Here is a 49,389-nt window from a genome sequence, read left to right on the forward strand (position 1 = left end):
TATAACAGCTGGCTTCCAGACGTGGAAGTCATGCCTGTAGAGGCTCCATGTCAAGTCGCCCTTTTGATAGAAATAGCAACGGAATAAACAAGCGGAAAGAGAATAGTGAGCGGTTTCTAAAGATGTCTACTTGACAGGGTGTAAGGCAGTCGGGTCAACCCGCGCCAAACCCAGTCCCGTCCGCGCCAAAGTCGGGTCAACCCGCGCCAAACCCAGTCCCGCCCGCGCCAAAGTCGGGTCAACCCGCGCCAAACCCAGTCCCGCCCGCGCCAAAGTCGGGTCAAACCGCGCCAAAGCCAGTCCCGTCCGCGCCAAAGTCGGGTCAACCCGCGCCAAACCCAGTCCCGTCCGCGCCAAAGTCGGGTCAACCCGCGCCAAACCCAGTCCCGCCACGCCAAACCTTTACAATATAAACAAAACAGCAAGAAAATGCCGATTCATAACGAAATCGACCAATTCTTTATTTCCCTCCGTGGCCAGATGAAGTAAGAAAGGGAAATCACATGATCAAGAGCTACAATAAGTGCCCATAACTTCAACAGTTGAAGTAGCGCTTCTGTTTTGTCAGCATTGCCTACGAAGTATATCCTCGCGAGTAGAAAAGCACCGCCGATTATAAATGCTAGCAAGTGTTGCAAGGAATTTTTCGTGGAATGGCGTGCATGGGCGTATCCTATTTTCTTCTCCGGTTTTGTGCCTTGTTTCTAGTATTGTTTTGTTTGATTTAACAGGGAGAAATATTCCACTAATGCTACTTCGACCATCCGCCTCAATATCAAAGAAAATACCCTTATTTTTTGCGAAATAAAATGTTTTCCAAAATATCACTTATTGTATTACTATCAATAACAGTTCTTAATATGGATTCCTTTTTAATATTTTCATACGTAGGTATATCATACGTTGGGATATTAATAACGCCTTTAAAACAATCACCTAAATATTGTTTCGTAACTGTTATATCAAAAGATTCATCCACTAAGTATATTTTTTCTACGTTTTTTAAAGCTTTAATAATTAAATTCTGTTCTTTATTCAAATCACCTTTAGCACGATACAAATTTGCCAATTCAAAATAATTACTGACATATGTACCATCATTCTTAATGGACTCTTCTAAGAAATGAAAATGTTGTTCTTCATTAATTTCATCACTCCAAGACTTCGCTAAATAGATAAGTGATTTCGAAAGTGGATCTATTTCTATATCTTTAAGTAAATTATCTAACAAGATTAATGTATCTGAGTTTACATATCCCCGATAGAAATACTGAAGCCACGACAAAAATATAACTGCTTCTTTGTTCGTTTTATCAAAAGTGAGAACTTCCTCCATACACTCCATACTTTTAATGAAGTCTACTTCTGGCTCTTCTAATACTACTGCAGCTAATTTAAAATATAATTCTAAATCAGTAGTATTTGTATTTAGTTTTTCAGTTATTTTTTTTTCTGACTTTAAAATCTTTTGGCTTTTTGTCAATATATCTGAAGTAAATATTTCCTTAAGTATTATATCCGTGTTATCCATAGAAACCCCTTAATTTAATCATTATTGTGGAGCTAAATATATTACATTTCCAAGCTCGCGTTTTGAGTGATCAGGAAAGGCATTAAACTGATACAATTCACCATTTTTAACATGAAATCTTATTTCTAAAAGTTTAGCATCTTTCCCATATATAGTTTTAATAGAGTTATCACCGTTTTTAACCAATCCAGCAGCATCAACTCGTCTAATGTCCTCAACAATATACTTGACTAACTTATCCATATTTCCATACTTCCCAAATCGATTTTTAGCATTAATATGTTTATTAACATCAACTTCTAATTTTCCATTACGAACATTTTTAATTGTTTTACCTTTACTTGTAACTTTAACAATATAATTCGTTCCGCTTTTTACAAGGGAAAAAAGAAGCCTAAATATGTTATATGGTTGAATTTCTGAACCCTCTTGATTTTCATGTATGTTCTCTTGATATGTAATAAAATTTTCCTCATAGGTCAAAACATCTGTCATATCTTTAAAATTCATAAAATCACTTTCAAGAAGCGACTCAACTAGTTCTAGCTGATTAAATGATTCTTCAGTTATTTCCTCTGACAAATTTTCACTTGCAAACGAATGAATAGGTATAACTGTAAAAAGTAAAATCATTGCCATAATACTACTAAAAATCTTTCTCGACAAACTCCCCACGCCTTCCTTATTTGGATTAAAATACTATAACTGGAATAATCATAACACCCGCACTTGTTTATTACAACAAAACCATATAATAACAAATAAAAAAAGAAGTAGACGAAGTCCCTTCTTTTTAAAACTAAAAAAGTTAAAAATTCTTGTGATTTTTCTCTACTCATCATTAATTCTTTATCAAAATAAAATCCATTTAAACCTATTCCTCTAATTCGATGAGTATAAATAGTTAATACCAAACCAATTATAGCCATAAGACCATAAATATTTAACACACCTCTTAAAGTTATTGATTCTCTCTTCTTTATCTTTCTTTTTGATTCATTTTGAATCAATTTTACCCCAACTACATGAAATATTTAACAATTGAATAAATTTCATAATTCCAGGCCCTTGTCCCCCAACGGTTTCAAGGCACCAAAAAAGAAGCACCTCCCCAAGTCTTGTATACTGGTAGTCGACTAAAACACCCAAAAGACTGGAGGTACTCCCTTTGACCATTATACGACAACAGAGCCTATTTGGCATCCAAGAATTATATGAGCTGGAACCTACCCAAAAATATGAAGAGATTGTAGCTGCCATTGATCTAGATTCCATCTTCTTTGAAATTAAGAAGAAATCCCGACTTGGTGCACCCACTGAATTGAATTATGGAGCGATGCTGGTGAGTGTATTTGCACGATATATCGAACGGATTCCGACCATCAAGGACTTGGTAAAACGCTTGAAACATGACCTGTCTTTCAAGCTGGATTGCGGCTTCAAGGTCTCGGATGCCATTCCTTCCGAAGCCTCTTACAGCAGCCTTCTGAACAAGTTAAGCGAAACAAACGTCTTGGAAAACGTACAGGAAACCATCATCCTGGAAGCCATCACAGAAGGGTTCATCCTAGATGATACCGTCGCGATTGACGCTACTCATTTCGAAGCACGTGACAAAGCACCAGCTAAGCGAGAAAAACCCAAAGCGACACCAAAGAAACGCGGTCGCAAGAAGAAGGAAGAACGCGAACAATGGCTAATCGAACAGACAAAACGGGAAGCGAACCTGTCGCTCTACGAAAAGAAAATTGAAGACCAGCTAGATGTTCTGCCGGATCGGCTACGTGCGGAAATTCCGAAAGATCCCGAGTGGGGGGCAAGAAAAATAGTGAAGGACGAAACGAATATTGGTTCGGCTATAAAGGACATTTAGCGGTAGGTGCATCCAGCCAATATATTCTTCAGTCTCTATTTTCTTCAGGGAACTTGAATGACGGAAAAGCCGCGATTCCGCTGTTAAAGGGAATTGAAGAACGGCTTCCGCTTCCTCATCTGACCTATCATATACTAGATGCCGGCTACGATTTTGAAGCCATTTACGAGCAGGTGTATCGAATGGGACACCGGTCCATCATTGCTTACAATAAACGCAATGAACCCGAGCCTGTTGGCTTTGACAAGCATTTCGCACCGACTTGTTTCCGTGAGCATTCGTACCGATACGACAGCTACGACACCAAATATAAAACGCTGAAATACACACGACCTCACGAATGTAAGGTGTGTCCACTCGCAAATGAAGGGATCTGCCAGAAAGTGTACAAGGTCAAAATCGACACGGATCTGCGGAGGTATTCGGCACCAGCCCGCGGTTCTCAGGCGTGGAAAAAGCTATTCAACCGCCGGACTTCAGTGGAACGCGTCAACGCTTATTTAAAAGAGTTTTTCCAACTAAACAATGTACGATACCGCACAGGAAAACGTGCAAATGTTCATTTCGACTTAGTAGTGCTGATTTACAACGCTTCTAAACTTGCGGCTGATCGAATTAACGCAAGGTTACAACTGCTTCAAGCTGCATGAATTCTGTTTTTTGAAATACAATACCCAAATTCTGTCCCTGTTTGTATTTTTAAAAAGAGCAATTATGAAATTGATTCAATTACTAATACAAAGTTAATCTCTCACATCTTTTTTATTTCATTTATCACTTATTATAAATTCTTTGTTGCTGATATATAAAAATAAAAGAAATTTCAATATTTTTTAATCCATGAGGAGTGATCATTTTGAGTATTCTAAGCGCAATTTACTTAGCTGTTGATGGGACGAAAACAGAAATATTGCTTAGTGATATCACAGCTACTATGTATGAAAATAAGTTAAAAAGGAATTTATATTGCCCTACTGAAAATTGCCCAGCTAGAATTATTTTTAGTGGGGGAAAAAAAGCACACTTTAGAACTTGGAGGCTGGATAAGCACTCAAGCGACTGTGAATTTCAGTTTGATAGGATTCCAGAGAATATAGGAGTAAATACAACGGGGACTATAAACGTAGAAATACCGCATAGTAGAAGACAAAAAGCTTTACAAGAAGCATTTAGAATCATGAACTTAAGTGAGGAAGATTTAAAGCCCCATCTTGGAAACTCACCAATAAAACCTAGAAATAAGAAAAGAACTATTACCATAGCAAAGAAGAATGTAACAGGGGCGCAGTTGGTTTTATTTGAAGGCGAAGAATATGATCATCAACTAGTGAAACCTCGAACTTATATTTGTAAGCGTTTTGTAGATGAAATAAAGGAAATGGATATTGGGAAAATTCGTTTGGTCATGGGATATGTGGTTGGTATTAGAAGTGTGGGAGTGGTCTCGGAAATACAAGTTGGACACAACAATCAATTGATTACGGCAGTTTTTGAAGAAGCCTTCATATCTGATAGGTTCAATTCTAGCTATGTAAATAAGTTTTGGTCCATTGAACGTTTGAGGAAAGAAACGGGTAGTATTCGGTTTACTGGAATAGGTGAAATCCGAAAAAATGCAGCAACAAAAAGAATGGAATTAGCCATCTATCGGGGATCAGATTTTAAAGTTGATAATATAGACATGTCTAATCTTGCTAGTCAGTTTACTATAAGAGATCTCAAAACGAAGTAAGTGTATCTATAGAAAATGGGAGGTACAATTGCGATAGTTGAAGAGTTTGCGACTATATTGCCAGTATAACTGATAAATATGCTGAAAACTTTTATCGTAGATTATACGAATCGAATGGCGGTCGCTTATTTGACATTTAGATTTTGAGAAAAGTGGTTACTATAACGTTATCAAACAGATGTATAGGGGAAAGAGTGTTTATAAGCAGTTCCAGCCCTGCAAATGGTAGCTAGGAAAGAAGTAGCTTGGTTAGATTATAAAGAACTTGAATTATTAAGTCCACACCCATTTTCATGTGATCACTAAAAAAGAAGTTGCAGCTCAAAACCATGAGCCGCAACTTCTTTTTTGCCTTCATTTCAAAAAAATAAAAAATAAATAACTGACCCCTGTATCCTTTCTCAAAAACCTCTCTATATAACTAGTAAAAGATGAACAGTCTAACTACGGACTGAACAGGGAGGACATACACATGAAACTATTACTCAATGAATCACCACTACAACTGCAGCGTACAGTTGCTGTCAAACTAGGATTGAATGAAGCTATATTCCTTCAACAATTACATTTCCGAACACGGATATCTAAAAATATTCGTGAAGGTCATAAGTGGGTGTACAACACGTATGAAAATTGGAGAAAAGAATTTCCTTTTTGGTCGGTCAATACGATTATCCGCATCATTAATAAGCTAGAGAAAGAAGGATATATTATTTCTGGCGCATTTAATAAAATGAAAATTGATAAGACGAAATGGTATCGGGTGAATTATGAACATGCAGACTTAGTAACTATGCAATCTGGGCAAACCAATCACTTAGATTGGGTAATGCATGATCAAGAAAATGTAGAGAACGATTTTACCAAAATGGGTAAAGCAATAACCAAAGAACTTAAGACAACTACAAAGAATAAAGATAGTGTCGAGAAGAATCTCGACGTTATCGCTTCAGTTATTGACTATTTAAATCTAAAGGTCAACAAACAGTTCAAGTGCCAGTCGAAAGCTGCGAGAAGTTTATTGAATGCGAGGATTGAGGAAGGTTATACGCTCGACGATTTTAAAGCCGTCATTGATAGTAAGACGGCGCAATGGCTCCATGACCCTCGTTTTCGTAAGTATTTACAACCATCGACGTTGTTTCATGCGACGAAGTTTGAGAATTATATGAATGAAGTGTTGTCTGATGTACCGATTGAAAAGCTTGTTGAAGTGAAAAGAGACGTGAAAGAAGTTAGTTATCAATCACCAATACTGATTTTCGGGGAAGGGGAAAGTGTAGATGGGCTATGAATTTGCTGAGAAAAGTTTATTAGGTTCGATGTTACGGGAGAATTATTTGATATTGGATAGTGGGTTGCGGACATCGTATTTTAGCATCCCTGTTCATCAAGAAATTTTTACTGCGATGCGTGAGTTAGCGCAAGCAGGAAAGTCAGTGGATTATATAACGATCCTTATTAGTAGAGAACCAAAGGATGTTGGGGGAGCTAATTATCTTAGTGGACTGCATCGTTTTGCTAATATGGCACGTTTCGATGAGTACAAGGAACTTATCATTGAGAAATGGAAAGAGCAAGAGAAGAAAAGTTTATTGCATCAAGCCATTCATCATGATTGGAGTATTGCGGATATTCAGCGTTCATTTGATAAGTTGGAAGGGTTGGAGACGAAGGCAGTCGATACGTCTATGACAGAGAATTTGATCAGACAGTATGAGCGACCATTCGAGCCACTAGTGGAACGTAAAGGCACACCGACTGGATTGACGGATTTGGATCATGTGTTGAATGGTTTTCAAGATAGTGAATATATCGTGATTGCTGGTCGTCCGTCCATGGGGAAGACAGATGCGCTTAATCATTTTGCGTTGCATGCGGGAAGTAACGGTCATTTGCCTATTGTTTTTTCACTTGAAATGAGTAAAGAGTCGATGACTAATCGTTTAATTGCGGCAACGGGGGAATATTGTCGCTTGCGCATGCGTGATCCATACCAATATTTTAGTGAGCAACAGAAAAGTTCTTGGGCTGCAACACTAGGTAAGTTAGATAACGCGAAAATTCATCTAGATGATCGAAGTGGTTTGAAAGTTAGTGAGATTAGAGCGGCCGCACGAACAATTATCAAAGCGAATCCGACAAAACGACCGATTATTTTCATCGACTATTTACAGATTATTCGTCCAGAAGGGCAACCAGCAAACCAAACACAGGCAATCGGTCAAATTAGTAGTGACTTAAAAAGCATGGCGAAAGAATTTAACTGTCCTGTTGTCGTTCTCTCGCAACTTTCACGAGCGGTGGAAACCCGCCAAGATAAGCGTCCGATCATGAGCGATTTACGTGATTCTGGAAATATTGAACAAGACGCAGACGTAGTGGCTTTTCTGTACCGCGAAGATTATTATAACGAGGAAGCAAAGCCGACGAATATGTTAGAAATACAAATTGCCAAGCATCGCAACGGTCCGACTGCATCCATCTGCGCACTGTATAGCAAAAATACGGGCAAGCTGTATGATTTTTCGAAAAGGAAAGTGAGCAGCTAAATGATTGCAACATGCTGTCCACCTTTTAACTTTAGTGACTATATAGTGGGCAAAAGGAGCGCGCGGATACTAGTTTCTACGTAAGTTCCGCGCAGGAAAGGTTGAATTCCGTGTAAGTCAGGCCAAGTTCCGTGCAAGCCGACACCTGCTAGTTAAGCAATCACGTTTTAGTACAGCCTGTTCACTAAGCTTCTCCAAATAAAAAGAAGCCGAGCGCCGGTTCTTTACCGGTTGCTAGGCTGTATTTCTATCCTTCATTAAACTATGAATTCTTGAATTGTGCATCACTTCACACATAAGAACCGCGTTATTATCGATTCTTTTTTATAAAACTCCTCTGAACTTACTGTCAATATTTAATTGATACTTTTTAAGTTTACGGTATAAAGTTGATCGTGCAATATTTAATTCCCTAGAAACAGCTGAAAGATTATAGTTTGTAGTTTCTAAGAGTTCACTTATTTTCTTCCTTTCTATGTTCTCCATTACTGATAAGTCATTGGTTTTTTTATCATTGATCAACGGGGAGTATTGAGTATTCAACAAATAATCGGGTAAATTATTTTTCTCAATGGCGGGAGTGTTGCTATAAATAACAGCATATTCAAGAACATTTCTTAACTCTCTAACATTACCAGGCCAATGATACGTTGAAAAAAGATCTACTGTTTCATTTGCCAAATAAAATGATGGAGGTTTGTTATGTTCATGTGCAAATTGTGCTAAAAATTGATTACTTAATAACCAAATATCTTCTTGCCGTTCGCGAAGAGGGGGAATGTTAACGGTTACAAGATTTAATCTGAAAAACAAATCTTCTCGGAAAAGGCCTTCTTTAATCATGGTGGGTATATCTTTGTTTGTTGCAGCGATGATTCTAACATCTATATCGATTGTTTTTGAAGAACCCAATTTTTCAATTTCTTTTTCTTGAAGGACTCTGAGTAAATGGACTTGTAAGTCTAATGGCATTTCGCCAATCTCATCCAAAAATAACGTCCCACCTTGTGCTTCTTCAAATTTACCCTTCTTACCTCCTTTAGTTCCACCAGTAAATGTCCCACTTTCGTAACCGAATAATTCACTTGCAATCAGTTCCTTTTGAACAGTCCCACAATTTAAAGCTATAAATGGCTTGTCCTTCCGTGGACTTTCTTGATGAATGTACTTGGCGAGAACTTCTTTTCCCGTCCCAGTTTCTCCAAGTAATAAAATAGGAACATTTACTTGAGATCCTTTTTGGCATTTTTGTAAAACACGTTTAAATAGAGTGGATTGCCCTATTACTGGCAGATCATGTGGAGCTGCATTTAAAGATGTAGTGCTTAAAGTATTCTTATGTGTATCTTGAAAAGTAATCATATATCCAACTTCTTGTCCTTTAAAGTAAAGGATTTCAATCTCATTCTCTTTTAACTCATTTTCTTCTGCGACATGCGAAAAAAGTGAAGGGTTTACAAACCTTCTATCTTGCTGTCCTACTTTATTAAATAAAGTATTGAAATACGTGTGTTCATTTACATCAGTCATTTTTTGTATGTTGAATATATTCATTAACTTATTATCGCAATTAATAACGACCAAATCTTTACTTAGGATGAGGATCAGGTCGTTTTTTCGTTCAAGCTTCTTTTGATAGTAGAATTCGACCAAGTAGTTGTGGCTTTCTTTTTGTAAATTATAAAGTTGTTGTTCTATTACTTGTGCAAGTGATACAGCAAAAGGAAGTGTGTGTGGTTGTCCATTATGCCAAAGTCCAGTGAAGTCGATTACACCAATCACTTTCTTTGTATAAGGCTGAAAAATAGGGGCTGAGGAACAAGTCATTGAATGAAACCCTTCACAAAAATGTTCAGCACCAAAAACTTGAATAGGTTTTTTAGTTATAAGACTAGTGCCTATCGCATTCGTGCCAGCAGCACTTTCGCTCCAATCCATTCCAACAGCAAAGTTCGTGTTTCTTGTTTGTTTAATGACATCAGATTCGCCTTTTAAATAAATCATTTTCCCTTCTTCGTCACTTAACGTAATCATATACCCCGTTCCGATTAACTTGTGAAAAATATTATCAATAATTGGTTTGGCAACTTGATAGAGTGCTGATTCTGTTAATAGTTCATCTAGTTCATTTCTTTTAATGGCTTCATTTGCTTGTGTTATTTGGGGATTTACTCCGACTATTTTGCACCGTTCCCAGGAATCCAAGACATCGTGACGAACTGCTGTCTTCAGATCTTCGTTTTTTCCTTTTGAAACAAATTCTTCCCAAAGTACTTGTGTCTCCTCCATCTTATTAAATAAATCATGGGTAGAAAAAATTGATAAAAACGGGTTTGGCAATTTTTTTCCTCCTTACATTATTTTAAATGGGGATTCTTTTGTGAGAATAACAGTGGCTAAATGGCAGTAACGGAGTGCATTTTGGGGGATTTTTCATAATGTATCAATAATACCCTAGCACTCCAATATTCACAATAGTTAGAAGGTTGTAACCTAAGAGTAGCTAGTTCATTTTCAATAAAAGGTACGGATATAGTTTTATGACGTAGCTACACCATATCGCTACATCCGTATCGCTACATGTGTAGCAAAACAATACAGTAGGAATATGAAAACATGAAATATTCAGTACTATCTGTCATGTTTAAAGGATTTTACTAGGTTTTGAATAGTTGGCACGAGTCTTGCAACTATAGTTTGTAAGTTACTCAAGAAGGGTGAACAAGTTTAAGGAATACGTTCTCTTGAATAACCAGAGTAAATAGTAATTGAAAACGAAGGGGGAGACTTTAAAATGGCAAAATCACAAATTTTAGCAATCGATGCCGGTGGAACAATGACAGACACATTCATTATTGATGAAAAAGGGGAATTCGTTGTTGGTAAAGCTCAAACGACTCCAAAAGATGAATCTATTGGACTTATGGAATCTGCAAAAGACGCTTTAACTTATTGGGATACGACAGTCGAGAAGGAGTTTCCTAGTTTGCTTGCAGGTGTTTATTCTGGAACAGCTATGCTTAATCGATTAGTTTCACGAGTCGGTCAACGAGTTGGTTTAGTTCTTAATAAGGGAATGGAAGATAATCATCGAATGGGTCGTGCGGTTCAATCCCATCTTGGTTATTCTTATGCTGATCGCATTCACATCAATACGCATCACTTTGATCCGCCACTTGTTCCAAGGAATTTAACTGTAGGTATAACTGAAAGAGTAGATATGCATGGGAATATGATCATTCCTATTTATGAAGATGAAATTAGACCTGCAATCCAACAGTTATTGGATCGGGATGTGGAAGCGATTGTCATTAGTTTCCTTCATTCATTTAAATACCCGGATCATGAACGGAAAGTTCGCGATATTGCGAAAGAGATGGTCAAAGAAGCAAAGAAAGATATTAAAGTATTTGCATCTGTTGATTATTATCCGGTACGAAAAGAATCGCATCGGACAAACACAACAATCGTAGAAGCGTATGCGGCTGAACCATCGCGTATATCTCTAGAACAAATAGGCACGAAGCTGAAGGAAGTTGGTTCTGATTTTGACTTGCGTATTATGGCTAGTCATGGTGGAACAATTAGTATACAGGCCAATGAATTAGCGAGAACGTGCGTATCTGGACCTATCGGCGGAATGGTTGGTGCCAAATATTTAGCAGAAAGCTTAGGGCTTCCTAACGTAGCATGCTCTGATATTGGCGGAACAAGCTTTGATGTTGGGCTTATTACCCAGGGTGAATTGGCCATTGATTCTAGTCCTGACATGGCTCGACTTGTACTTTCTTTACCGCTCGTTTCTATGGATACAACTGGTGCGGGAACAGGGAGTTACGTACGCGTGGACCCTAACTATGGAAATCTAACGTTAGGACCGGATAGTGCCGGAGCTCTTGTTGGTGTTTGTAATCCAGAAGGGGGAATTGAAACTGTCACGGTTTCTGACTGTCACGTTGTATTAGGTTTGATTAACCCTAATAACTTTATCGGTGGGAAAATAATCCTTTCTCCAGAAAAAGCTTATGAAGCTGTAAAAACTCAAATTGCTGACCCGCTTGGATTGAGTGTGGAAGATGCAGCGCTAGGTGTTACTGAACTTCTGGAAGCACAATTGGGCAACTATCTGGAATCAATGATCCTTGGAAAAGGATATTCACCAGCCCAATATGTTTGCTTCTCTTATGGAGGAGGGGGCCCGTTACACACAGCTGGTTATACGAAAGGCCTTGGCTTTGAAGATGTTCTCGTACCCGCTTGGGCGGCTGGGTTCTCAGCATTTGGATGTGGAGCAGCTGACTTTGAATATCGTTATGATAAGACGTTAGACCTTAACGTAGCGGAGAAAGAGGATTCTGAAGTCATTCTAAGTACAGGAAAGGAATTACAATCTGCGTGGGATGAATTGAAAGAGAAAGTAGCAGAGGAATTCGACAAAAACGATCACGCCGAAGACTCGGTTAGATTCCGCCTATTTTATCGTATGCAGTATCAAGGGCAGCTAAACGATTTGGAAATTGAGGCTCCATTTGAAAGGTTTAATGGGGTTGAAGATTGGGATGTTCTAGTTAAAACATTTGAAGAGACATATTCGCGCGTCTATGCTAAATCTGCATTATCACCTGAATTAGGCTACAGTGTCACAGGTGCAATTGTTCGTGGAATTGTTGAGGTAGCGAAACCTAAAATTCCAACAGAGCCTTTGTCTGGTAAGACTCCGCCTGCTGAAGCATTTTTAGGTAAACGTAAAGTGTATTGGACTGACGGCTGGATCGATGCAAATATTTATGAAATGGAAAAAATGAAAGCAGGTAACGTGGTTGGTGCATTCTCTATTTTAGAGTCAACTGCAACAACATTAGTAGTGCCTACTGGTTTTGAGGCATATCTCGATGAGAATCGTATCTTCCATCTTAAAGAACTTTAATTCAAAATAAAAGTAAAAAATAACAGGGAGGTAATGATATTGACGACAAAACAAGAAGAATTAACAACGCAGATACAAGAGGGTGTATTTCAACAGTCTACAGGTCCAATCGGTTGGGACGGAAAAACGCTGAAACAAATGAGGAAAGAGATTGATGAAATTAGTAAGGAAACCGGTCATTATGCTGGTTTAAAAACTCTACCCTTCAAAGAATCTGACCCGATTCGTTTTGAAAAAATATTTTCAAAACTCCGCGGTGGAGTAGTTCATGCTAGGGAAACGGCGAAAAAAGTTGCAGCTTCTCCAATTGTAGAACAAGAAGGTGAATTGTGCTTTAGTTTATACACGCCGGATGCCGATTCTATCGTTACCTCGACTGGGATTATTATTCACGTAGGAACGATGGGCGCAGCAATTAAATATATGATTGAAAATGATTATGAAGTGAACCCAGGGATTGCGGATAAAGATATTTTCTGTAACAACGATAATCATGTGGGTAACGTACACACATGTGATGTTCATACGCTCGTTCCGATTTTTTGGGAAGGTGAGCTTTTAGGATGGGTTGGAGGCGTAACCCACGTTATTGATACGGGTGCAAGTTCGCCGGGTAGTATGTCGGTCGGTCCAGTTAATCGATATGAGGATGGGTATCAAGTGACTTGTCGGAAAATTGGGCAAAATGATGTCCTTTCAAAAGATTGGCTACTTGAAAGTACGCGTTCAGTACGTGCAGTGAAATATTGGACGCTAGATGAAAAAACACGGGTCGCTGGTTGTCATATGATTCGTGACTTGGTATTAGATGTAATTAGAGAAGAAGGTCCGGACGTTTATAAAAGTTTCATACGTGAAATTATCGAAGATGGTCGTCGTGGCTTCGTGAACCAAGTAAAAACGATGCTCGTACCAGGAGAATACCGTGGTGTATCTTTTGTTGACGTACCATTTAAGGATCTTCCAGTTCATGACTACGCAAAAGTAAATTCAATTATGCACTCACCTTCAAAAATTAAGGTTCATAAAGATGCCAAGTTAGAAATTGATTTTGAGGGGACAAATCGTTGGGGCTGGCATAGTTTTAATGCGACACCAGTTTCAATTACTTCCGGTATTTGGGTAATGTTATCACAAACTCTTGCGCCAAATGATCGGATTAATGACGGTGCTTATTATGCAAGTGAATTTGGTATCCCATTAGGTTCATGGTTGAATCCAGATGATCTTCGTTCTGCGCATGCGAACACGTGGCATTCACTCGTTGCCGCCTGGTCCCCTTTATGGAGAGGATTAAGTCGTTCGTACTTTGCCAGAGGATATTTGGAAGAAGTAAATGCTGGAAATGCGCATACAACTAACTGGTTACAAGGTGGTGGAATTGGACCGGACGGCGAACTCCATGCGATTAATAGTTTCGAATGTGCGGCTTCCGGAGTTGGAGCCAGCGCCGTAAAAGATGGAATTAGCCACTCGGCAGCACTTTGGAATCCAGAAGGCGATATGGGCGACATGGAAATTTGGGAAATGCTTGAACCGCTAGTTTATTTAGGTAGACAAATTTTACCTGGATCAGGTGGAGCTGGTAAGTATCGCGGTGGAAGCGGTTGGCAATCACTTCGATTAGGCTGGGGGACGAATGACTGGACGATGTTTGTGGCGGGTAGCGGACATATGGCCACAGACTGTGGTTTAATGGGAGGTTATCCAGGAGCTGCAGGATATCGTTACTCTGCACTTGATACAGATTTAAAAGAAAGATTTGCTAAGCAACTTCCTTTCCCACAAGGAGCAGATGTTGATCCAGACAATCCAAAATGGGATACGGTAATAGATGCTAAAACGATACATCGCGATAGACAGACAGTATCAACAGAAGAAATGTTTAAGGATTATGATGTAATCATGAACTATTTACGTGGAGGTCCAGGATTTGGAGACGCCCTCGAGCGTGATCCGAAAAATGTTGCAGAAGATATCAATGCTGGATATGTGTTGCCACGTTATGCAGAAAAAGTATATGGTGTTGCAGTCAAAGAAGGAAAGTACGGAGAGTATACCGCTGACGAAGCTAAAACAATTAAAATTCGTGAGCAAATACGCAAGGATCGAGCAAAACGCAGTATTCCTGCGAAAGAATGGATGAAACAAGAAAAAGAAAGAATCTTGAATAAAGAAGCATCACCACAAGTACAACATATGTATGCTGGTAGTTTTGCTTTAAGTGAACAATTTACAGACGAGTTCAAAGGATTCTGGGACTTACCTAAAGAGTGGATGGTCTATGAAGAGGACTTGGATGTACCAACTTACGGCGCGCATATTAACAGGTTTAAAGAGAACAAATAAAAAAAGAGGGGGTATGGACAATGGCAAAATACAATAAGAAAAAAATTGGTGAACTAATTGATGGAACACTAGAGTTTTATGAGTTGAAAGACATGATGTCAAGCCATAAAGATCCTGAGCGTTTTGGGACATATATGAGTGTTTTACAGGAGCGCGTTACTTGGGACGATCCAATTATCCTTCCTGCTGGGTTACACTTATATATCGTACAAAAGGCAAGCGGAGATCGTATTGTAAAGTGCGATTGCGGCCATGAATTCTGTGACTACAAAGATAATTGGAAGTTACACGCGAATATTTATGTTCGTGATACAGAAGAAAAAATGAATGAGATTTATCCTAAGTTGATGGCACCGGACACGGATTGGCAAGTAATTCGAGAATATTACTGTCCGGGGTGCGACACTCAGTTAGAGGTAGAAGCCGTCACACCATGGTACCCAATCATTAAAGACTTTGAACCCGATATAGATACATTTTATAATGAATGGTTAAAAATACCTCTGCCTACAGTGAAAGCATAAAAGAGGGGCGACGGTTCTTTGGAATCGTCGCTATTTTTTGCTATACGTTCGAAAGTAACTCGATGGAAAAAGCCATGATTGTTGTAACGGAAAACGGATTAGTAGTACTTGTGAAGTGAATTAAGTAATTTGAAAATCGGAGGAGGAAAATGATGAATACACTGATTATAGAGGATACAATTAGAGAACGAGCCACTGAACTGGAAAAGGAAATCCGGTTAAGTAAGGAGTATATTCAGCTTAAAGAAGCTTATCACAATATAAATGAAGATGAAATGACAAAAAAACTTTTTGATAACTTTAGAAAATTACAAGAGAGTTTACAAAAAAAGCAAATGGCAAACGAGCGACCAACAGAAGAGGAAATAACGAAATTACAAAACCTAGCAAAGCGCATACAAGAAAATGAAAGAATCAGTAAGTTGTTGGAAGCTGAACAACGTCTAGGCTTCGTAATCGATGAGATCAATAAAATTTTTATGAAACCAATGGGAGAGCTATATGGTGATATGAAGTAAAGCAGGATAAAGTGGTACCGACTAGCGGTACATAGCAGTGAATTTCATGGAATTATATCACAGTTTTAATCAGATTGTTTTAGAACGTATAAAAACCGTTGGTACATTGAGCTTTTCATTATATGGATTAAGCAACACTAAATTGCAATAGTATGTAAGCCGAAAACTCTCAAGCCGATTTATTGGTTTGAGAGTTTTTCAATGTTTTCATTGTTCTTACACAAGTTCCTCGTAAACTATGTCGAGTTCCATGCAAACTTAATCAAAGACAGTATGTCAATTCCTCACCAAATCGGCACGCCAACATGATTCTCTACCCAATCCTCACTGTAAGGAATCGTCCTAGCGTCACGTAGCGGCACGACTTTAAAGCGATTGTGCGGATCCTTCACTACGCCAGTTGGGAAAAAGCGTGGATTGTAAATTGTAATTTTTGTTGCATCACCGGTCTGCTCTTTCGTCACAGTAAGCCTAGCAATTCCACCAAAGTTCGTGTATTCAAAAGGTTGTGCGGAATAAAAGTTACCGAGCGAATAAAATACTTTCGTATCATCAATTTCATCATAGCGCTGCAATACATGTGTGTGATGGCCGAAAATCACATCTGCGCCAGCATCCGCTACAAACTGTGCGAGTTCTTCTTGTGCTTCAGATGTTTCAAGCACATATTCTGGGCCCCAGTGCAAAGAGACGATAACAACGTCCGCTAAAGGCTTAATCTGCTCTAGTTCCATCGTAATTCGGTCCCGGTCGATATAGTTAACCAAATATTCTTTATCGAATAAATCTAGCTCGACATTTGTTCCGTACGTATATGCCAAAATACCAACCTTAATACCATTCACATCCACCACTCGATGCGTCTTGCGATCTTTGAATGATTCATAAGCTCCCACATAGGGCATCCCGTACTCTTTGGCATGCTTAATAGAGTTCCGTACGCCAATCTCTCCCTTATCAAACGTATGATTGTTGGCGAATGTAAGCATATCGACGCCAGCCGTTTGAAGGTCGCGAATGATATGTTTCGGACTATTAAACTTCGGATAGGTAGCTAGCCCAAGTTCCACACCACCCGGCATTGATTCTTGGTTCGCCAGTAAGAAATCGATACCTTCCAATTTGTCTTTCACCGCTTCAAACGCAAAATCAAAGCTAGGATATTTATAGATTGGATTATGCAATAGTACATCCCCAATCATTCCTATAGTTGCCGTATGAATGACAGCTCGTTCTATTTTACCTTCTGTTTGTTCTTCAACTTTTTCTGTCGGTTTTTCTGCGCTCTGATCGACAGGGATCGCGTACTCTCTTTCGTTATAGTCGATCCATAGCATATAAGCGCATAGTATGGAAACTACACCCAGTATAGCGACCATCCATCTTAGCTTCACGATAATTCACTCCACATCTACATACCGGGTTGACAGAGTATTTCTGAACATATCACACGATAAACTACTCGTTACTGTCGTGTAAACCTCGTACGCATATTATCTTCATAAGTACACTATAAAAAGTGCCATCTTTCATTAAAATCATCTAATTGTACCACATCAATCAAGGGTATATATACTATTCCAAAATAGCATATAAAAGTTCAGTTTCCATTGACTAATTAATCCTCGAGAATTATATACCATCTAGCGTTTGATCTATGCCAATATTCGATTGAAAGGTACAAGATTCTCCTCGATTTGTAATTTACAACTCAAATAGACTATCTTGTTATATACTAGGGTTATAGCATCTATTCGTTCTATTACATAATGCGTAGCGATATAAAATTAATAATTTATTTTCGGAGGTAGAGTATGGACTTCTTTGATCCGTTGAAAGACCAACCAGTTGAGCGGGTCTATAATCGTGAAGGCTACGACAGACAGGGCTTTAACAAGGATGGTTATAATCGTCATGGTTTCAATGCGAAAGGTTATAATTCGAGCGGTTTTGATATGTATGGCTTTAATGAACAAGGTTTTGATAAAAATGGCTATAATAATCAAGGATACGATGCGGAAGGTTATAAAGCGACCGGTTTTAATAAGCACGGATTTAATCGGGAAGGCTTCAATCGTTATGGCTATAATGAACGAGGCTTTAATAAACATGGCTATAATGTCCATGGGTATGATGAAGAAGGATATAATGCGGATGGCTATAATAGACAGGGCTTTCATAAGCACGGATTTAATAAAGAAGGCTATGACGTAGAGGGCTACAATAAGGAAGGCTTCAATAAACAGGGCTATAATCGAGACGGTTTTGATAAAAATGGATATACTAGACAAGGATACGATCGGGAAGGTTTTACTAAACTAGGTTATGACATCAATGGTTTTAATCGAGAAGGCTATACGAAATTCGGTTATGATCGAAGAGGGTTTAATCGTGAAGGTAAACACGCAAATGGGACGGCCTATGATAAAAGAGGGTTTAATTTACAGGGCATTCATTTGAATGGAAGTCTTTATGATGAGGACGGCTATGATTCAGCTGGTCATGATAAAACAGGCTATAATAAACGAGGCTACGATAAAAATGGTTTCAACCGGGAAGGCAAACATATTAGTGAAATAACATATGATCGATTTGGCTATGATCGGAACGGTTTTAATCGGAATGGTTTTAACAAAGAAGGCTATGATAAGAACGGCTATGATAAACACGGTTACGATAAAGAGGGATACAAAGCATCGGGCTTTAATATTCAGGGCTATGACAGGCAAGGGTACGATGTGGATGGGTTTAATCGTGCGGGTATCGATAAAGAAGGCTATAATCGTGAGGGCTTTAACCGTTTCGGATACAATCGGGAAGGCTTTGGACGAAATGGATTTACTATACATGGGTACAATAAAGAAGGTTTTAATAAACAAGGCTACGACGTAAATGGCTTCGATAAAGAAGGCTATGATAAAGCGGGGCGTGATGTAAACGGCTTTAGTCGTGAAGGTAATCATGCGAACGGAACGAAGTATGATGCTAAAGGTTTTGATAGAAATGGCTTTAATTCACAAGGCATTCATAAGAATGGAAGTCGCTATGATGAGCAGGGGTATGATTATGAGGGCTATGATGAAACAGGCTTTAATAAAAGTGGTGTTGATAGAAGGGGCTTTACGCTAGAAGGCAACCACATCAGTGAAGAACAGTATGATAAAGAAGGCTATGATCGAGAAGGTTACAATAAAAGAGGTTTTAACAAAGAAGGCTATGACCGAGATGGATATAATCGACACGGGTATGATATAGAGGGATATAATGTGTCGGGCTATAATATACAAGGTTATGATAGACAAGGTTATGATCAAGAGGGCTTTAATCGTTTAGGCATCGATCAAGACGGTTATAATCGAGAAGGCTTTAATAAACTAGGCTTTGATAGACAAGGCTATAGTCGAAAAGGATTTAACTTACAAGGCTATGATCGGGAAGGTTTTAATAAACTAGGTTACGATGCGAATGGCTTTAATCGAGAAGGTTATACAAGATTCGGCTTTGATCGCAGAGGGTTTAATCGTGAAGGTAAGCACTTGAATGGAACAAAGTATGATACGAAAGGTTTTGATAGAAATGGTTTTACTCCCCAAGGCCTTCATCTGAGTGGCGGTTACACTGATGAAGAGGGCTATGATCAAGCCGGCTACGATGAAGAGGGGTACGATCGAAATGGGTATATCGCAGACGTTTAGATCGTAATGGGAAGAATGTTTGGGAGAGATAGTAAGAGTTCGCTGGTTGTGGATATATTAAAAGCTTAATCGCGGAGGTGTCTAGAGAAGTCTGTCATCATGATTTTTCTAGGCAGCTCTGTTTTTTTGTTTGTATTTGTGGAGTGTGTCCGCGCTCATAGAAAGCGTGTCCCCGCTCATAGCCCGCATCCCCGCGCTCATAGAAAGCGTGTCCCCGCTCATAGTCCGCATCCTCGCGCTCATAGAAATTGAGTCCCCGCTCATAGACACCATCCCCGCGCTCATAGAAAGCGAGTCCCCGCTCATAGAACCCGTTCTCGCGCTCATAGAAAGCGATTCCCCGCTCATAGCCGCCGTCCCCGCGCTCATAGAAAGCGTGTCCCCGCTCATAGCCGCCGTCCCCGCGCTCATAGAAAGCGTGTCCCCGCTCATAGCCCGCATCCCCGCGCTCATAGAAAGCGTGTCCCCGCTCATAGCCGCCGTCCCCGCGCTCATAGAAAGCGTGTCCCCGCTCATAGAACCCATCCCCGCGCTCATAGAAAGTGAGTCCGCGCTCATAGAAAGTGAGTCCGCGCTCATAGAAAGTGAGTCCGCGCTCATAGAAAGTGAGTCCGCGCTCATAGCCGCCGTTCCCGCGCTCATAGAAAGCGTGTCCGCGCTCATAGCCTCCGTTCTCGCGCTCATAGAAAGCGTGTCCCCGCTCATAGAACCCATCCCCGCGCTCATAGAAAGCGTGTCCCCGCTCATAGAAAGTGTGTCCGCGCTCATAGAAATTGAGTCCCCGCTCATAGCCCGCATCCTCGCGCTCATAGAAAGCATCTCTCCAGCATCCTCGCGAGCCCCATTAACGCCGAGTAACAATCAATACATCATTTTCGGGGGTCAGCCTACCGTTCTTCTCTGAATAATCACCTGGCATTCTTGATAGGGGAACGGTTTTCACTGCGTGGTTATCCTTTGCAAAGACAAGTAAGAATCGGTCTTCCAGTGATTCAATTCCATGCGTACTCCCTTTAAATTGGATATTCAAAGATTCTTCGATGACGTCCTCTGTTGTATAAGGGCCGTAAACCAATGCTTGATCCCAGTCGAAATCGGTTAAAGAAGAGAGTGGAATTTCTGTTGTACCGCTTTTCGCAAGCTCTTCAATCTTCTTCCCTAGTACAAGATCTTCGGTTGCCCGATTCATAAAAAACAAACTAAGCCATGCAATCAATAGAACAGTCGCGATAATCCAAGGAATGCTTTTCTTACACAATTACGTCCCTCCTCTATTTTGTGAGTTGTTATACTATACCACGGTGTCGGTTGAAGATTAATCCGAAACCAATCGCTTTTAGCTTAATGTTTTTAGGAGGGGTTCTACAACCAGGTTGTTATAATTATCTGAAACATTGGAATGTTAGTGGTATTTCTTATATAATAAAATAATAGAAGGAGGGATTCATATGAATGTTCCATTAGTCTTAACACAATTTCTAGATCGTGCGGTTTCGCTTTACGGTGATAAAGAAGCGATTTTCGGTGATGAAGATCGTTCTTTTACATACGCACAGTTTAACGGACGAGTGAACCAACTATCACGCGGATTACGCAGCCTCGGTGTTGGGAAAGAAGATCATGTCGCATATTTATGCGGAAACTCTATTGAAATGCTTGAAGGATTTTATGGGTTGTATCAAGTAAGCGCTGTCATGGTTCCGCTAAATACGCGGCTGAAGCCTGAAGATTATTTATTCATATTGAATCATAGTGAATCGAAAGTGTTGTTTGTGGATCAAGAGTTATATGCACATATTCAGCCGATAGAGCAACAGCTGGAAACGGTGCAGAAGATTATTGTTCATTACAAAAATGATGAAACGGATGCGCTAGGTTATGATCAGTGGCTCGCGTCTTTCTCAGATGAACCATTTGACCGTGAAGATGTGCAGGAGGATGATGTCTGCAGTTTGCTGTATACGAGTGGCACGACGGGTAATCCGAAAGGGGTTATGTTGACACATCGGAATAATTATTTACATGCGATGAGTGCGATGCATCATTTACGTGTGACAGATGAAGATGTCTTGCTTCACGTGTTGCCGATGTTCCATGTAAATGGCTGGGGATCCCCATTTTATTATACTGCGAACGGCGCATCACAAATTTGCTTCCGTAAAACGTCACCGCAAACAATTATTGAAGCGATTCAAAAGTATAAGGTAACGATTTTGCATATGGCGCCTGCTGTTCTGAATGCGATTTTTCAGTATTGCGAAGAACACCAACCGACATTTGATCATAAAATTCGTGTCATTGTGGCGGGTTCAGCGCCTCCACCATCATTCATTTCACGAGTGGAAGAAGAACTTGGCTGGGAATTCATTCAAGTATATGGCATGACGGAAACATCTCCGTTCAGTCTGTTTTCTACGATCCGCTCGACTGTGGCGCATTTGTCAGATCAGGAGAAAATACAACTCAAGGCAAAAGCAGGGTATCCGATGATTGGTGCGGATGTTCGAGTAGTGGATGATTATGGTGAAGAAGTTGTTCATGATGGGAAGCAATCTGGTGAAATTACCGTTCGGAGTCATGGTGTCATGAAAGGCTATTGGAAAAATAAAGAAGCGACTGATGAAGTATTGCGTAACGGCTACATGATGACAGGCGATGTGGGAACGGTAGATGAATATGGCTATATTAATATCGTGGATCGTAAAAAAGATGTCGTCATCAGTGGTGGTGAAAATATCTCTTCTATAGAAGTAGAAGGTGTGCTTTATGATCACCCTGCTGTACTTGAAGCAGCTGTCATTGCTGTGCCACATGAAAAGTGGGGAGAAACACCGCATGCATTCATTGTATTACGCAATGGTGCCGAGGCAACTGAGCAGGATATTATCGACTTCTCACGAGCCAATCTCGCTCATTTCAAAGCAGTCACTGGCGTTACATTTGTGAAGGAACTTCCGAAAACCGCATCTGGGAAAATTCAAAAAGTGCAAATTCGTGAAGAGTATTGGGAGAAGGTGGGCAAGTCAGGTAGGTTAGTTAATTAAAAGCGGCAAGCCTATCTATGTATGGCTCGACAACGATTTGTTTACAGATAGTCATTGGATGAATATCTTACTAGTAATGAGCCAATACTTTGAATGAAAATAAATGTACTGACCAAAATCAAAAGAAGTTGCTGCTCAATTAAGAGCGGCAACTTCTTTTTCTTGCTTTATTTTTTGTTTGCGTTTCTAGACAAGGGATTGGAGCGTACAAGCTAAAACCCATTTTTCATATTACATTTTTATAAAGTTATTCGATTTTGTAACTGTTGCTGGTGGGGCAGGGTCTAGGTTTTCTTGTGCGATATTCAGAATGTCTTTTGGTTGGATCCATGGTCTATTTTGCACTGCACTTGTTTCCTCATGTGTTAGATACCCTTTATATGCTGTAAGGCTACGTCGTAAGTAGCCGTCTTTTATACAAGCTTCTTGTACACCAAAATTTAAAATGGATCGCAGATGGCCTAGTACGGATGCAGCATAGGCTACGCTTGTAGAGTTTGCAATCGCTCCTGGAATATTACTGACACAATAATGGACCACGCCATTTTCAATATATGTTGGATTTTCATGAGTCGTCTCACGAAATGACTCAATTGCACCATCTGTGTCATTACTAATATCAACAATCACTGAGCCCTTTTCCATCAAATGAAGCATGTCTCGATCGATTAGATAATCTTTATTTCCTTTTGGCCATTTCACACAGTTAATGACCATATCGATTTCTGGCAGTAATTTTGCAATGTTTTGCTTTGTTGATAATTGTGTATGTACTTTTTCGTTGTATTGTTGACCAATTTCTCTTAACGTTCCGAAGTTAATATCCATTACTGTACACCAAGCCCCTAATGAATGAAGGACTTGCAATGCAGATTTTCCGACTAGTCCTCCGCCAAGAATCAGAACTTTCATACCTGGAGCCCCCGCGAGCCCACTAACAAATTTCCCTTTTCCACCGTTAATCGTTAACATCGCTTGCAAGCCCATTAACGCACCTTGTTTGCCCGCTGCTTCACAGTTTACAGAACCAAAACGATGAGAATCTTCTGCGGTAAATGCAATACATTTACTATCCAAAATCGCTTGAACTTGTTGTTCATGCGCTGCCGGGTGAATACACGTATAAATAATTTGGTTTTCTCTTAATAATGTGTATTCTGCTTCTTCAATCTCTTTTACTTTTGCTAATAGATCGGATCGTTCATACATCTCTTCCATTGTTTCTATTATTTCAGCACCATGTTTTTCGTATTCCTCGTTCGTAAATCCAGCCAGTAGACCAGCATCTCGTTCAACAAGTACTGTATGACCATCCGCTTTAATCGTACTCACTTCTACCGGAGTTGCAATTACTCTATACTCTCCAACTTTCCGATCTTTCAATACACCAAATATCATTTTCATTCCTCCTAAATCATCTAGTAGTACTTTTAACACGTATGGTCAAAAGATAAAAACACATTCTACACCACAGTTCTCAAAAATTCAGAGGTGAGAGAATCTTATCGCTAATACTAGAACAACAACTAGTCAGATACAATAGATAGTTAAATTCTATGCTTAGAAGTAAAAGGGAATCTATAAGAAAAGATCAGCTATAAAAGTTTTTTTAATCAGTTGAAACTTTTTCTGAAGTTCTCCGTCTGTACGGTACTTAAATGACAGTGGAGGTATACGAATGAAGAAAATGTATAGCTGCGGGCTATTACTTGTTAGTGCAATTTTATTTATAATAAGTAATGGTGTGAATTGGAATTTGAATGAAGTGCCTCTTTTCCAAGAGCAGCAAGGAACGGTGTTTGCCCAAACGGTTCAAAGTGAACGGATGGTTTCGGATAGAGAATTTGAACGGGTGTTAACACTGCAAGAGCGACAGCCGATCTATATGATGGCGGAAAATCTTGTCCAAATCGGGGTAGTAGAGGCGGATCAACCAGTTGCGATTACAGGTGAAGATGAGGCGTATTATGAGCTTCGCTTAGGGAAAATGACTGCTTTTATTCCTAAAGGTCGGGGCATGATTGAGAAACAAAAAGTATTGCCATCTGTTTATGCAGAGCGATTCGCGGCGGTAGAAACGCTTGAAACAACGATAGTGTATACAGACGCTGACTTAGAAAGTGATGTGTTGCTGCGATTAGAAGCAGGTTATCGTTATCCAGTCGTACAGGAACTAGAAGATTGGTATATCATGAAAATAGGTGAACGACCGGGATACATACGTAAGCAGTCCGTTGTGTTAGACAAGGGATTGCCTGTGCTTGTATATCACCAAGTACTACCACGCGCCATGATGCAAACGACAATGAGCACGATTTCTTTGGAAAGTTTTGAACAGCAGATGGGGTATTTAGCGGATCAGCAGTTTACGACACTGACCTCACAACAGCTCTATAATTATTTAGAAGGGCGCCTCGTTGTACCGAGCCAAGCGATTGTCATTACATTCGACGATGGTTTAGAATCAGCGAAAGACTATGCCTATCCTGTCTTACGGAAATACGGATTTACTGCACCGCATCATATGATCTCTTCACGCATGGATCGAGGAAAGGGAGCACCGGCATTCGACGGAGGCGGACTGTTAACCTATTTAACGGCTACAGATTTAGAAAAGTTGAAAGATGTGTTTCAGTTTGAAGCGCATACGAGCGAGTTACATGAACTCAATCACGCTACGAATCTAGGTGTGGTATTTGATCATACACAAGAAGAAATACTCGGGGATTTACGAGAGAATTTAAAAAACGTACCAACAGCTGTTTCCATAGCGTATCCATACGGTCAGTACAATGAACAATTTATTGCAGCGGCTAAAGAAGTCGGACTATTAATCGGCTATACGACGGTTGAAGGCTATGCGACGATGGCTACTTCGAATTATGAAGTGAATCGATTTGGCGTGACAGAAAAAAGATCATTTGAGCAATTTGCTACGTATGTGGATGGGGACATGACGTGGCCATAGAAGAGAGTGACTAACGTACATGAATGAAATGGATCAAATTATGAATGAGCATTCCCGTTATTTAGTACGCATCGCTTATTTATACGTGAAAAATTGGTCAACAGCAGAGGATGTCGTACAAGAAGTATTTGTCACGTACTTTCAAAAAAGCGACCAGTTTCGTAACGAAGCTTCATTAAAAACCTATTTAACGAAAATGACAGCTAACCGTGCAAAAGATTATTTGCGTTCGTGGAAGCATAAAAAGGATGTATTATTTGATACGATTTTTGTTTCAACAAAAAGTACAGAAGAAGTACTGCTCGAGCAAGAACGACTCGCTTCACTTGAAAAACATCTTTTTCAGCTGCCATTAAAGTATCGTGAGCCGTTAATTTTATTTTATTATGATGAGCAATCTATAGCGGAGATTGCGGCGTACTTGGAGCTAAATGAAAATACGGTGAAAACGCGCTTACGAAGGGCAAAGCAACAACTGAAGGAGTTCTTCGATGAAGAGGAAGAGGAGGGGGCGAGAATATGAGTGATTTTAAACGTAAGTTGGATCAAATGATGGGCGATACATCGGAACAAGAAAAACGGATTAAGCAGCGTGTGCATGAAGAGTTACAGCCGACAAGTAAAAAGCATTCATGGCGCGTGTTAGTCGTCACTGCTGCTCTACCTGTAGTTGCGCTATTGCTGATTATGACATTCATCCCTTCCAACCTACTTTCATCCGATGAAGGACGTGGGGTTCCATATGATCCGCTAGATGATATGGCGCAAATTTCAGCACTGCAGAAAAAGCAGATGTTATCTAGTATCGATTATGAAGAATTCGCGAAGCTACCCCATTTTGATACTGTCGATGGTCTTAATTATGTCGATAAAACATCATTTGCGTTACAAGGGAGTTCAGATACGTTTCATACGGTAATTGAACGTCAAGCCAACCTATTTGATGATATTGTCTATGAAGCAGGCGACGTAGTGCGGACGATGACTAATACATCGAGCCATTTACCAACATTTGATAATGTCTATTATGAGGTCGTTGCGATTCCAGGAGACCGTGTCGTATTGAAAAATGGGGAACTTACTATAAATGGAAAACCGCTAGAAACAAATATTATGAAACGTTATAAGGAACAAAATATTCAGATTGCTGGAGGTTACGATCAGCTGTTAAATGCGCGGGAATATTTTTTATTGAATCATTTCCCTATGAGAGAAACAGTACAGGGAGCGACGATTACGCCAGTGCATAAAATTTATGGGCAAGTAGTAGGCGTAGCAACGGAGGAGAAAACGGAATCTGTATACTTAGACTATTTGTCCGGACAGCTTACCGGTGACTACACGCCAGAGCAAACTTTTGATGTATATTTATATGATGAATTATTTGGCTCACGTGATTTGCCGCAAACTACTGGATTTACACAAATCAGTCGCAAACCGGAGATGTTTTTAGAAGCTTCTTATCGAAAAGTGACCGTGTTATCTGACAATCAAGTAGAAATACGTTATCACTACGGACGACAAGGCGTTGCTGAGCTTGTATTCACTATGGGAAGGGATGCGAGCTCGGGACGCTGGGTTGTAGAAGAGTAATATGTCAGTTGAAACTAGGTGGGTAGACTTTTCAGAAGCTGTCAACCAACCGCTCGCTATATAGATACGCCTGCCTAGTTTTAATTGAAAAATGACTAAAAGGAGGATGGTCCTGTTGAAACATAAACTACGTATAGTATTCACGACATTGTTGCTTATTTTCTCAGCTACTCCATTCCAAGTACGCGCGGCAACTACGTTTTCTGATGTAGATCAACACTGGGCAAAGAAAGAAATTATGTATTTGTCTGAGCAGAATATTATCGGGGGTTATCCGGACGGTACATTTAAACCGAATGAACCAATCACACGTGCACAGGCGTCCGCAATGCTAATCAAAGCGTTAAAAATTCCACTCGTAAAAAATCCGACGGTCCAGTTCAAGGATGTGTCGAAAAAGTCTTCTTATTACCAGATTCTTGCGACGGTAAATGAAAAAGGCATTCTGCGTGGGGACGATGGATTTATGCGTCCTGGCGAAGAAACAACACGTGCGCAAATGGCTGCGATTTTGCGACGTTCATTCAACATACCACTCGATAAACAAGCAACATTTGTCGATGTGACACCGGCACACTGGGCGTATCAAGATATTAACGGAATCGCAAAACAACGTATCGCAGGTGGATCGGAAGGAAGGTATATGCCAGCCAATTCAGTTACGCGAGCACAGTTTTCTGCATTTCTCGTTCGTACACTTGATGATTCGATGAAGCTCAGCAGCTACCACTCCTATGTCAGTACGAAAGGGAAAACCGTTGAGCAAAATGGTTTCTCCTATACTATAAGTAAGAGTGACTATTCGTATAAGCTGATGAAAGAACAGGTTAAGACTGGTGCTCGTGAAGTGTTAATTAGACCAGAAGATACACCGAGAAATGATACGTTCCAAGTATATTTACTTAATGGTTTCCAGCTCATCCTTTATAATGATGAGATTTTCATTCCTTATTGGTATGCAGTTGGTGAAATGAGTGAGATGCCAATGTCCTACGCGCTAATGAAGTTAAAAACGAGCGGCGAAGAGTTAACTTTCATGGATCAACCGAATGACTTATCGTTCCGCAATCTGTTTATCTGGAATGACCGGATGTACTATACGAATGAAAAAAATAAAGCGCGTTATTTCGATTACTCGTTCAATCCGAATCCGCCACTAGATGATCCACTCGTGCTCTATTCTGCCACGCTAGACGGGAAGGATAAGAGAAAAGAATACGTTTTCGATGCCCGTGTGATTTTCGATAATGTAGCGTTCACACCGAAACATGTTCAAGTAAATCAAAATAATAAATCGGTTTTATTTGATCACTCGACGATGTATTATTTCAATAAAACAGGCGTGTATAAGTATAGCTTACTTGATAAAAAAACTAGCAAGCTGTCTAATGTCTTGGCAAAAGATATGTATGTAACTGAAACACAGTTAGTCGTAACGGATCAAAAAGGGAAGAACTATCCATTGAAGAAGTAAAGAAACGCCTTCATCCTGTGTAATGAACAGGGGGAGGCGTTTTGAATTTATGCATTTTTCTCAAGCTGTTTAGTAGCAAGATTGCCACCTTCTTTTAAGTAGGTGATCATACCTTCTGCTGCACGGTAGGCAAATGCGCCAATCGTAACCGTTGGATTATAATTACCGGTATGCGGGAATGATGAGCCCCCTACAACAAACAGATTTTCCATATCCCACATTTGGGAGTACGTATTGACAGCGGACGTTGCAGGGTCCGCACCCATAATCGCACCGCCGAAGAAGTGATCGGTGTAGAATTTATGATCGAATACAGTATCATCTTTGACGACATCGACATTCATTGTATCTGCGCCCATTTCTTTCATTATTTCTGCACAACGCGCTACTCCAGCTTTTGCTCGGGCGATGTCTTGTTTCGCGTAGGTGACGGTTACTCGCAAAAGAGGATTGCCGAGTGCATCTTTATACGTAGGGTCAAGATCCATATACGTATCCTTGTTTGGTAGGAAGCCGCTTTGCGCAGTGATAAACAAGTTTCGGTTGAAATATTTCAACGACTGCTTTTTAAATTCTTTGCCCCATCCTGGCGTGCCTTCAGGAACTGAGTTATGTGCGATTGGACGTGTACCTAGCTGACTGTAATGCACTTCGTACCCATGCAAGAAGTCGAGATTCGTATGATCTTCGTAATCTCCACTGAAGTCATCGATCGTTGCACCTAGCCCTCCGGTACCCATAAAGTTATTAAACTTTTTATTTTCAAAGAATCCACGAGCCCCGATATACGTTGACAGATTACTGAAGTGGCCTGTGAAATTCTTCCCGATCATCCCTTGTCCTGTTTTCGGATTATAAGGTTGTCCAATTTTTGAAGTAAGCAATAGACGCGTATTCGTAAAGACAAATCCAGCAAGGACTACGATGTCTGCAGGTTGCTCGAACACTTCACCTGTATTCGTGTCAGTATAAACTAATCCAATAGCTTTCTTACCGTCATGGCTCACACGGTTCACGAATGAATCATTGCGGATTTCAAGATTACCTGTCTTTTGTGCCGTCGCCAGTACGGTAATGATAGGATCAGCTTTTGCGCCGAAGTCACAGCCGTATTCTTCACAAAATGCACAGTAGACACATCCATTGATTGTTTCACCATCTGGATTAGTATACGTTTGTGAAGCGTTGGCTGATGGAATTCGGTACGGATGATAGCCGAGATTTTTTGTTGCTTCTGTAAATAACCGAATGGCTGGTGTTTCTTTCATCGGCGGAAGAGGGTACTTATCAGAACGTGGGGGACCAAGCGGACTTTCTTCGCCTGAGATGGCGGCTGTTTTTTCGTATTTATCATAATACGGCTCCAGCTCGTCATATGTAATTCCCCAGTCTTGCATAGTCGATTCTTTCGGAATTTTATCTTTTCCATAGCGCTCAACTGTTTTGCTATAGATTTCAAAGTCATAAGGCAACCAACGGAACGCCAAACCATTCCAGTGAACTCCTGCGCCACCTGTATGATTTCCGAGTCTTGCATTCATATTGTTTCGAACGGGCATTGCTTCTTTGTCTATCGAATTCCTTGAAGTGATTGTATCTTTATTCAGCTCCTGCATGAGATCATACCGCTTGGAGTAACGCAACTCGTCTTTCGTACCGATGAAATCTTCATGCTTTTTATTTTTTCCACGTTCTAGAATGACAACTTTATGCCCTGCTTTCGTCAATTCGGCTGCGGCAATTCCACCGACCCAGCCGGATCCGACAATGACGACTTCTACTTTTTCTAGTTTTTTCACCATACTATGTCCTCCTCGTAAGTGTCCTTTAGTGTCCTTGATAGTCTCTCAAACTGATCGGATCTAGTTTTTTAAATTCATCATGTTCAATATAGGAAGCATACGAGGCTTGTGCGCCAGGGAACTCCTTCATTTTCCAGCCTTCCATATTCACGTTTCCACCATAGAGAGGATCAGAATAAGCACCTTCCAATGTCGCTTGTTTCAACAGGATGAAAAACTCGGATGCTTTGACGCCTTTCATTTTCACGTTGTTTGCTTCAAAGTCTGTCATGATTTCGATTTGTTGTTCTTCGCTTGCTTCGTCAAATGGTATGCTGAACCTTTTTTGGCTTTCCTCGTCCATTTTCCGCAAGCCAAGTAAAAAGAGACTCCCCCGATCCAAAATCGATTGTTCTCCGCCTGGACCAGCTGTTTGGTCGGATTTGTCTAAATTGGCCACGAAGGGACCTTGTCGGTAGTCATAGCCATTTATACCCCAGCGACCGGCAAGTTGTTTGTCGATATAATACGGTACGCCCAATTTGATAGCACCAGGGCCGAGTTCATCTTCGGGAAGGATTTGTTCTGTGGAAGCCATCAATAATTTGAAATCGTGTTCGCGTGTGAAAAACTGACGTGCTTGAAATGCTTCATACCCTTTATTCGGATGCGCATTTTCGGTTTCTCCATTGTGTTGATCTTTCTTGTCTAAGCCGCCTGTTATCAGACCGCCAAAAAGTGATCCTCCAACCAATCCACCAGCTACTAATCCGGTATTTTTCAAGAAACTTCTCCGACTCAAATCTTGTTGATGCTCAGTTTTTCCATTTTCCTTACTCGGTAGCTGTTTATCCGCCATCACAATCGCTCCTTATAAATTAAAAACTTTAAAAGATTATAGAGTATTACAGTTATTTGGTTTACTCTGCCAGCTGTGACATATTTAGATATACCCAAAAGTACAATGATTTAGACTTAATCTTCCGTAGAGGCTTGAAATTAAAATTATTGTAGTAAAATTAATTTTGTAGACGGAGCGATAGGGAAGGGAGGAATGCGTGTCTGTATTAATCCTAAATAATCCTAAATAAAAGACATCCCTTCATGACGAGTAGCGTGAAGGGATGTCTTTTTCTATAAAAATAAGGATATTTGATTGGGAACTATGTATGTTCTACCACGTTCATGCACACATAGTTTATTCATTCGTTTGTGATGTTGGACTAGAAGAATGGGGAATGGTAGCCCCTTTTTCGACGTCACTATCAATCGGCTTCTTCGACCAGATCGTCGCAAGAATTGGTCCCGAAATATTATGCCAGATCGCACCCCATCCGCTTGGTAGTGCAGCAAGTGGTCCGAAGTGAGCAGTGGCTAAAGCGACTCCGAGTCCGGAGTTTTGCATACCAACTTCTAATGAAATCGCTCGTCTGTCATTTTCATTCAAGCCAAGCATACGGGCAATCATATAGCCAATTAGTAGTCCAAAGCCATTATGCAGGAATACTGCGATAAACACGATTAATCCTGAGCTTGCGACGTTTCCCGCGTTAGCCGAAGTGACTGCGGAAACGATAATCAAGATCGCTACGACCGATATAAGCGGTACAACAGAGATGCTTTTCGCGACAGCGCGAGGGAAGAAGCGTTGAATGAGCAGTCCCAACACGATCGGTACGATGATCACTTGGACAATCGATTTGAACATGGAAAGTGCATCCACTGGCAACCATTGTCCAGCTAGCAATAGTAATAATAAAGGAGTAACGATAGGTGCTAATAGTGTAGAAAGGGAAGTCATCGCAACTGATAATGCGAGGTTTCCTTTTGCTAGATATACCATAACGTTAGAAGCGGTACCCCCTGGAACACATCCGAGAAGTACTAATCCAGCTGCAAGTTCTGGTGGCAACTTTAGTAAGTAAGCAATACCGAAAGCGACAAGTGGCATAACGATGAACTGCGCAGCTACACCAATTAGTACAGGGAAGGGATTCGTCAAGACGATTTTGAAGTCGACCGCTTTTAACGTTAGCCCCATTCCGAACATGACTACACCAAGTAAAATCGTAATATATGCGCCGAGTCCTAAAAAGGGAGTTGGGAACATAAATGCGATAATAGCGGTGATGATTACCCAAACGGCAAAGTACTTTCCAGCAATTGAACTGACAGTTTCCAGCGCCTTCATAATTTTGTTACCTCAGAATTAATTTGAAGTATTTTATTTGGATTGAGTAAATTGTCTGGATCAAGTGCACGTTTGATTTTTTCCATAACGTCAAGTGCCGCACCGTGTTCTTGTTGTTGATATTTCTGTTTACCGACACCGACACCGTGTTCTCCAGTGCATGTGCCGCCACGTTCCAGTGCATAGAGAACGATTCGTTCATTTAATTCATCCGCTTTAGCACGTTCTGCTGGATCATTCATATCCATCATCAATAAGACGTGGAAGTTACCATCACCTACATGACCTACAATTCCAGCGGGCATGTTAAGAGAATTAACAGTTTCACGTGCATGATTCACAGCGTCCGCTAACTCTGAGATGGGTAAACAAACATCAGTCACCATCAATTTTTTTCCTGGATTTCCATGAATGAAAGCATAGGCCAAATTATGACGAGCTTCCCAAAGTCTGTTACGTCCAGCGTTATCAGTCTCGAATTCGACTTCTTCGCAATGATGATCAGCTACAATTTCTTTTGTGAATTCTACGTCTTGCTGTAGTCCAGCTTCGTTACCGTGGAATTCTAAGAACAAAGTAGGTTTTTCTTGATAGTTCGTTTCACTAAAATGATTAACTTGTTTCATCGATGGTTCATCAACTAGTTCAACACGTGCAATTGGAATACCCGCTTGCAAAATGGAAACGACTGCTTCTACTGCGTCATTGACAGACGGGAATGACGCACGTGCTGCTGTCGTATATTCAGGAATTCCGTACACGCGTAAAGTTAGTTCGGTAAAGCAACCGAGGATACCTTCAGAACCTACAAAGAGTCCATTTAAATGAAGACCTGACGCAGATTTTGCGGCTTTATTTCCTGTGTGGATAATTGTTCCATCCGCGAGTACGACTTCCAAATCACGTACTTGGTCGCGCATAACACCGTATTTAACGGAAGTTGTCCCACTCGCGTTTGTTGCTGCCATGCCGCCAAGTGTAGCATCTGCTCCTGGATCGACAGAGAAAAAGAGTCCGTGCTTTTTTAAGACTTTATTTAATTGAGAGCGTGTGACGCCTGGTTGAACAGTTACTAAAAAGTCTTCTGCACGTACGTCTAGAATATTGTTCATAAGTGAAAAGTCGATGGTGATGCCGCCGTTTTCAGGAATGACATGACCTTCTAGACTCGAGCCCAAGCCAAATGGTATGATTGGAATTTGATGTTTGGTTGAAATTTTCATAATTTGACTAACATCTTCAGTAGATGTGGGGAAGACGACGATATCTGGTAGTTTCATCGTATGGTAGGATTCGTCTTTTCCATGTAGTTCGCGCACGGTTTCATTTACTGTCACTTGTTCTTCTGTTAATACGGATTGTAAAGCTTGTACTATTTCTTGTGTTGATACGGTCATCGTAGTTCGCCCCTTAAATAAACAATTATTATATGGTGAATAGTTATATCGGTTAGAGTTATTTAACTAATCGTTATCCTATTATACTAAAGAATCTGAACTGTACAAAGGTTATTATTGCATATATTGCTAGAAAACTACCCATCTGATATGGTTAAAATCAAATAATATGAATGTAAGGGGTTTCACTGATGATTAGCTAAGAGAAGAGGAAATATTATATGCAAAATGAAATTAAAGAAAAAATTCATCAATTAATCGACGAAGATTATCAAAAATTTGTTTCCGCGCTTATCCCGACAAACGATAATGTGTTAGGCGTTCGTATGCCAGCATTACGGAAACTAGCAAAGGACGTTGCTAAGGGAGATTGGCGAAGCTATTTAGCAACAGCGAGCGATGAGTCTTTTGAGGAAGTTATGTTGCAAGGTCTAGTAATAAGTTACGCTAAAGCCGATATAGAAGAAATCCTGTCCTATGTGACGGTGTTTGTGCCGAAGATTGATAACTGGTCCGTTTGTGATAGCTTTTGTACTAGTTTGAAAATTACGAAGCAACATAAGGAACGCGTATGGAATTTCTTGCAGCCGTATTTGATTTCGGATGAAGAGTATGAGCTTCGTTTTGGTATTGTGATGCTTCTAGATTATTATATAGAGATGGATACGATTCATAGTGTGATTTCATTGCTCGATTGTGTGGAGCATGAAGGCTATTACGTAAAAATGGCAGTCGCTTGGGCTTTGTCGATTTGTTTTGTGAAGTTTCCAGAATTGACGATGTGTTATTTAAAAGGGGATCATTCGTTAGATAAGTTTACATATAATAAAGCTTTGCAGAAAATTACGGAGTCTACACGTGTCAATCCGGAAGTGAAGACGGTGATCCGTGAGATGAAGATATAATAGATACAGAAAAACCTGGCAAATGCGCGCCAGGTTTTTTTACGTACATCTAAATGATTCCACATGCTTCAAATCCAACCCATAATACTCCCATCGATAATGACGCGAATCCCAGCGATAGCCGGCAATCGAAGTTCTGCCTACAAATGTCGGGTAATACCAAAACCCTTTATGGCGAGAAGTCCAAATATACGTATAGCGATACAGACATCCCGCTATGCCGCCCGGATCGACCGCGCGTAAATTGGCGTCTGGATAGCTAGGCGTTTGGTTCGGTGGTGGCATAGTTGGCGTTTGTTGTTGGTTATGACCGCCAGATTGTCCAGGGTGCCCTGGTTGCCCGTGATGTCCTGGATAGCCGGGGTAATTTGGGTATCTCTGTTGCCCTGGATAGCCTCCTGGCCACCCTTGCTGTCCGGGAAACCCAGGTTGACTTGGGTAACCCGGCTGACTAGGAAACCCAGGCTGATTTGGATAGCCGTGCTGCTGTCCTGGCCAACCTGTTTGCCACGGGGACGGCTGCTGACTAGGTGTAGCTCCCGGATATCCGCCACCCGGCCACCCTTGCTGGGGGTTAGGTTGTTGCGGACGATTCTGATGATGATACCCTTCATATGGCTGTCCTTGATACCCTTCAGGTAATTGCGGATACCACATTTCTTCATTTTGCTGGCTCAAAAAATCACTCCCTTTTTAAGTTCCTCAACTACATCGGAATGAATCAATTCGTTGCAAATCAATTCCTAAATACTCCCAACGATATCTGCGTGGATTCCATTGAAATCCTGCTACAGACGTTCTGCCAACAAATGTTGGGTAGAACCAGAAGCCATTAAATCTAGACGTCCATACATAGGTATAGCGGTATAGACAACCAGAGATTGCGCCAGGATCAACTGCGAATGTTTGGAATTCGGGATAGCTAGGTATTTGGTTTGGTGGGGGTGTCGTTGGTGCGGATGACTGCCCACCTTGCCCTGGCTGGTTTGGGAAATTGGGCTGTCCGGGAAATCCTGGCTGTCCTGGGAAACTAGGTAAACCGGGCATGCCAGGAAACCATTGCGACCCTGGAAATCCAGAGCGTCCTGGAAAACTAGGTTGCCAAGGAGAAAATGGTTGCATTGGAGAAGGATTGTTCCATCCAGATCCTCCTGGAAAGCCACCTTGCCATTGTTGTTGGCCATATTGAGGATAGTTAAAATATCCACCTTGTTGATTCAACTTATCACTCCTTCTTTACCATCTCCTGTTATCATATGCAGCGCATTCGACATTTGACTTTTTCTTCATCTTCATTTGTCGATGCTCTGTGATAGACTAGAGGAAAGGAAGTGGACACTTATGAATGAAAATAAACCACATATTTTAGTAGTGGATGGGATGGCGTTGTTGTTCCGTTCATTTTTTGCGACGGCACATAGCGGCCAGTTTTTCCGCAATGCATTTGATGTACCGACGAATGGTGTACAAGGGTTTGCACGGCATACGATGAGTGCGATTTCGATTTTCCAGCCGACACATTTGGCGGTTTGTTGGGATATGGGTTCGAAAACATTCCGCAATGAATTATTCGCGGACTATAAAGCTCATCGACCGGCGCCGGCACCCGAGTTGGTTCCACAGTTCGATATGGCGAGAGAAGTGTCGGAAGCTTTGGGCTGGAAGAGTTACGGAATTCCAAACATGGAAGCGGATGATTTGATCGGTTCGCTAGTAGAAACGTGGAAAGACGAAGCAAAATTGACGGTCGTTTCGGGGGATAAAGATTTATTACAGTTACTGAAGCCGGATGTGTCGATTGCGCTTACGAAGAAAGGTTTCACGCAGTACGATGAATACGATGAAGCGCGTTTTATAGAAGAGTATGGTATTACGCCAGCGCAGTTTATTGATTTGAAGGCATTTACTGGGGATTCGAGTGATGGCTATCCAGGCGTTAAGGGGATTGGTCCGAAGACCGCATTGAAGCTCATTCAGCAATATGGTTCAGTAGATGGTGTGCTGGCGGCGCGGGAAGAATTGACGGCGGGTATCCAAAAGAAGCTTGCTACGGATGAAGAGATATTAATGATTTCAAGAGAACTCGCAACGATTCATTGTCAAATTACGCTGGATGACCCACTGGATCAATTGCTCATTCCAGCATTTACAGAAGAACGCGCACAGTTAATGGAACAGCAAGGCTATTCCTTGATTGCTAAGCAAGGACTTGCGACTTCACCGTTTTGACGGTTCAATTTTGACGAAGGTCAGAATGGCTTTATTCGGTTCATAAGGTATCGATCGAACGGTGCTTTCGCAGTTTCTTCCACCGTTGTCATGGACGAGCACATGAAGCGCGCCGTTTACATAGTCATAGCCGACCATCACCACCCAGTGGTAGTCGAATGAAAACTGACCGCGCCATTTGAAGTTGAACCATTTGTCGAACTTTAACGCTACGGGACGATTTTCATCGATTTGCTGCAAGGCTTGCTGTACGTCGCATTTTTCCACTTGCCAGTCTGCACCGAGCAGTAGGCCGAGTCTACGGATAAAGCGCCATGTCGGCAAGCCGATTTTCGTTCCGCCTAGTTTTTGGTACAGTTCGTTGATGTTCGGGGTTGGTGTGTGGGGGAAAAGGTGTCGCAGCAGTACGAATGCGGTGACGGGTCCGCAGGCAGAAGGGCGGTATGCGGGCTCAATGTCCCTGTCATATTGTGACTTTCCTTGCACGTCAATGAACTTCGCCATGAATAAACGCCTCCTGTAGTGAGAAACAGCGCTGACAAAAGTCAGCGCTGTTAGTTTTAATAGAAAGAATTGTAGAGTAGATAGTTTGTGAGTGTTTTGAGATTGGATCTCCAGAAGGGGACGCTTTCCGGGGGCACGGCCTTGAGCCTCCTCGTTCGCTTCCTGTGGGGTCTCAAGACGCGCGCTAATCCCCCAGGAGTCGCCCTTTCTTCCGCTCCAATCCTATTATATGCACACTATAAATAGTTATTAACTTCATTGTAGTTTTCAAGTAACTTAGTAACGCTCATTTAACTTGTTTAAGTTCAAAGGAAAGCACAAACAAGCTAGCTGAACATTCCCCCGCCATCATCAGGAAGATGCACTAGTGAAGCGAAGTGCAAGGCGGCGACTCGGGGAGGATCAGCCCGACAGATGAGACAACCAAAGAGCGTAGCGAAGGTTGGCTCACCGCGGGCCCTCCCGAACGCGTCCGCCTGGAACGCAGCGTAACGGGGTATTATCCACTTACCCAATCACTTATTCACTTGTTAAATCTTCACTCCATCAAGAAACTCTGTCACCTGTGCGGGGGATTTTGCGTTTGCGCTGTGTAGGTGAGCGTGCTTTTCGCCGTCTTTGAACACTAGCAAACTTGGAATGCCCATGACTTCGTATTTTTCAGCGATTTCAGGAATAACGTCACGATCCGCTTCATACCATGTGTAAGTATCGTATGCTTCCACGATTGGATCGATAAACATATCCATTCGCTTGCAGTCTGGGCACCAGTCTGCTTCAAACTTCACTAATACCGGTTGGTCGCTTGCGATGATTTCGTTAAACTCTTCTACAGATTTGATTTCTTTCATTAAGAACGCCTCCATTCACTAAATAGTGTACAATGTTTCTAAGAAGTTGTGTATTTAATTGCTTTTGCAAGTAATTTAAAAAGTCTGATTTAACATCAATTCGATATTGCGAAATAGTTTAAAATGATTTATAGTAGTATCTATAAGCGAGGCGTATTTTTTTTACGTTATAAATGAATGAGTGTTCATTCAAAGATAAAGGGAGGATTGCACGTGACTTATCAAATTAGAAAAGCGGCAGTTTTAGGATCGGGCGTAATGGGTTCTGGTATTGCGGCGCATTTAGCTAATATTGGCATACCTGTACTTTTACTAGACATCGTACCACCGAAAGTAAGTGCGGATGACGAGGCGAAGGGACTGACGACTGAGGACCCGAGATTCCGCAATAAGTTTGCAACTACTGCAGTGGAAAAATTGCTGAAACAAAAACCAGCACCTTTAACAACGAAAAAAAATCTTTCATTAATTACACCGGGAAACTTCGAGGACCATTTGGCACAATTGAAAGACGTAGATTGGATCATTGAAGTCGTCGTTGAAAACTTAGACATTAAAAAGAGTTTATATGAAAAAATAGAAAGCGTACGAAAGCCAGGAACAATCATTTCATCTAACACATCTGGCATTAGTATAGAGGCGATGACAGAAGGTCGTTCGGAAGATTTCCAAAAGCACTTCCTAGGAACACACTTCTTCAACCCTCCAAGATACTTGAAATTACTTGAGATTATTCCTACAAAAACAACTGCGCCGGAAGTTGTAAAATTCATGACAATATTCGGTGAAGATCGTTTAGGCAAGGGAGTCGTTATTGCCAAAGATACACCGAACTTTATCGCGAACCGTATTGGAACATATGGTTTGCAAGTGACGTTGCATGAGATGCTCGCACGGGGCTATACGATTGGTGAAATAGATTCAGTTACCGGTACATTGATCGGCCGTCCGACATCCGCAACGTTCCGTACATTAGATGTGGTAGGCCTTGATACGTATATGCACGTTGCGAAAAACGTCTATGATCAGACGACTGGTGATGAACAGAAGACCTTTGAATTGCCTGAAGTCGTACTGAAAATGATCGATAACGGTTGGATCGGTGCGAAAGCGAAGCAAGGATTCTACTTAAAACAAGGTAGAGATATTCTTCAATTAGATATGAGTACATTAGAATACATTCCTACAGAAAAAATGAAAGCGCCTTCAATCGATATGGCAAAACAGCAAAAAGGTCTTGCGAATAAAGTGAAGACATTGCTATATGCAAAAGATCGTGCAGGTGAAATTCTTTGGAGCACACTCACACCAACGATGCTTTATGCAGCACAACTTCATGGCGAGATTGCAGATGATATCGTAGCAATCGATCATGCGATGAAGTGGGGCTTCGGCTGGACGCAAGGACCGTTTGAAATTTGGGATGCGATTGGTGTACGAAAATCAGTCGAGTTACTGAAAGAAGAAGGCAAAAACATTCCAGCACTCGTTCAGTCTTTGCTCGATAAAGGCTTTGAAACCTTCTATAAAGAGGAAGAAGGGGACATATACTATTTTGATGGGTCAGACTACAAGCTAGTTGAAGTCAATGAAAAAGCGATCAACTTAAAGCTCTATAAAAAGAAGCATGGCGTCATCAAGAAAAATTCTGGTGCTAGTTTAGTGGATTTAGGTGATGGCGTAGCATTACTTGAATTCCACTCACAATCAAATGCAATCGGACTCGATATCATCCAAATGATTAACTTTGCAGTCGATGAAGTGGAGAAAAACTTTAAAGGACTTGTGATCGGGAATCAGGGGAAAAACTTCTGTGTCGGTGCGAACCTTGGGTTAATCTTGATGGAAGCGCAAGACGATAATATTTTTGAACTCGATTTCGTTATTCGTTCATTCCAAAATGCGATGATGAAGATTAAATATAGCAGCAAACCAGTCGTTGCGGCACCATTCCAAATGACACTTGGCGGCGGAGCAGAAGTTTGTTTGCCAGCTGCACATATTCAAGCATCGATGGAAACGTATATGGGCTTAGTTGAAGTAGGGGTTGGATTAATTCCTGGTGGGGGCGGTAACGTCAATTTATATCAGAAGCATCTAAAAGGTTTGCCGAACGGTGTGCCAACGGACTACCAACATATTGCGAATAAAGTATTCGAATCAATTGCGATGGCGAAAGTCTCGACATCGGCTGATGAAGCGAAAGAAAATAATTTCTTAGACTTTGCGGACGGCGTGAGTGTTAATTCCGATCATCAGATTTACGATGCAAAACGAGCGGCTCTTGCTTTATATGAGGCTGGCTACGTGGCACCAAAGAGAGCGAAAGTTCCAGTGACAGGCGATTCAGGTTATGCGACATTATTGTTGGCTGCGGAAGGTATGCATATTTCCGGCTTCATTAGCGATCATGATCTGAAAATCGCGAAGAAGCTAGCGTACGTGATTGCTGGAGGTAAGGTTCCGTATGGTACACGTGTCGACGAGCAGTACTTACTGGATCTAGAACGCGAAGCATTTTTGAGCCTAGTGGCAGAGCCGAAATCACTCCAGCGTATGCAGCATATGCTTGTGAAGGGCAAACCGTTACGTAACTGATGATGGATAGATAAAGGAGGAAACAGCATGCGCGAAGCAGTAATTGTAGCCGGTGCTCGAACACCGATTGGAAAAGCAAGAAAAGGTTCTTTGGCAACTGTCCGTCCAGATGATCTCGGGGCGTTGACGATAAAGGAAACATTGAAGCGTGCAGGGAATTATGATGGTCCGATTGATGATGTAATCATTGGCTGTGCGATGCCTGAAGCAGAACAAGGCATGAACGTGGCGCGTAATATCGGAGCACTTGCGGGATTACCTGATACGACACCCGCAGTGACGATTAACCGTTTTTGTTCATCAGGCTTGCAGTCGATTGCATATGCGGCAGAACGCATTATGCTCGGACATTCAGAAGCGATTTTAGCTGGCGGCGTCGAGTCGATGAGTATGGTCCCGATGATGGGTAATACGATTCGGCCAAACTTCAAACTAGCGGAAGAAGCACCTGAATACTATATGGGAATGGGGCATACAGCGGAGCAAGTGGCGCAAAAATATGGTATTTCCCGTGAAGATCAAGATGCATTCGCGGTGGAATCACATAAACGTGCAGAAGCAGCCATTAAAGAAGGTAAGTTTGTCGACGAAATCGTACCGGTTGAAGTGACTAAACGTTTTGTTGATGAACGAGGAAAGTATCAGGAAAAGAATGTGTTATTCGCAATGGATGAAGGTGTTCGTCCTGGCACGACGATGGAAGTGCTTGGAAAATTACGTCCAGCATTCGCAGCGAAAGGTTCCGTCACAGCGGGTAACGCTTCACAAACATCTGACGGAGCAGGGATGGTCTTAGTAATGGATTCAGAAGTTGCTAAACAGCACGGATTGAAACCATTGGCGAAATTCCGTTCATTCGCAGTAGGCGGTGTCCCACCGGAAATTATGGGAATTGGACCAGTTGAAGCAGTGCCTAAAGCATTGAAACTAGCGGGATTGTCGATCGAGGACATTGATCTATGGGAGCTCAATGAAGCATTCGCGTCGCAATCACTCGCAGTTATTCGTGAACTTGGTCTGGATATGAGAAAAGTGAACGTCAACGGGGGAGCAATCGCAATGGGTCACCCACTAGGGGCAACTGGAACGGTATTAACATTGAAGTTAATTCACGAATTGAAACGCCAAGGTAAAAAGTTCGGTGTCGTGACGATGTGTATCGGTGGCGGAATGGGAGCAGCAGGAGTATTTGAAGTCTTGTAAATAAATACGTTTCGAACAAGGTGAAGTTATACGACAAAAGCAATGGAGGGAAACACTATGACAGAATTCGTAAAAGGTGGAGCATTTTTAACTGAGGAAATGGACGCATCACGCGTATTCACACCAGAGGATTTCACAGATGAACAGAAAATGATTGCCAAAACAACCGAGGAATACGTCAAAAATGATGTTTTGCCGTTAGTGGATAAGCTAGAAAATCATGAGTTCGAGCATTCTGTGAAATTATTGAAAAAAGCAGGAGATCTCGGTCTACTTGCAGCAGATATTCCTGAAGAGTATGAAGGGCTTGGACTGGATAAAGTATCTTCTGCATTAATTGCTGAAAAACTATCCGTCGCCGGTGGATTCTCAATTACTCACGGTGCCCACGTAGGAATCGGTACATTGCCAATCGTGTTATTTGGCACTGACGACCAGAAGAAAAAATACTTACCAAACTCTGCAAGTGGTAATAAGATTTCCGCTTACGCTTTGACAGAGCCAAGCTCAGGATCAGATGCATTAGGCGCGAAAACGACTGCGAAACTAAACGCGGAAGGTACGCACTATGTACTAAACGGCGAAAAGCAGTGGATCACCAACTCGGCATTTGCTGACGTTTTCGTAGTCTATGCAAAAGTCGATGGCGACAAATTTACTGCATTTATCGTAGAGAGAGAGTATCCAGGCGTTTCTGTAGGACCAGAGGAGAAGAAAATGGGTATCAAATCATCTTCTACGCGGACATTAATCTTGGAAGATGCAGAAGTACCTGTTGAAAACGTATTAGGTGAAATTGGCCGTGGACATATTATTGCCTTCAACATTTTAAACATCGGTCGTTATAAGCTTGGAGTAGGTACAGTCGGCGGATCTAAGCGTGCGCTTGAACTGGCTATCAAGTATGCCAATCAACGGAAGCAGTTCGACACACCTATTTCGTCATTCAACCTGACAAAAGAAAAGTTCGGTACAATGGCTTCTATGTTGTATGCAACTGAAAGTTTGATCTACCGTACAGTTGGTTACTTTGAAGAGCGTAACGCCGCAATGAGCCCTGAGGAGCAAAAAGACGGTGCAAAAGTGGCAGCGTCGATTGCTGAATATGCAATTGAATGTTCTATTAATAAAGTAGTAGGTTCTGAAGTATTGGATTATATTTCTGATGAAGCAGTTCAAATCCATGGTGGTTACGGCTTCATGGCAGAGTACGAGGTAGAGCGTATCTACCGCGATTCGCGTATCAACCGTATTTTCGAAGGTACGAATGAAATCAACCGTATGATCGTTCCTGGTACATTCCTCAAGAAAGCAATGAAAGGCGAATTGCCATTGCTTCAACAAGCGCAAGGGTTGCAGGAAGAACTGTTGATGATGATGCCGGAAGAAGTGGGCGATGAAGCATTGGCGCAGGAGAAAGTGCTTGTGAAAAATGCGAAGAAAATCGGTATCTTGGCTGCTGGACTTGCAGCACAGCGCTACGGCACGAAACTAGATCAGGAGCAGGAAATCCTCGTTAACATTGCAGACATCGCAAGCGACATCTTTGGTATGGAGTCTGCAGTGCTTCGTACGGAAAAGGCGATTAACAAGAATGGCGAAGAAAAAGAGAATCAGAAGCTTCTTTATACACAAATCTTCTGTCAGGAAGCGTTCGGACGCATCGAATCCGCAGCAAAAGAGACATTGCTTGCAGCAGTAGACGGTGACAACCAGCGCATGATGATCTCCGCATTGCGTAAGCTAACTCGTAATAATCCATACAACGTAATTGCGAAGAAGCGCGAAGCATCCGTTAAGCTAATTGAAGCTGAAAAGTATATTGTTTGATAAATAACGATTGCAGAAACGCCCCAGTTTGTTTGGGGTGTTTTTGTGATTGAATACGTACATTTCTAGGGCGAATGATGTCCCGCGCTCATAGCCTAGGACGTGCCGCTCATAGCCCCCAGTCCCGCGCTCATAGACATAGATGTGCCGCTCATAGCCCCCGGTCCCGCGCTCATAGACTAGGCTGTGCCGCTCATAGCCCCCGGTCCCGCGCTCATAGACTAGGTTGTGCCGCTCATAGCCCCCGGTCCCGCGCTCATAGAATTAGCTTCCACATCAAGTTGTTTGCTATACTGAAAAAAAGGGGGAATGACGATTATGATCATTACATACTACGGCTACCCGAAATGTAGTACATGCCGCAAAGCAAAGAAGTGGCTAGAGAACGAGGAGCTTTCATTCGAAGAAGTAAACATCGCCGAACAACCGCCGAGCGAAGAAGAGTTGCGTATGATGATTAAAAACTCCGGACTCGAACTGAAAAAATTCTTCAACACGAGCGGCATGAAATATCGCGAACTTCAGCTAAAGGACAAACTACCTGAAATGACTGATGACGAAAAGATCACATTGCTCGCATCTGACGGAATGCTTATCAAACGTCCAATCGTATCAGACGGACAACGTGTCACAGTTGGCTTTAATGAAGAAACATTCGCACAAACTTGGCAGGCGTGAACATAGATTCTTGTCTTTCAATTAGAACTATGGCAAACTGAATTAAGATAAACTATTATATTTTTGGAGGTAACGACATGAGCACACCAAAAGAATTGCGTTATTCAGAAGAACACGAATGGGTAAAAGAAGAAGACGGTAAGTATCGTATCGGGATCACACATTTCGCACAGTCTGAGCTAGGGGATATCGTATTCGTTGAACTGCCACAAGTGGGCGACCAATTGAAATCAGATGAGCCTTTCGGTAGCGTTGAATCAGTGAAAACTGTTTCTGAATTGTACGCTCCATTAACTGGTAAAGTTGTTGAAGTGAACGAAGAGCTAGAAGATAGCCCAGAATTAGTAAACGAATCTCCATACGAAAAAGCTTGGATGATCGTCGTGGAAATCGAAAACAAAGCTGAATTGGATGAATTGATGACTGCGGAGCAATACGAAGAAATGACAGCTGGCGAATAAGAAAACAGGAAGAGCGCTGGGATGTTCCAGCGCTTTTTTTACACTCTAGGAGGACACTGGATGGATCCGAAAGTACTCATTGTGGAAGGTGGTTCCGACCGCAAACGACTATTACCCATTCTTGCGGAGCCGGTAGAAATCATCTGTACAAATGGCACAATCAGCCCTTACCATATCGAAGAGTTACTAGAACCATATGAGAACCAAGACCTTTTCGTTTTTATGGATGCCGATGCTTCGGGCGATTCCATTCGCAAGCTGTTTAAGCAGCTCTATCCTGAAGCAAAGCACTTATATACGGATCGCTTATACCGTCAAGTCGAAAAAACACCGAATAAAGTTTTGGCAGGTGTGCTAATTGCCGCCAATTTCAAAGTACATCCTAAGTATCTGGCAGGTGGAATTAATGAATAACTGGACAAATGAAATGTGGAAACGCGAACAAGCGGCAGAACCACTTGCCGCTTTTTATCTATATACTCCAATGTGCGGTACATGCAACGTCGCAACAAAAATGCTAACAGTCATCGAGGCTATGCGTCCTGACTTACCCGTTGGAAAAGCAGACTTGAATTACGTCCAAGAAGTAGCAATTGATCATGAAATAGAAAGTGTCCCATGTTTGCTCATTCACCGCAAAGGGAAACCAATGGAAAAAATTTACGCTTTCCAATCCGTACCCTATCTACTAGAGAAGCTCAGTTGACAATAGATTCCGAAGTATGGTATAAGTAGTACATTCAACTGAATATCGAAACTCTTATAACGAGCGGTGGAGGGAAGTGCCCTACGAAGCCCGGCAACCGTCACATACGTGAAATGGTGCCAATTCACTCAAAGCAACAAGCTTTGACAGATGAGAGAAATGTAAACGTACATATATTTCGATACGTTTGACCTTTCTGCTCGACTGCGGAAGGGTCTTTTTTATGACCAAAACGAAATGGATTTGAAAAGGCGGTGCAGAAAATGATTCAACTAACAAACGTTCATAAGAAATTCCAATTGAACGGTTCAGAAATTGTCGCAGTAGATGATGTGACAGTAGCCATCAAAGAAGGAGAAATTTTCGGCATCATCGGGTACAGTGGTGCAGGAAAAAGCACGCTCATTCGATTATTAAACGGTCTTGAGCAACCAACATCCGGTAGCATTATGATTCATGGGCAAGAAATGACGACGCTATCGGGATCCGGTCTGCGTAATGCACGCCAGAAGATCAGTATGATTTTCCAACACTTTAATTTACTATGGTCACGCACAGTGGAAGAAAATATTGCATTCCCGCTAGAAATTGCAGGCGTGAAAAAGTCCGAACGTAAACGTAAAGTGAAGGAACTAATTGATCTAGTCGGCTTAACTGGTCGTGAGAAATCCTATCCAGCGCAGTTATCAGGTGGCCAGAAACAACGTGTCGGCATTGCCCGCGCGCTTGCGAATGACCCAGAAGTATTACTTTGTGATGAAGCGACTTCTGCACTTGATCCCGAGACAACAAATGCAATTCTCGATTTATTGACGGATATTAATGAACGTCTTGGCTTAACGATTGTGCTTATTACGCATGAAATGCATGTCATTCGAAAGATTTGCCATCGTGTGGCAGTCATGGAGGCGGGGAAAGTCGTGGAAATGGGCAACGTACTCGATGTCTTCCAATCTCCACAAGCTGACATTACGAAGCGTTTCATTTCACAGGTGACGGATACAGCTGACACCGACGCGGCGATAGCGCATTTACGGGATGAAGCACCGCAAGGAAAGTTGGTTAAGTTGGCGTTCATCGGCGAACGTACAGAGCAGCCCGTGCTTGCAGAATTAATCCGTAAATTCCCAATCGATGTCAATATCGTGCAAGGGAATATCTCGACTACGCGCGACGGCGCATACGGCACACTGGTTTTGCAACTGGTAGGGGATGTGGCGGTTATTGAAGAAGCCGTTGCTTTCCTTCATTCCAATGAAGTAAAGACGGAGGTGCTGATGAATGATTGAGCAGTGGTTCCCGAACGTGAACTGGGAAAAGATGTGGACAGCTACAGGTGAAACGCTTTATATGTCAGCCTATTCAACGTTCTTCACATTCGTCTTTGGTATTGCACTTGGTTTATTGTTGTTTTTAACAAGTCCCGGTCAGTTATGGGCGAATAAAATAACTCATGTCTTTACGGGTGCGTTTGTGAATATCTTCCGTTCTATTCCATTTATTATTTTGATTATTTTATTGATACCGTTGACGAATATTATGTTCGGCAGTATGCGTGGACCCAATGCTGCGTTGCCTGCGCTAATCATTGGTGCGGCTCCGTTTTATGGGCGTATGGTGCTGATTGCGTTACAAGAAATTGACAAAGGTGTCATTGAAGCAGCACGTTCGATGGGTGCGCGTACGTCCACAATTATTTTCAAAGTATTGCTACCCGAATCGATGCCGGCATTGGTGTCTGGTATTACAGTGACGTCGATTGCATTGGTGGGCTATACGGCTATGGCTGGAGTTATCGGTGCGGGGGGACTTGGGACGCTCGCGTATCTTGAAGGTTTCCAGCGCAGTCGAGAAGATGTTACGTTGATGGCGACGATCTTAGTGTTGATCATCGTATTTATCATTCAGTTTATTGGTGATTTACTAGTTAAACGTTTGGACAAGCGATAAAAGGATTTTCAGGGAAACCTGTTAACCATAAAATATTCCATTATGGAAAGGGAGAAATGTGACATGAAGAAGTTTTTATTCGGTTTATTCGCAACAGTTCTTGTGCTTGCACTTGCAGCATGCGGATCGAAAGACGATAGCAACAAGGACAATGGGGCGGCAGATGGTGATGCAGGAAAAGACGAGAAAACGACATTGACAATCGGTGCATCTAACACACCACACGCAGTGATTTTGGAACAAGCAAAGCCGTTATTAGCTGAAAAAGGCTTTGATTTGAAGATTGAAGACTACACGGACTATGTATTACCAAACAAAGATTTGGATGCAGGTACACTAGATGCAAACTACTTCCAACATATACCTTACTTAGAGAGTCAAATTGCAGATTTCGGTTATGATTTTGTCAATGCAGGAGCAATCCATATCGAGCCAATCGGTGTTTACTCTAAGAAATATGATTCATTGGAAGAACTTCCTGAAGGCGCAACAATTTTAATCAGTAACTCTGTGGCGGATCACGGCCGTGTACTTGCTATGCTTGAAGCGAAAGGCTTGATTAAGCTTGCTGATGGCGTGGAAAAGGTGAAAGCAGAAGTGGATGATATCGTAGAAAATCCAAAGAACTTGAAGTTTGATGCGAACTACGAAGCAGCGTTAATGCCTCAGTTGTATAAAAATGACGAGGGTGATGCGCTATTGATCAACTCTAACTTTGCAATTGATGCTGGCTTGAATCCAATGGAAGATTCTATTGCATTAGAAGATAAAGAATCCCCATATGTAAATGTAATTGCAGTGAAGAGTGGCAATGAAAATAGCGATGCGATTAAAGCATTGGTTGAAGTATTACTATCAGATGAAATTCAAGATTTCATTGTAAAAGAGTGGTCTGGAGCAGTTGTTCCAGTAAAATAAGTTTATAAATGCCGGTAGCTAATTCAGCTACCGGTTTTTTGTTGTGATTTTTTGGGGGGCGCTCATAGGATGGGTCCCCGCGCTCATAAAACTGGCCTCCACGCTCATAGGATGGGTCCCCGCGCTCATAGAACTGGCCTCCACGCTCATAGGATGGGTCCCCGCGCTCATAGAACCCGCCCCCACGCTCATAGGTCCCACGCCCGCGCTCATAGAACCCACCCCCACGCTCATAGAACTGTCCTTCACGCTCATAGGATTGCATAATTACCTTACAGTAGACAGTATAAGAAAGCGCTCCTAAAGGACAGACTACATCCTGAGGAGTGAGATCATGACTAGAAAAACGTATGAATATGAACTGAAAAAGAAAGTGGTGGAGCTTTATTTTGAAGGGCATGCCGCAA

General features: G+C 41.5%; 42 protein-coding genes, 2 pseudogenes and 1 riboswitch. Of the genes and pseudogenes, 29 read left to right on the plus strand and 15 right to left on the minus strand.

From position 1 onward, the window contains the following. Positions 1-790: 790 nt before the first annotated feature. Genes ORD22_RS12360 through ORD22_RS12370 form a run of 3 tightly spaced genes read right to left on the minus strand, consistent with a single transcriptional unit; the run spans position 791 to position 2,541 of the window. Positions 791-1,531 carry a hypothetical protein gene (locus ORD22_RS12360; protein WP_317646336.1) on the minus strand — a complete coding sequence of 247 codons (741 nt, stop codon included), beginning with the start codon at positions 1,529-1,531 and terminating at the stop codon, positions 791-793. Positions 1,532-1,552: 21 nt separating this feature from the next. Further along, positions 1,553-2,170 (minus strand): hypothetical protein, encoded by a 618-nt coding sequence (locus ORD22_RS12365; RefSeq protein WP_317646338.1) that lies wholly within the window; start codon positions 2,168-2,170, stop codon positions 1,553-1,555. Further along, the gene (locus ORD22_RS12370; protein ID WP_317646340.1) at positions 2,161-2,541 is read right to left on the minus strand and encodes a hypothetical protein; all 381 of its coding nucleotides are present in this window, start codon (positions 2,539-2,541) and stop codon (positions 2,161-2,163) included. Before ORD22_RS12370 ends, ORD22_RS12365 begins: the two co-directional genes overlap by 10 nt. A 158-nt stretch (positions 2,542-2,699) precedes the next feature. Here ORD22_RS12370 and ORD22_RS12375 point away from each other — a divergent pair. The 5 genes and pseudogenes from ORD22_RS12375 (at position 2,700) to ORD22_RS12390 (ending at position 7,688) form a co-directional block, all read left to right on the plus strand. After that, positions 2,700-4,054 (plus strand): annotated as a pseudogene (locus ORD22_RS12375) (IS1182 family transposase). A 206-nt stretch (positions 4,055-4,260) separates the two neighbouring features. Beyond that, positions 4,261-5,136, plus strand: coding sequence for a hypothetical protein (locus ORD22_RS12380; RefSeq protein ID WP_317646341.1), 876 nt, complete (start codon positions 4,261-4,263; stop codon positions 5,134-5,136). Positions 5,137-5,180: 44 nt separating this feature from the next. Then, positions 5,181-5,276: pseudogene (locus tag ORD22_RS15175) on the plus strand (hypothetical protein); the annotation flags it as partial. A gap of 332 nt (positions 5,277-5,608) precedes the next feature. Beyond that, entirely contained in the window at positions 5,609-6,430 is an 822-nt protein-coding gene (locus ORD22_RS12385) for a conserved phage C-terminal domain-containing protein (RefSeq protein ID WP_317646342.1), read from the plus strand. Beyond that, the gene (locus ORD22_RS12390; RefSeq protein WP_317646344.1) at positions 6,420-7,688 is read left to right on the plus strand and encodes a replicative DNA helicase; all 1,269 of its coding nucleotides are present in this window, start codon (positions 6,420-6,422) and stop codon (positions 7,686-7,688) included. The genes ORD22_RS12385 and ORD22_RS12390 overlap by 11 nt, the downstream gene beginning before the upstream one ends. Positions 7,689-8,012: 324 nt before the next feature. Here ORD22_RS12390 and ORD22_RS12395 read toward each other — a convergent pair whose 3' ends face one another. Next, complete coding sequence (locus ORD22_RS12395) at positions 8,013-10,028, minus strand: sigma-54-dependent Fis family transcriptional regulator (RefSeq protein WP_317646345.1); 2,016 nt, start codon at positions 10,026-10,028, stop codon at positions 8,013-8,015. Positions 10,029-10,482: 454 nt separating this feature from the next. Here ORD22_RS12395 and ORD22_RS12400 point away from each other — a divergent pair, with 454 nt between their 5' ends. The 4 genes from ORD22_RS12400 (at position 10,483) to ORD22_RS12415 (ending at position 16,006) form a co-directional block, all read left to right on the plus strand. Next, positions 10,483-12,615 carry a hydantoinase/oxoprolinase family protein gene (locus ORD22_RS12400; protein WP_317646346.1) on the plus strand — a complete coding sequence of 711 codons (2,133 nt, stop codon included), beginning with the start codon at positions 10,483-10,485 and terminating at the stop codon, positions 12,613-12,615. Between the two features lie 72 nt (positions 12,616-12,687). Next, positions 12,688-14,964, plus strand: a complete 2,277-nt coding sequence (locus ORD22_RS12405; protein WP_317646389.1) for a hydantoinase B/oxoprolinase family protein — start codon at positions 12,688-12,690, stop codon at positions 14,962-14,964. Between the two features lie 20 nt (positions 14,965-14,984). After that, the gene (locus tag ORD22_RS12410; protein ID WP_099688113.1) at positions 14,985-15,488 is read left to right on the plus strand and encodes an acetone carboxylase subunit gamma; all 504 of its coding nucleotides are present in this window, start codon (positions 14,985-14,987) and stop codon (positions 15,486-15,488) included. A 152-nt stretch (positions 15,489-15,640) separates the two neighbouring features. Then, complete coding sequence (locus ORD22_RS12415) at positions 15,641-16,006, plus strand: YlbF/YmcA family competence regulator (protein ID WP_317646347.1); 366 nt, start codon at positions 15,641-15,643, stop codon at positions 16,004-16,006. A 284-nt stretch (positions 16,007-16,290) separates the two neighbouring features. Here ORD22_RS12415 and ORD22_RS12420 read toward each other — a convergent pair whose 3' ends face one another. Beyond that, a complete protein-coding gene (locus ORD22_RS12420) occupies positions 16,291-17,400 on the minus strand; it encodes a CapA family protein (protein ID WP_317646348.1) in 1,110 nt (369 codons plus the stop codon). A 420-nt stretch (positions 17,401-17,820) separates the two neighbouring features. Here ORD22_RS12420 and ORD22_RS12425 point away from each other — a divergent pair, with 420 nt between their 5' ends. Both ORD22_RS12425 and ORD22_RS12430 read left to right on the plus strand, forming a co-directional pair. After that, a complete protein-coding gene (locus ORD22_RS12425) occupies positions 17,821-19,701 on the plus strand; it encodes a hypothetical protein (protein ID WP_317646350.1) in 1,881 nt (626 codons plus the stop codon). Positions 19,702-19,831: 130 nt separating this feature from the next. Beyond that, on the plus strand, positions 19,832-20,605 hold the full coding sequence (locus tag ORD22_RS12430; protein ID WP_317646352.1) for a hypothetical protein: 774 nt from the start codon (positions 19,832-19,834) through the stop codon (positions 20,603-20,605). Here the strand turns inward: ORD22_RS12430 and ORD22_RS12435 are convergent. Continuing rightward, positions 20,546-20,959, minus strand: a complete 414-nt coding sequence (locus ORD22_RS12435; RefSeq protein WP_317646353.1) for a hypothetical protein — start codon at positions 20,957-20,959, stop codon at positions 20,546-20,548. The genes ORD22_RS12430 and ORD22_RS12435 overlap by 60 nt on opposite strands. Before the next feature lie 190 nt (positions 20,960-21,149). Between ORD22_RS12435 and ORD22_RS12440 the strand changes: the two genes are divergently transcribed. Then, a complete protein-coding gene (locus ORD22_RS12440) occupies positions 21,150-22,745 on the plus strand; it encodes a long-chain-fatty-acid--CoA ligase (RefSeq protein ID WP_317646354.1) in 1,596 nt (531 codons plus the stop codon). 231 nt (positions 22,746-22,976) lie between these two features. Here ORD22_RS12440 and ORD22_RS12445 read toward each other — a convergent pair whose 3' ends face one another. Further along, complete coding sequence (locus ORD22_RS12445; RefSeq protein ID WP_317646355.1) at positions 22,977-24,143, minus strand: alanine dehydrogenase; 1,167 nt, start codon at positions 24,141-24,143, stop codon at positions 22,977-22,979. A 280-nt stretch (positions 24,144-24,423) separates the two neighbouring features. On the opposite strand from ORD22_RS12445, the gene ORD22_RS12450 reads away from it, so the two are divergent. The 4 genes from ORD22_RS12450 to ORD22_RS12465 all read left to right on the plus strand — a co-directional run bounded on the left by ORD22_RS12450 (position 24,424) and on the right by ORD22_RS12465 (position 28,780). After that, positions 24,424-25,713: a polysaccharide deacetylase family protein gene (locus tag ORD22_RS12450; RefSeq protein ID WP_317646357.1), complete on the plus strand. Its 1,290-nt coding sequence runs from the start codon at positions 24,424-24,426 to the stop codon at positions 25,711-25,713. 19 nt (positions 25,714-25,732) lie between these two features. Beyond that, positions 25,733-26,236: a sigma-70 family RNA polymerase sigma factor gene (locus tag ORD22_RS12455; RefSeq protein ID WP_317646358.1), complete on the plus strand. Its 504-nt coding sequence runs from the start codon at positions 25,733-25,735 to the stop codon at positions 26,234-26,236. Beyond that, complete coding sequence (locus tag ORD22_RS12460) at positions 26,233-27,306, plus strand: S26 family signal peptidase (RefSeq protein WP_317646359.1); 1,074 nt, start codon at positions 26,233-26,235, stop codon at positions 27,304-27,306. Before ORD22_RS12455 ends, ORD22_RS12460 begins: the two co-directional genes overlap by 4 nt. A 115-nt stretch (positions 27,307-27,421) precedes the next feature. Beyond that, positions 27,422-28,780, plus strand: coding sequence for an S-layer homology domain-containing protein (locus tag ORD22_RS12465; protein ID WP_317646360.1), 1,359 nt, complete (start codon positions 27,422-27,424; stop codon positions 28,778-28,780). A gap of 47 nt (positions 28,781-28,827) precedes the next feature. Here ORD22_RS12465 and ORD22_RS12470 read toward each other — a convergent pair whose 3' ends face one another. The 4 genes from ORD22_RS12470 to ORD22_RS12485 all read right to left on the minus strand — a co-directional run bounded on the left by ORD22_RS12470 (position 28,828) and on the right by ORD22_RS12485 (position 34,149). Further along, entirely contained in the window at positions 28,828-30,582 is a 1,755-nt protein-coding gene (locus ORD22_RS12470; protein WP_317646362.1) for a GMC family oxidoreductase, read from the minus strand. A gap of 25 nt (positions 30,583-30,607) precedes the next feature. After that, complete coding sequence (locus ORD22_RS12475) at positions 30,608-31,420, minus strand: gluconate 2-dehydrogenase subunit 3 family protein (RefSeq protein WP_317646363.1); 813 nt, start codon at positions 31,418-31,420, stop codon at positions 30,608-30,610. Between the two features lie 339 nt (positions 31,421-31,759). Continuing rightward, on the minus strand, positions 31,760-32,752 hold the full coding sequence (locus ORD22_RS12480) for a bile acid:sodium symporter family protein (protein ID WP_317646364.1): 993 nt from the start codon (positions 32,750-32,752) through the stop codon (positions 31,760-31,762). After that, the gene (locus tag ORD22_RS12485; protein WP_317646365.1) at positions 32,749-34,149 is read right to left on the minus strand and encodes an FAD-binding oxidoreductase; all 1,401 of its coding nucleotides are present in this window, start codon (positions 34,147-34,149) and stop codon (positions 32,749-32,751) included. The genes ORD22_RS12480 and ORD22_RS12485 overlap by 4 nt, the downstream gene beginning before the upstream one ends. 221 nt (positions 34,150-34,370) lie before the next feature. Here ORD22_RS12485 and ORD22_RS12490 point away from each other — a divergent pair, with 221 nt between their 5' ends. Beyond that, the gene (locus ORD22_RS12490) at positions 34,371-35,054 is read left to right on the plus strand and encodes a DNA alkylation repair protein (RefSeq protein WP_317646366.1); all 684 of its coding nucleotides are present in this window, start codon (positions 34,371-34,373) and stop codon (positions 35,052-35,054) included. 39 nt (positions 35,055-35,093) lie between these two features. Here the strand turns inward: ORD22_RS12490 and ORD22_RS12495 are convergent, their stop codons facing one another. Together ORD22_RS12495 and ORD22_RS12500 are read right to left on the minus strand one after the other, a co-directional pair. After that, the gene (locus ORD22_RS12495; protein WP_317646367.1) at positions 35,094-35,732 is read right to left on the minus strand and encodes a hypothetical protein; all 639 of its coding nucleotides are present in this window, start codon (positions 35,730-35,732) and stop codon (positions 35,094-35,096) included. 24 nt (positions 35,733-35,756) lie between these two features. Continuing rightward, a complete protein-coding gene (locus tag ORD22_RS12500) occupies positions 35,757-36,275 on the minus strand; it encodes a hypothetical protein (protein WP_411567653.1) in 519 nt (172 codons plus the stop codon). A 120-nt stretch (positions 36,276-36,395) separates the two neighbouring features. On the opposite strand from ORD22_RS12500, the gene ORD22_RS12505 reads away from it, so the two are divergent. After that, the gene (locus ORD22_RS12505) at positions 36,396-37,283 is read left to right on the plus strand and encodes a 5'-3' exonuclease (RefSeq protein ID WP_317646369.1); all 888 of its coding nucleotides are present in this window, start codon (positions 36,396-36,398) and stop codon (positions 37,281-37,283) included. Here the strand turns inward: ORD22_RS12505 and ORD22_RS12510 are convergent. Together ORD22_RS12510 and ORD22_RS12515 are read right to left on the minus strand one after the other, a co-directional pair. Further along, on the minus strand, positions 37,272-37,787 hold the full coding sequence (locus tag ORD22_RS12510) for a C39 family peptidase (protein WP_317646372.1): 516 nt from the start codon (positions 37,785-37,787) through the stop codon (positions 37,272-37,274). The two genes, ORD22_RS12505 and ORD22_RS12510, sit on opposite strands and share 12 nt — an antisense overlap. 530 nt (positions 37,788-38,317) lie before the next feature. Then, complete coding sequence (locus ORD22_RS12515; RefSeq protein ID WP_317646373.1) at positions 38,318-38,638, minus strand: thioredoxin family protein; 321 nt, start codon at positions 38,636-38,638, stop codon at positions 38,318-38,320. A gap of 213 nt (positions 38,639-38,851) precedes the next feature. Between ORD22_RS12515 and ORD22_RS12520 the strand changes: the two genes are divergently transcribed. From ORD22_RS12520 to ORD22_RS12570, 11 genes are all read left to right on the plus strand, one after another. After that, positions 38,852-41,236, plus strand: a complete 2,385-nt coding sequence (locus ORD22_RS12520; RefSeq protein WP_317646374.1) for a 3-hydroxyacyl-CoA dehydrogenase/enoyl-CoA hydratase family protein — start codon at positions 38,852-38,854, stop codon at positions 41,234-41,236. Positions 41,237-41,263: 27 nt separating this feature from the next. After that, the gene (locus ORD22_RS12525; RefSeq protein WP_317646375.1) at positions 41,264-42,439 is read left to right on the plus strand and encodes an acetyl-CoA C-acetyltransferase; all 1,176 of its coding nucleotides are present in this window, start codon (positions 41,264-41,266) and stop codon (positions 42,437-42,439) included. Between the two features lie 57 nt (positions 42,440-42,496). Continuing rightward, positions 42,497-44,269 carry an acyl-CoA dehydrogenase family protein gene (locus ORD22_RS12530; protein WP_411567654.1) on the plus strand — a complete coding sequence of 591 codons (1,773 nt, stop codon included), beginning with the start codon at positions 42,497-42,499 and terminating at the stop codon, positions 44,267-44,269. Between the two features lie 318 nt (positions 44,270-44,587). Further along, entirely contained in the window at positions 44,588-44,947 is a 360-nt protein-coding gene (locus ORD22_RS12535) for an arsenate reductase family protein (RefSeq protein WP_317646378.1), read from the plus strand. Between the two features lie 77 nt (positions 44,948-45,024). Further along, entirely contained in the window at positions 45,025-45,408 is a 384-nt protein-coding gene (gene gcvH, locus ORD22_RS12540; RefSeq protein WP_317646380.1) for a glycine cleavage system protein GcvH, read from the plus strand. A gap of 60 nt (positions 45,409-45,468) precedes the next feature. Continuing rightward, positions 45,469-45,822 carry a toprim domain-containing protein gene (locus ORD22_RS12545; protein WP_317646381.1) on the plus strand — a complete coding sequence of 118 codons (354 nt, stop codon included), beginning with the start codon at positions 45,469-45,471 and terminating at the stop codon, positions 45,820-45,822. Beyond that, positions 45,815-46,114, plus strand: a complete 300-nt coding sequence (locus tag ORD22_RS12550; RefSeq protein WP_317646382.1) for a thioredoxin family protein — start codon at positions 45,815-45,817, stop codon at positions 46,112-46,114. Before ORD22_RS12545 ends, ORD22_RS12550 begins: the two co-directional genes overlap by 8 nt. A gap of 51 nt (positions 46,115-46,165) precedes the next feature. Next, a riboswitch (SAM riboswitch) is annotated at positions 46,166-46,271 on the plus strand. Positions 46,272-46,377: 106 nt separating this feature from the next. Continuing rightward, positions 46,378-47,403 (plus strand): methionine ABC transporter ATP-binding protein, encoded by a 1,026-nt coding sequence (locus ORD22_RS12555; protein ID WP_317646383.1) that lies wholly within the window; start codon positions 46,378-46,380, stop codon positions 47,401-47,403. Then, positions 47,396-48,064, plus strand: coding sequence for a methionine ABC transporter permease (locus ORD22_RS12560; RefSeq protein WP_317646385.1), 669 nt, complete (start codon positions 47,396-47,398; stop codon positions 48,062-48,064). Before ORD22_RS12555 ends, ORD22_RS12560 begins: the two co-directional genes overlap by 8 nt. Before the next feature lie 63 nt (positions 48,065-48,127). Next, positions 48,128-48,982 carry a MetQ/NlpA family ABC transporter substrate-binding protein gene (locus ORD22_RS12565; protein WP_317646387.1) on the plus strand — a complete coding sequence of 285 codons (855 nt, stop codon included), beginning with the start codon at positions 48,128-48,130 and terminating at the stop codon, positions 48,980-48,982. 43 nt (positions 48,983-49,025) lie between these two features. Then, a complete protein-coding gene (locus ORD22_RS12570) occupies positions 49,026-49,286 on the plus strand; it encodes a hypothetical protein (protein ID WP_317646388.1) in 261 nt (86 codons plus the stop codon). The last annotated feature ends 103 nt before the right edge of the window (positions 49,287-49,389 follow it).

Source organism: Sporosarcina sp. GW1-11, assembly GCF_033088395.1.
In the GTDB taxonomy this organism is placed as follows: Bacteria; Bacillota; Bacilli; order Bacillales_A; family Planococcaceae; genus Sporosarcina.

Bases quoted from the DNA above. Each gene is read 5' to 3' on its own strand.
- ORD22_RS12400 (WP_317646346.1), top strand. From the start codon at position 10,483: ATGGCAAAATCACAAATTTTAGCAATCGATGCCGGTGGAACAATGACA.
- ORD22_RS12475 (WP_317646363.1), bottom strand. From the start codon at position 31,420: ATGGCGGATAAACAGCTACCGAGTAAGGAAAATGGAAAAACTGAGCAT.
- ORD22_RS12560 (WP_317646385.1), top strand. From the start codon at position 47,396: ATGATTGAGCAGTGGTTCCCGAACGTGAACTGGGAAAAGATGTGGACA.
- ORD22_RS12545 (WP_317646381.1), top strand. From the start codon at position 45,469: ATGGATCCGAAAGTACTCATTGTGGAAGGTGGTTCCGACCGCAAACGA.
- ORD22_RS12365 (WP_317646338.1), bottom strand. From the start codon at position 2,170: ATGGCAATGATTTTACTTTTTACAGTTATACCTATTCATTCGTTTGCA.
- ORD22_RS12455 (WP_317646358.1), top strand. From the start codon at position 25,733: ATGAATGAAATGGATCAAATTATGAATGAGCATTCCCGTTATTTAGTA.
- ORD22_RS12390 (WP_317646344.1), top strand. From the start codon at position 6,420: ATGGGCTATGAATTTGCTGAGAAAAGTTTATTAGGTTCGATGTTACGG.
- ORD22_RS12525 (WP_317646375.1), top strand. From the start codon at position 41,264: ATGCGCGAAGCAGTAATTGTAGCCGGTGCTCGAACACCGATTGGAAAA.
- ORD22_RS12445 (WP_317646355.1), bottom strand. From the start codon at position 24,143: ATGATATTTGGTGTATTGAAAGATCGGAAAGTTGGAGAGTATAGAGTA.
- ORD22_RS12410 (WP_099688113.1), top strand. From the start codon at position 14,985: ATGGCAAAATACAATAAGAAAAAAATTGGTGAACTAATTGATGGAACA.
- ORD22_RS12510 (WP_317646372.1), bottom strand. From the start codon at position 37,787: ATGGCGAAGTTCATTGACGTGCAAGGAAAGTCACAATATGACAGGGAC.
- ORD22_RS12550 (WP_317646382.1), top strand. From the start codon at position 45,815: ATGAATAACTGGACAAATGAAATGTGGAAACGCGAACAAGCGGCAGAA.
- ORD22_RS12480 (WP_317646364.1), bottom strand. From the start codon at position 32,752: ATGAAGGCGCTGGAAACTGTCAGTTCAATTGCTGGAAAGTACTTTGCC.
- ORD22_RS12530 (WP_411567654.1), top strand. From the start codon at position 42,497: ATGACAGAATTCGTAAAAGGTGGAGCATTTTTAACTGAGGAAATGGAC.
- ORD22_RS12505 (WP_317646369.1), top strand. From the start codon at position 36,396: ATGAATGAAAATAAACCACATATTTTAGTAGTGGATGGGATGGCGTTG.
- ORD22_RS12515 (WP_317646373.1), bottom strand. From the start codon at position 38,638: ATGAAAGAAATCAAATCTGTAGAAGAGTTTAACGAAATCATCGCAAGC.
- ORD22_RS12440 (WP_317646354.1), top strand. From the start codon at position 21,150: ATGAATGTTCCATTAGTCTTAACACAATTTCTAGATCGTGCGGTTTCG.
- gcvH (WP_317646380.1), top strand. From the start codon at position 45,025: ATGAGCACACCAAAAGAATTGCGTTATTCAGAAGAACACGAATGGGTA.
- ORD22_RS12555 (WP_317646383.1), top strand. From the start codon at position 46,378: ATGATTCAACTAACAAACGTTCATAAGAAATTCCAATTGAACGGTTCA.
- ORD22_RS12460 (WP_317646359.1), top strand. From the start codon at position 26,233: ATGAGTGATTTTAAACGTAAGTTGGATCAAATGATGGGCGATACATCG.
- ORD22_RS12535 (WP_317646378.1), top strand. From the start codon at position 44,588: ATGATCATTACATACTACGGCTACCCGAAATGTAGTACATGCCGCAAA.
- ORD22_RS12450 (WP_317646357.1), top strand. From the start codon at position 24,424: ATGAAGAAAATGTATAGCTGCGGGCTATTACTTGTTAGTGCAATTTTA.
- ORD22_RS12360 (WP_317646336.1), bottom strand. From the start codon at position 1,531: ATGGATAACACGGATATAATACTTAAGGAAATATTTACTTCAGATATA.
- ORD22_RS12415 (WP_317646347.1), top strand. From the start codon at position 15,641: ATGAATACACTGATTATAGAGGATACAATTAGAGAACGAGCCACTGAA.
- ORD22_RS12485 (WP_317646365.1), bottom strand. From the start codon at position 34,149: ATGACCGTATCAACACAAGAAATAGTACAAGCTTTACAATCCGTATTA.
- ORD22_RS12425 (WP_317646350.1), top strand. From the start codon at position 17,821: ATGGACTTCTTTGATCCGTTGAAAGACCAACCAGTTGAGCGGGTCTAT.
- ORD22_RS12470 (WP_317646362.1), bottom strand. From the start codon at position 30,582: ATGGTGAAAAAACTAGAAAAAGTAGAAGTCGTCATTGTCGGATCCGGC.
- ORD22_RS12490 (WP_317646366.1), top strand. From the start codon at position 34,371: ATGCAAAATGAAATTAAAGAAAAAATTCATCAATTAATCGACGAAGAT.
- ORD22_RS12565 (WP_317646387.1), top strand. From the start codon at position 48,128: ATGAAGAAGTTTTTATTCGGTTTATTCGCAACAGTTCTTGTGCTTGCA.
- ORD22_RS12385 (WP_317646342.1), top strand. From the start codon at position 5,609: ATGAAACTATTACTCAATGAATCACCACTACAACTGCAGCGTACAGTT.